This window comes from Marinobacter sp. LM1 (assembly GCF_042763285.1).
Lineage (GTDB): Bacteria > Pseudomonadota > Gammaproteobacteria > Pseudomonadales > Oleiphilaceae > Marinobacter > Marinobacter nauticus.
The window spans coordinates 2,642,912-2,699,495 of sequence record NZ_CP114373.1 but is presented as its reverse complement, the minus strand read 5'-3'; the positions used below and the strand labels follow the sequence as shown (position 1 = coordinate 2,699,495).

The window sequence follows — 56,584 nt, the reverse complement described above, 5'->3', positions numbered from 1 at the left end:
GCGACGATAAAGGTCGAATCCGCCTGGCCCCGTTCTCGGCACTTGGGCAGATCGAGCGCCGGAACCTGGTGCGCTGGTGGATTCATGGCCGGGGATTGCCGGTTCCGGCGCTGTCAGATTGGTGCTCAGCACTCGACCAGTTGCTTCATGCAGGGTCGGATCGAACTCCGGAAATTCGTGGAGACGGATTCTGTATCCGCCGTTATCGGGATCATCTTTACCTGGTGCCCCAGGTCGCAATCCCTGTGGGTCCCAGGCCCTTGTTGCCGGGCCAGGTCATGGAGTGGGGGTGGTGGACCCTTCGGCTTGTGCCTGCATCGCAGAGCGCTACAACGGAAGCCTCCTGTCCGGAAATAAGGGTATCTACGAGGCAGGGCGGCGAGCGAATCCGGTTCGGCAGCAATTTACCCTCCCGATCGCTGAAAACCTGGATGCAGGAGCAGGGCGTGCCACCCTGGGAGAGAGCGGCTCTGCCGCTGGTTTACGAGGTCTCGGCGGCTGGAGAGGCATGGATTGCCATTGGCGATTTGTGGTGTTCTGAACAATACTCCGGAGGCGCCCATGCCGCCGGCTGGCGGCTGATTGTGGAGCGGGATTGTGATTGAGTAGAGAGGGGCTTTCTGGTAGTCTGGCGTCCCATCTTGAGATGAATAATCTCCCTCCTTCACCGAACCAGATAATCACGGAATCTGCATGACGCGTTATATTTTCGTCACCGGCGGTGTCGTGTCCTCATTGGGGAAAGGTATTGCGTCTGCCTCACTGGCAGCCATCCTTGAGGCACGCGGCCTGAAGGTCACCATTCTCAAGCTGGACCCGTACATCAACGTGGACCCCGGCACCATGAGCCCGTTCCAGCACGGTGAGGTTTTCGTCACCGAAGATGGCGCGGAAACCGACCTCGACCTTGGCCACTACGAGCGTTTCATTCGCACTCCAATGACCAAGCGCAATAACTTCACCACCGGCCGGGTGTACGAAGAGGTTATTCGCAAGGAGCGTCGGGGCGATTATCTGGGTGGTACCGTTCAGGTCATTCCGCACATCACCGATGAAATCAAACGCCGTGTGGTGGAAGGCGCAGCCGGTGCCGATGTGGCATTGATTGAAGTTGGTGGCACGGTGGGTGACATCGAGTCCTTGCCCTTCCTGGAAGCCTGCCGTCAGCTGAAGGTGGAAGTAGGCTCCCAGCGTGCACTGTTCATGCATCTGACGCTGGTGCCGTACATTGCTACCGCCGGCGAGATCAAAACCAAGCCGACCCAGCATTCCGTGAAAGAAATGCGCTCCATCGGCCTGCAGCCGGATATCCTGCTGTGCCGCTCTGAACACGAAGTGGATGCCAGCTCCCGTCGCAAGATTGCCCTGTTCACCAACGTGGAAGAGCGTGCGGTCATTCCGATGCAGGATGCCAGGTCCATCTACGCCATTCCGCGCATGCTGCACGAATACGGGCTGGACCAGCTGGTGATCGAACGCTTCGGTCTCGATGCCCGTGAAGCAGACCTGAGCGAATGGGACGCGGTTGTGGATTCACTGATGAATCCGCAGGATGAAGTCACCATCGCCATGGTCGGCAAGTACATGGAGCTGCTGGACGCCTACAAGTCCCTGATCGAATCCCTGCTGCACGCCGGTATCAAGACCCGCACCAAGGTCAACATCAACTACATCGACTCCGAAGACATCGAACGCGACGGCACCTCCGTGCTGGAATCCGCCGATGCCATTCTGGTGCCCGGTGGCTTTGGTGAGCGTGGCGTGGAAGGCAAGATCCGCACCGTACAGTACGCCCGTGAAAACAAGGTGCCGTATCTGGGCATCTGCCTGGGTATGCAGGTGGCGGTTATCGAATACGCCCGCAACGTGGCCGGCCTGAAAGACGCCCACAGCACGGAATTCCGTGAACACACACCGGAGCCGGTTGTCGGCCTGATCACCGAATGGCTCGATGCCACCGGTGAAAAAGAAGAGCGCACCGAAGAATCCGACCTCGGCGGCACTATGCGTCTGGGGGCCCAGGATTGTGTGCTGACCGAAGGCTCCACCATCGTTGGCTGTTACGGCAAGAAGACCATTCGTGAGCGCCATCGTCACCGTTACGAAGTCAACAACCACTTCCTGCCGAGACTGGAAGAAGCAGGCCTGCAAATCTCCGGCCGCTCTGCCGATGGCAAACTGGTTGAAGTGGTGGAAGCACCTGATCATCCCTGGTTCGTGGCCTGCCAGTTCCACCCGGAATTTACCTCAACACCCCGCGACGGCCATCCGCTGTTCAAGGGCTTTGTTGAAGCCGCGCTGGCGAACAAGAAAGGATCCTGATTATGGCGCGCAGCAACCTGAACGTCTCGGGCATTGAGATCGCCAACGATAAGCCGTTTGTGCTGTTCGGCGGCATGAACGTGCTTGAGTCCAGGGAACTGGCGTTTGAAGTCGCGCAAAAGTATGTGGATGTCTGCACTCGCCTGGGCATCCCGTACGTATTCAAGGCGTCCTTCGACAAAGCCAACCGCTCATCCGTCAACTCCTTCCGCGGCCCCGGCCTCGACAAGGGGTTGCAGATCCTGGCTGATATCAAGAGCAAGTATGGCGTACCGATCATCTCGGACGTGCACGAGCCCGGCCAGGCTGCCCCGGCGGCGGAAGTCTGCGACATCATACAGTTGCCTGCTTTCCTGAGTCGCCAGACTGACCTGGTGGTGGCCATGGCCAAAACCGGTGCGGTCATCAACATCAAGAAAGCCCAGTTCCTGGCACCCCAGGAAATGAAGCATATCATCACCAAGTGCGAAGAAGCCGGCAACGACCAGATTATCCTCTGCGAGCGAGGCACCAGCTTCGGCTACAACAACCTGGTGGTGGACATGCTTGGCTTCGGCATCATGAAACAGATGAACGTGCCGGTGTTCTTCGACGTCACTCACGCCCTGCAGATGCCGGGCGGTCGGGCCGACTCCGCCGGCGGGCGTCGCGCCCAGGTCACCGACCTGGCCCTGGCGGGAATGTCTCAGGGCCTGGCTGGCCTGTTCCTTGAGGCTCACCCTGACCCGGACAAAGCCAGATGCGATGGCCCCTGCGCCTTGCGCCTGAGCCAGCTGGAACCGTTCCTTGAGCGAGTGAAAGCTGTCGACGATCTGGTAAAAAGTTTCAAACCTATCGACACCGCCTGATTGGCGGTGTTGGTATTTTGACAGGTCGCATGCCTCATTGTTTTTGGAATGACGGCATACCGTGAACCTTGAGAGCGAGCGACTGGAAGGGCCTGGCGAGAATTTCGGAGGCCAGGGATGGCCGGAGAGAAGCGCACATGGGTGAGGCAAGCGTGTATGAAGCGGAGCTTCATGCGCAGCCGAACGACAGCAATCTGTGATTGCTGGCTGGACCCACTGGTGGGTGCTTGTAGCGGTTTTCGCCAGGCCCTTCCAGTTGATCGCTCCGGCACCATCATTCAAAGCTTGTATAGTGATTAAAAGATAAAATCTGGAGAATCAACCGAATGACCAAGATTGCCAACATCAAAGCCCGTGAGGTTCTGGATTCACGTGGTAACCCCACCGTGGAAGCAGACGTCATCCTGGAAGACGGCACACTGGGCCGCGCTTGCGCACCGTCCGGCGCCTCTACCGGTTCCCGCGAAGCTCTGGAACTGCGCGATGGTGACGCCTCCCGTTACCTCGGTAAAGGTGTTCGCAAAGCCGTTGAAGCCATCAACGGTCGAATTCGTGACGCCCTGCTGGGTAAAGATGCCGCCGACCAGCGCAGTCTGGACCAGATCATGATCGACCTGGACGGCACCGAAAACAAAGCCAACCTGGGCGCCAACGCCATCCTGGCCGTATCCCTGGCTGCTGCCAAAGCCGCAGCTGTCTCCCTGGGCAAGCCTCTGTATGAGCACATCGCCGATGTAAACGGCACCTCCGGCAAATTCTCCATGCCGGTGCCGATGATGAACATCCTCAACGGTGGTGAGCACGCCGACAACAACGTCGACATCCAGGAATTCATGGTCCAGCCGGTCTCCGTGAACAGCTTCGGTGAAGCCCTGCGCGTTGGTGCCGAAATCTTCCATAGCCTCAAGAAAGTGCTGAAGGCCCAGGGCCTGAACACCGCCGTAGGCGACGAAGGTGGCTTTGCCCCCAACCTGCCGTCCAACGAAGCAGCCCTGGCGGCGATCAAGGAAGCCGTCGAGAAAGCCGGTTATGAACTGGGCAAAGACGTCACTCTGGCGCTGGACTGTGCCTCTTCCGAGTTTTACAAAGATGGCCAGTACCAGCTGTCTGGTGAAGGCAAGAGCTTCGATTCCGAAGGCTTTGCCGATTACCTGTCCGGCCTGTGCGACCGTTACCCGATTGTGTCCATCGAAGATGGTATGGACGAGAGCGACTGGGACGGCTGGAAAGTGCTGACCGACAAACTGGGCAGCAAGGTTCAACTGGTCGGGGATGACCTTTTTGTCACCAATACCAAGATTCTGAAGCAGGGTATCGAGAAGGGCATTGGTAATTCCATTCTGATCAAGTTCAATCAGATCGGTAGCCTGACCGAGACTCTGGATGCCATCAAGATGGCTCAGGATGCTGGCTACACGGCGGTCATTTCTCACCGCTCCGGTGAAACCGAAGATACCACCATTGCGGATCTGGCCGTAGCTACCTGTGCTGGCCAGATCAAGACTGGTTCTCTGTGTCGTTCCGACCGGGTTGCCAAGTACAACCAGCTGCTGCGTATTGAAGAGGCGCTGGAAGGCAAGGCACCATACCGTGGCCTGAGCGAAATCAAAGGTCAGGGTTGAGGATTAGCGACGTTTTCTGACCTGCCGGTCCATTCCGGCAGGTAACAAAATGTTAAGGCCATCGCGTTCTGAATGAAAATTCAGACACGATGGCCTTTTTGTACAGTGACTTACAGAAAATTGTTGCTAATCTACTATAAGGTCTATACTTGACCCTCGACTCGTTTATTTTGTTGTTCATTTTCTGTACGGATTCGGCATGAAATCGCTTTGGGCCATTCTGGTAGTGCTGATACTCCTGCTGCAGGTTCGCCTGTGGATCGGGGAGGGCAGTTTTGCGCAGGTGTGGGCCCTGGAGCAGTCGATTGCCGAGCAGCGGGAAGAGAATGCCGAGTTGGCGGCCCGGAATGACCGGCTTTATGCGGAGGTGCGGAATCTTCGCAATGAGCAGGGCGCCGTTGAGGAGCGGGCCCGGATGAATCTTGGCCTGATTCGTGAGGATGAGACGTTCTTTCTGGTCGTCGAGAATTAACTTCGGTGCATAGAGCATCATGGGCCTTCTTTCCGGGAACCGCTACAAGCACTTCCCTGTGCGCTTCTCTCCGGCCATCCATGGCCTCCGAAATTCCCGGAAAGAAGGCCCATGATACTCTCCGTACCTTGTGCAGAGCCGTCTATGAGTACCCCAGATCTCTGGCTTATCGTCCCCGCCGCCGGTATCGGCCAGCGCATGAAAGCCGAATGCCCCAAGCAATACCTCAGGATCAATAACCGTTTTATCCTGGACATCACCCTGTCCCGTTTGTTGGACAACGCCCCGTTTAAAGGTTGTATGGTGCCGCTGAATCCGAAGGACCACTGGTGGCCGGAGAGTGAGTCGGCGAGGGATGATCGGGTGCAGACCTGTACTGGGGGCAAAGAACGGGCGGATTCGGTGTTGTCGGCTCTGGTAGCCCTGGAGGGGCAGGCGGCGGATAATGACTGGGTGCTGGTACATGATGCGGCGCGGCCATGTGTTCATTCTGAAGATCTGTCCCGTCTGATTGAGACCTTGTCTGAGCATCCGGTGGGTGGTTTGCTGGCTGCGCCGGTGGCGGATACGTTGAAGCTTGCCGAGGCCGGATCATTGCCGGTGGTGAGTGAGACCATTGACCGGAGCAGGTTGTGGCGGGCGTTGACGCCGCAGATGTTCCGGTTCGGAGCGTTAAAACAGGCGTTGTCATTGTGTCTGGAACGTGGCCAGGCGATTACGGATGAGTCCTCTGCCATGGAGTTTTCCGGTAACATGCCGGTTCTGGTGGAAGGGCGCCCGGATAATCTGAAGATTACGGTCCCCTCGGATCTGGCGCTGGCGGAGTTTATTCTCGGACGTCAGTGATTCCCTGCATTCTGTTCTGTTTTCGGAGATGATCATGCGCATTGGTCAGGGCTTTGATGTCCATGCCTTCTGTGAGGGCGATTCTGTCATTCTTGGGGGTGTGACAATTCCCCATAGCCACGGTCTCATGGCGCACTCGGACGGGGATGTTCTGTTGCATGCGCTTGCGGATGCGCTGTTGGGTGCGGTGGCGCTGGGTGATATTGGCCATTTCTTTCCGGATTCCAGCGAGGAGTGGGCCGGCGCAGACAGCCGGGACTTGTTGCGGCGGGTGATGCAGCGGGTGCTGGATGAGGGTTACGCGGTTACCAATATTGATACCACAATCATTGCCCAGGCGCCGAAAATGGCGCCCCACATAGAGGCGATGCGGATGAACATTGCCGAGGATCTGGGTGTGCCTGCTAATCGGGTGAGCGTGAAAGCCACCACCACAGAAAAGCTGGGTTTTACCGGGCGAGGGGAAGGCATTGCCTGTCAGGCGGTGTGTCTGCTTGAGGCGGTTTCCCAGTGAGTGAGGATTCTCAGTGGCTGTTGGACTGGCCGGTGTCTGGCGGAGCCCGGGTTGGTCGTGCTGAACTGAAAACGTCGCCAGAGGATTTCCGGGTTACGGAGTTGCTCTGGCCGGAGCGGGAGGAGGATGCCGCGGCACCAGGTCCGGTTGAGGTATCCGGCGACGGTGAGCACCTTTGCCTGCGGCTGGAGAAAACCGGTGACAATACCGAGTACGTCGCCCGGGAGCTGGCGGCTCTGGCGGGCTGTCGTTCTTTCGATGTTGGTTTCTGTGGCCTGAAAGACCGGCATGCGGTGACGGTTCAGTGGTTCAGTCTTTATCGGCCAGGCCAGGAGGCGGACGATCAGGCGTTGATGGCAGAGGTTGGCCAGCGTTGGCCGGTTCGGGCCGCGGTTCGCCATTCCCGCAAACTGAGGCGGGGTGATCATCAGGCCAATGGTTTTGAGATTGTGCTGCGCAATGTGACGGGCCAGCGCGAGCTTGTGGAAGCCGGGCTTGCGCGGTTGGCGAGCCAGGGCGCCCCCAATTATTTTGGCCCCCAGCGGTTCGGTTTTCAGGGAGCGAATCTCGACCGTGCTGTACAGATTGATCCCTCACGGCTCAATCGCAAGCGCGGGCGCACTGGCAGAAGCGCGTCGAAAAACGTATTGTACTTTTCGGCGGCACGTTCCTGGCTGTTCAATCAGGTACTTGCGGAGCGGGTCAGCAATCGAACCTGGACTGAGGTGTTGCCGGGAGAGCCGGAACCCTCAGGTGCCGGGCCAACCGGACCACTGTGGGGCGATGGCGGTACGCTGGCCTCGGGCGAGCAGGAATCCCTTGAGCGTGGTGTGGTGGATGCCTGCCCGGGGTTGGCCAGGTTGTTCCAGTCCACCCGCATGAAACCGGAGCGGCGCCCCCTGGTTGCCCACCCGGGTGAGTTCAAATGGCAGTGGCTGGATACCACCACCCTGCGAGTTCAGTTTGTGTTGTCGCCCGGGCAATACGCCACAACGGTATTGGGCGACCTTTTCGAGCTTGAGGACCTGAGCCTCAGCCGTGATAACAAGTAGTAAGGCTAGCGGAGATAATTGTGCGAATTCTGTTGTCCAACGACGATGGCGTTCATTCGCCGGGTCTGGTGGCGCTGTATGAGGGTCTGAAGGGCCTCGGGGAGCTGAAAGTTGTTGCCCCGGACCGGGATCACAGCGGTGCCAGTAATGCCCTGACACTGAACCGGCCTCTTACGGTAGAGCAGCATCCCAATGGTTTCCGGTCTGTCGACGGAACGCCAACAGATTGCGTACACCTGGCCGTTAACGGTCTGTTCGACACGGCGTTTGATCGGGTGGTGTCGGGCATCAATACCCACGCCAATCTTGGTGATGACATCATCTACTCGGGCACAGTGGCAGCTGCTACCGAAGGGCGCCATCTGGGGCTGCCTGCCATTGCTGTATCGCTGGTCAACAATGGCCACTTCCATTACGACACGGCTGCCCGGGTAGTGCGGCTGTTGCTGGAGTACAAGCAGGCCCTGAAACTGGGCCCCCGTTCCATTCTCAATGTAAATGTGCCGGATCTGCCCTGGGAACAGCTTAGCGGGTTCCGCGTGACCCGTCTGGGGCACCGTGAACGGGCCGAAGGTGCGGTGCCGATGACCTGCCCGAGAGGCAAGCAGCGATACTGGATAGGGGCAGCGGGGCAGGGTGGAGACGCAGGCCCGGGCACGGATTTTCATGCCGTGCGTGAGGGCTATGTGTCCATCACCCCGGTTCACATCGATATGACCCGGCACGAAGCCTTGTCCGGCCTCAGGGAATGGGTTGACGGTCTGGATATGAGTACCGGAGGTCAGCCATGACGGCCCAGCTCGAAGGCATTGGTATGACCTCACGGCGCACGCGCATGCGTCTGGTGCAGCGCCTGCGTGAGGGGGGAATAGAGTCTGACCGGGTGCTTGATGTGATTGGCCAGGTGCCCCGGCATATCTTTCTGGATGAAGCGTTGTCGCACCGGGCCTACGAGGATACCTCGCTGCCTATCGGGCATGGCCAGACTCTTTCCCAACCCTACATCGTCGCCCGGATGACTGAGCTGTTGCTGGCCCATGCGCCGCAACGGGTGCTGGAACTGGGGACCGGCTCCGGTTACCAGACGGCCGTGCTTTCGCAACTGTTCCCCGAGATCTACAGTGTTGAGCGTATCCGCCCGCTCCAGGATCGCGCCCGGGACCGGCTGCGTCAGTTAAACGTGCGCAATGTCCTGCTTAAACATGCGGATGGTGGTATGGGCTGGCCAGAACGAGGGCCCTTCGATGGCATCATCGTAACGGCAGCCCCGGTGGAAGTTCCCAGAGAGCTGCTGGATCAGCTGGCCGATGGTGGCGTGCTGATAGCCCCGGTGGGGGAAGAGAATCAGGTGTTGGTTGAGATTATCCGCAAAGGCAATCGCTTTGAGCGCCACAACCTTGAACCGGTGCATTTTGTGCCTTTGTTGGGTGGAGTTATCCGTTAATGTCAGAACCGTCGGTGTCGGAAACAGACCAGAACCAGACTGAGTATCATCATCGCCTGCCTGCGATATTCCTGAGGGGCATGGCGATGGGTGCCGCGGATATTGTGCCAGGTGTTTCCGGTGGCACCATTGCCTTCATCACCGGTATCTACTTCCGCCTGCTGGAGGCCATCAGTGCCGCGCCCGTAGCCTTTGTGCGCCAACTGGTGCGGGGTAATGTGGCCGGCTTCTGGCGAGCCATCGACGGAACATTTCTGGTGTGCCTGCTGGCGGGGATTGTCTCGAGTGTTGCCAGTCTGGCCTCTGTTATTACCTGGTTGCTCGAAACCCAGCCGGTTCTGATATGGAGCTTCTTTTTCGGTTTGATCGTGGCCTCGGTCTGGCATGTTGGTCAGCAGATCCAGCGCCCTCGGGCCGGTTTGCTCGTGCCGTTTGTGGCGGGGGCTGTCTTTGCCTGGTGGGTGACGACCTTGCCGGCCAGTGAACTTGCGCCCACGGGTATTGCCTTCCTTGGAGCTGGCGCGCTGGCCATCTGCGCCATGATTCTGCCCGGAATCTCTGGCAGCTTCCTGCTGTTGATTATCGGCATGTACGCCCCCGTTCTTGCCGCGATCAAAAATCTTGAACTGATCCATCTGGGGCTGTTTGTGCTGGGTTGCCTGATTGGGTTGTTGTCGGTTGCGCGCCTGATTACGCTGGCCTTTCGGCATTTTCACGACACAGTGTTAGCGCTGCTCACCGGCTTTATGGTGGGCGCCTTGAGTAAGGTTTGGCCCTGGCAGGAAACCCTCAGTTGGCGTACCAACAGTGCCGGGCATCAGGTACCGTTGAGCCAGACCCCGGTGACACCGGAAACCTGGACAACGCTTTACGGGCAGGATCCCCAGATTCTGCTGGCGTCGTTAATGGCGGCGCTCGGGCTGGCCTTGGTATTAGTGATTGAATTGGCCGGCAAAAAGGCAACGCCTGCGGAGAGTGGTTCTGCCTGAGCAAGAGAAAACGTTACCTGGCGCACAAAAGGACTGTTCCCGAGGGTAACAATCCTGTGCACAGGGTAACTTGGAATTGCCCGATAATCGTGCAATATATTAGTAAGTTAGTCCTGAATGATAAGAAACTGGATAAAATCAGGGCGATTCTTAAGACGGATTTTTCATAACCGGGCAGCTTTTAATACGTGACTCTTTTTAACGGGCGCATTCAATTTGAGCATTTCCCCGTTTGGTGGTCTGAAGTCCCGGCTTCTGAGCGCCGGAGCCCTCCATTGTTCCGGGTCCTCATGACGGCGCTTCTGGTCCTCGCCGTGCTTGTGCTCTCTGGCTGCAATACCAGTGCAATCTATCAGGACGATCTGTATAACCCCCCGGTTTACTGGGGCTCCCATGTGGTCAAAAAGGGCGAAACCCTGTATAGGATCGCCTGGCAGTACGGCCGGGACTACCGGGAGCTGGGTAATGCCAATGGCATCGGGCCGCCCTGGAATATTCGTCCGGGGCAGGTGCTTCGACTCGATCGCAAGGGCACGATCCCCCAGACCGCGCGGACGACCGCGCCCTCCAGGCCCGCGGCATCACCACCCCCTTCCCGTTCAGGTGCAGGCGCGACGGTGTCGAAACCGGCTGCCAAACCCGCGACCTCCGCTCCGACGGCCAGGTCATCCGGTAGTCAGGTGGTGGCCAATGTGCGGTGGCACTGGCCGCATTCTGGCACTGTAATTGCAAACTTTTCTTCGTCTGGCAAAGTCAATAAAGGCATTGATATCGCCGGCAATCCCGGTGATGCTGTCAAGGCGGCGGCTGATGGAAGCGTGGTGTACGCAGGAAACGGGTTGCTAGGTTATGGCAATCTGATTATCGTGAACCATAACGAACATTATTTGAGCGCCTACGCACACAATCGGAAAATTCTCGTAAAGGAAGGGGAGGGTGTGAAAGCTGGACAGGTAATCGCCGAACTGGGCAATACCGGAACCGACAAACCGAAGTTGCATTTCGAGATACGCAAGAATGGCAACCCGGTGGATCCATCCAGGTATTTGCCAAGGCGCTGAAAAACGCGCACGGGCCCGAGGCCCGGAGGGTATTACCCAACAGCCTGACTGAAACCGCGAAACAGAAGAACAAAAACGGCAACGGTAATTGCCAGCCAACAAGTAAATGTCCTGAAGAAAACCAAAACTGAAACACTCCCGGAATAAAAAGAAGTAGCGGGTGACAACAGGATTATTGAGAGGCGGGGTAAACAATGTCAGTAGAACAGGAAGATATCATCATTGATCGCGTAGCAGATCTGGAAGACGCCGACGATCAACTGTTAGCCGAAGACAAGCCTGAAAAAGCTTCTGCTGAAGACGAAACTGCAGAAGTCGAAGACGGATTTCCCGCACAGGGAAAGTACTACTCCAACCAGAAGCAGCTGGATGCCACTCAGCTGTACCTCAACGAAATTGGTTTTTCTCCCCTGCTTACTCCGGAAGAAGAGGTGTACTTCGCGCGGCTTGCCCGTAAAGGCGAAGAGAGCGGCCGTAAGCGCATGATCGAGAGTAATCTCCGGTTGGTGGTCAAGATTGCGCGCCGCTACGTCAACCGTGGGCTGACACTGCTTGATCTGATTGAGGAAGGCAACCTGGGGCTGATTCGGGCGGTTGAGAAGTTCGATCCCGAGCGTGGATTCCGTTTCTCCACCTACGCTACCTGGTGGATTCGCCAGACCATCGAACGAGCCATCATGAACCAGACCCGCACCATCCGTCTGCCGATTCATGTGGTCAAGGAATTGAACCTGTACCTGCGGGCCGCCCGTGAGCTGACCCAGAAGCTGGACCATGAACCGACCGCGGAAGAAATTGCCCGCATGGTCGACAAGCCGGTTGACGACGTAAAACGCATGCTCGGCCTCAACGAGCGCGTTGCCTCCATGGATACTCCGATCGGGGCCGGGAGTGACAAGTCCCTGATGGATACCGTGGCCGATGAGGGCGCGTCGGATCCTGCGGATCTGCTGCAGGACAACAACATGTGTTCATGCCTGGAGAAGTGGATTGACCAGCTCAGCGACAAACAGCAGGAAGTGCTTTCCCGCCGTTTCGGGCTGAGGGGCTATCCCATCAGTACCCTGGAAGAGGTTGGCCAGGAGATTGGCCTGACCCGGGAAAGGGTGCGTCAGATTCAGGTGGAAGCTTTGCGTCGCCTGCGGGAGATCCTTGAGAAAGAGGGATTATCCGGAAGTCTGCTGTTCAAATAGACTGGATTGACGAGACCAGTGAAAAAGCCGGCCATGGAAACATGGTCGGCTTTTTTGTTAAATGTGGCGGCAAATGAGAACCAGGTGGCGATCAGGCCGCAAAGTTCGTTGTTAGAATGGGCCACCGGGCAGATCTAGGGAGTCGCCCTGGTGTCGAATGAAACACTCAATAATAACGATCGAAAGGAAAGGACTATGAAGAAGGCTCTTACTGCAGGATTTGCATCCCTTTTGCTAACCGGTGTTCTGTCAGCCCCGGCTTCCGCCCTGACCGTAGGGGATGTCGATGTGCCCGATACCTATTCTGCCATGGGGCAGGAACTCAAGCTCAATGGCGCCGGCACCCGTTCCAAGTGGTTTATGGATCTTTATGTGGGTGGTCTCTATGTACCTGAACAGGTGAGCGATGGCGAAGCGGTTATCAACGCTGATGAGCCCCAGGCCATCACGCTGCACATTACCTCGGGGATGATCACCAGCGAGCGCATGACCGAGGCGACCATGGACGGCTTCAAGGCATCCACCGATGGTGACCTGTCTGCTATCCAGTCGGATGTGGACCAGTTCATGGCGGTATTCCAGGAAGAGATCACCGAAGGTGATGTGTTTGATCTGGTTTACCTGCCCGGCGAAGGCGTTCGCGTACTCAAGAACGGCGAGCAGAAAGATACCGTTGGCGGCCTGGAGTTCAAGAAGGCGCTGTTTGGTATCTGGCTGTCAGACAAGCCCGCCCAGGAAGACCTGAAAGAGAAAATGCTGGGCCAGCGTTGATCGCAACCCAGATCTGAAAAAGCCGGCATTCGCCGGCTTTTTTTTGTTCCTGTCAGTTCGCTTTCAAGACAGTCTACTGGTAGTCCCGCTTCTGCTTGAATTCGCACAGATCCTCAATAATGCAGGCGCCACATTTTGGCTTTCGGGCTGTGCAGGTATACCGGCCGTGAAGGATCAGCCAGTGGTGAGCGTCCATCAGGAACTCTTTCGGCACCAGCCTGAGCAAGCGTTTCTCGACTTCCAGTACATTCTTGCCCGGCGCGATACCGGTACGGTTGGAGACCCGGAAAATGTGGGTGTCCACGGCCATGGCTGGCTGCCGGAACGCTGTGTTCAGCACCACATTAGCCGTTTTACGGCCGACGCCGGGCAAGGCTTCCAGGTCTTCCCGCCGGGCCGGGACTTCACTGCCGTGTTTCTCGATCAGAATGCGGCAGGTCTTGATCACATTCTCGGCCTTGCTGTTAAACAGGCCGATGGTCTTGATGTATTCCTTCAGGCCGTCAACGCCCAGGGCAAGAATGGCCTCGGGCGTGTTCGCTACCGGGAACAGCTTGTCGGTGGCCTTGTTCACGCCAACATCCGTGGCCTGAGCGGAGAGAATGACCGCAATCAGTAGCTCAAACGGCGTGCTGTAATTCAGCTCCGTGGTCGGGTTGGGGTTGGCGTCCCGCAACCGGGAGAAAATCTCGGTACGTTTTTCTTTGTTCATGCTGGCCCGATCTGGTTCAGGAAATAGTGCCGGTTACGCGCACCCGTTTACTACCGGTGCTGGCCGGAGCGGGTTCGGCGGCTTTTCTGCGTTCTTTGAGGTGATTGTCGATGCCGTTCTTAAGGGCAATCAACAACCCCAGGCCCACAAAGGCGCCCGGTGGCAGCACCATGAACAGCATGTCGGGGTACTGTTCGAACGGCCGGATAACCCAATCCGCCGCCATGGGGCCCAGGAGCAGGTGCATATCGGCGAACAATGTGCCCTGGCCGATCAGTTCCCTCATAGCACCCAGCGTCATCAATACCGCCAGGAAGCCGAGCCCCATCATGGCGCCGTCCAGAATGGCCGGTAACGGTGGATTCTTGGAAGCAAAGGCATCGGCACGGCCAAGAATGGCACAGTTGGTAACGATCAGCGGGATGAAGATGCCGAGAATCTGGTACAGCTCATAGGTAAACGCCTGCATCAGCAGTTCGGCGCAGGTTACGAACGAGGCAATGATCATGACGAACGCCGGCAGTCGAACGGATTCGCTGACGAAGTTCCGGATAAGGGAGACCGACAGGTTTGAGCCCATTAACACCAATAGTGTGGCCAGGCCCAGTCCGATGGCGTTGACGACCGTGCTGGTGACGGCAAGCAGCGGACACAACCCGAGAACCTGCACCAGGGCAGGGTTGTTGTGCCAGAGGCCATCCTTGATGATTTCGCTGGACGTTTTCGTGCTCATGATCAGGAGTGCTCCGCTGGTTGAGTATCGGCGGCAATGGCTTCCGGAGACAGGCGGCGCTTACCGGGCTCCGGGGGCGCGTTCACCCGTTCGCGGATGATCTCACGGTTCTGGCGAAAATAGACCAGGGTTTTCTGTACCGCTTTCACTACGGCTCTCGGAGTGATGGTGGCTCCGGTGAACTGGTCGAAGATGCCACCGTTCTTCTTCACGTTCCAGGCGTTGGGGGCAGGGTTACCGAGAGACTTCCCGTCAAACCCATAGATCCAGTCAGACTTGCGGGTCTCGATACGATCGCCAAGCCCCGGTGTTTCCTTATGACTGGTGACCCGAACGCCCAATACCCGGCCTTGAAGATCCAGGCCAACCAACAGGCGGATATTACCGGAGTAGCCGTCTGGTGCCACGGTGGGCAGTATCATGCCGATAGGCCGGCCGTCTTTTCTGGCAACCCAGGCCCGCACGGGGCCTTCAACGGGTAGCCGCTCGCTGGCAGGCAGGGTGACCACATCTCTCAGCAGGTCATTATCGTGCTGGCTTTCCGGAATAATCTCGAACAGTGCCCTGGCCTCGGCGCGGGCCGCCTGCTCCTGAATCCGGTCTTTGGTCAGCCCCTGAGTCAGGGCAATCGTGCCGCCGGTAATAATGGCAAACAGGCCCAGGCCGATTGCGCTTCGACGGATGGCGGTGGTTACTGCACTCATGGTCAACCTCCACTCCGGCCCGGGACGCCCCGGCGGGCCTTGTGATGGCCGTAAGTGCGGGGTGGTGTGTAATGGTCGATAAACGGGACCGCGAAGTTCATCAGTAGCACGCTGAACGCGACCGCATCGGGATAGTTGCCCCAACTGCGAATCAGGTACACCAGGACACCGATGCCGGCACCGTATATCAGCTTGCCCTGATGGCTGGTGGCTGCCGAAACCGGGTCGGTGGCAATAAAGAACGCGCCAAGCATGGTACCACCGGCCAGCAGGTGCAGTTGCAAAGGCGCGTACTGGTCGGCGTTGCTGCCAAAGGCCAGGCTCATGGCGGCAATACCGGCCAGGAAGGCAACCGGAATATGCCAGGTTATGATTCTAAGGGCGATCAGCAGGACGCCGCCGGCCAGGAAGGCCAGATTGACCCACTCCCATCCCCGGGCAATCAAGTTGCCAAAGGTGGGGTGGCCGAGCACTTCCACTGACGTGTGACTGGCAATCTTGTGTTTGTATTCGTCCAGCGGTGTTGCCATGGTCCAACCGTCGACGGCGGTCTGGCCCCCGGTGAAAATCTTCGCGAGGGTCTCACCAAAGCCGGGCGCGCCGCCCCAGAGCGTGGCTGCTTCGGCCCAGTTGGTGGTCATGGCGACCGGAAACGAGATCAATGCCAGGGCATAGCCCACCATGGCCGGGTTAAAGGGATTGGAGCCCAGACCACCGTAAAGCTGCTTGGCCACTACGATTGCTGAGACCACGGCAATACCGGAGACCCACCAGGGCGTGAACTGGGGCAGGGATAGCCCGAGCAGCAGGCCGGTGACCGCCGCGGTGTTGTCACGCAGGAAAAAGGCGACGGGTTTGCCGCGCAGCTTCAGGAAGGCGGCTTCAGAGCCCAGCGCCAAGGCAATGCACCAGACGACATTGATCAGGTTGCCCCAGCCAAAGAACAGAGTCTGGGCCAGCAGGCCGGGCAGAGCGGCCAGAATGACCCAGAGCATGACCCGTGACGTGGGCCGCGCGCGACGAGCATGGGGTGAGGACTGTTGAACAAGAGCCATGAAGTTCCAGCCTGATTGAATTATTGAGACGACGCGGGTTCTTCCGCCACTTGCTTGCGAGCCTGATCAAGCGCCTGCTGAGCCCGTTGCACCCGATCATGGTTCTTGGCGACAGCACGTTCCAGTTTCTCGACGTTATCTGCCTGCTGAGCCCGGGCCTCATCGAGCATGCCCTGCATGGTGTTGAGCTTGGCTTCTGCCTGGGTGAGTTGCTTCTCCAGCGCCTCTATGTCGGGTTTGTCATCGGCCACTTCAGTGCTGCTCGGTACCGGTTGCTCTTTGGTGTCGGCGGCTGTTTTGGCCTTCTTGCGTTCCAGGGCCTGCTGTACCAGGGCGGCTTTGGCTGCCCGGTCGTCGCTTGCCTGGCCATCGGCGGCGGCCATTTCGGCTTCCGCCTGCTTTTTGGCCTGAGCTTCGGCAGCAGCCTTGGTCCGCTCCTTGCGCCGTAATTCCTTTTCCTGTTGCTCCCGTTCCAGGCGGGCCTGACGTGCCTCGAAGCGCTCGCGAGCGCGATCCGCTTTCAGCTGTTCCGCGCGCTGGGTGCGAATCTCGCCTTTGGCAAACCGATAGTACTGGACCAAAGGAATGGAGCTGGGGCAGACGTAGGAACAGGCTCCGCATTCGATGCAGTCGAACAGGTTCAGGTGTTCTGCCTTCTCGAATTCACCCGCCTTGGAATACCAGAACAATTGCTGCGGCAACAGTTCCATGGGGCACGCCTCGGCGCACTGTCCACAGCGGATGCACGGTTGCTCTGGCGGCGGAGCCGGCAGTTCTGCCGCGGTTGCCGCGATCACGCAGTTGGTGGTTTTTACCACAGGCACGGAATCGGTGGTCAGGGTATACCCCATCATGGGGCCGCCAAGAATCAGCCGGTCAAGCCGCTCCTGCGCCAATCCAGCCGTTTCGAGCAGGTGATGGATCGGGGTGCCGATCAGGACTTCAAAATTGCCGGGTTCCCGCACCGCCTCGCCAGTAACGGTTACCACACGGGATATCAGCGGCTTGCCCTCAAAGACAGCATGGCCCACGGCGACGGCAGTTCCGATGTTCTGGCACATCACCCCGATATCAGCAGGAATACCGCCACTGGGGACTTCCTGGCCGGTCAGAATCTGTATCAACTGTTTTTCACCACCAGACGGGTACTTGGTGGGCACCACCGCAATTTCAATCTGAGTGCCCGCCACCGCCTTGCGCATGGCGGCAATGGCCTCGGGCTTGTTGTCTTCAATGCCGACAACGCACCGGGAGGGCCGGAGAATCCACGCCATCACTTTCAGGCCTGCAACCACCTCGGCGGCCTGCTCGCGCATGGTCATGTCATCGGCGGTGATGTAGGGCTCGCATTCCGCGCCGTTGAGAATCAGGGTATCGACCTTGCGATCCCTTGGAGGCCTCAGCTTGATATCGGTAGGAAAACCGGCGCCACCCATGCCGGAAATGCCGGCTTCGCGAATTCGCTGCAGCACCGCTTCCCGGTCAAGTTGTTTGTAATCGTCAATCGGTGACAGGGCGCACCACTGGTCTTCGCCATCCGGTTTCAGTACCACGCACCAGTCCGCCATACCGGACGGGTGGGGAACCGGACGCTGTTCAATGGCTTCGATCACCCCCGAAGTGGGAGCATGCACCGGCACACCCATGCCATTGGTAACGTCTGCGATTTTCTGACCCTTGAGTACCCGATCGTCCACCGCAACCACCAACTCTGCCGGTTCGCCGATGTGTTGTTGCAATGGCAATACCAGGCGATCGGGCATGGCGCCCTTGCGGATCGGGCGGGCCGTGGACTGATGCTTGTTCTCGGGCGGATGAATGCCGCCGGTGAAATCCCACAGCTGAGTCATCAGGCGCTGGCTCCCTGGCGATCGGTGGTGATGATTTGGGGCGCTGGAGGTGTCCAGGTCCAGGTACGGATATCCTGCTCAATGGTGATCATGTCGATGCAGTCCACCGGGCAGGGTTCCACGCACAAGTCACAGCCGGTGCACTCGCTCTCGATAACGGTGTGCATGTGCTTGGCGGCGCCCAGAATGGCGTCTACCGGGCAGGCCTGAATGCATTTGGTGCAGCCGATGCATTCATCCTCGCGAATAACAGCCACCCGCTTGGCCTGCTCGACACCGTGTTCTGCGTCCAGCGGTTGTGGCTCTACATCCAGCAGATCGGCCAGCGCCTTGATGGTGCTTTCACCACCGGGCGGGCATTTGTTGATGGCGTCGCCGTTGGCAATGGATTCGGCATAGGGCCGGCAGCCGGGGAAGCCACACTGGCCGCACTGTGTCTGCGGCAGCAGCGAATCAATCTGGTCTACCAGTGGATTGCCTTCAACTTTGAACCGTTCAGAGGCAAACCCCAGTAGCCCGCCAAAGACCAGGGCAAGCGCCAGCAGGACCACAACGGCAATCAGGAAACTCGTCCACATAACAACCGCTCCGTCAGACCGCGACCAGGCCGGTGAAGCCCAGGAAAGCCAGCGACATGAGCCCTGCGGTAATCATGCCGATAGCCGCGCCCCGGAAGGCCACCGGCACATCGGATACGGCAATGCGCTCGCGCATGGCGGCAAACAGCACCAGCACCAGGGAGAAGCCGACGGCGGCGCCAAAGCCGTAAAGCACAGATTCCACAAAGTTGTTGTTTTTGTTGAGGTTCAGGAGGGCTACACCCAATACCGCGCAGTTGGTGGTGATCAGGGGCAGGAAAATCCCGAGAACCCTATACAGCAGCGGACTGGTCTTGCGTACCACCATTTCGGTGAACTGTACCACCACCGCAATCACAAGGATGAAGGTGATGGTTTTCAGGAAAGCGAGATCCAGCGGGGCCAGCAGGTAGGTGTAGGCCAGATAACTGCACACCGACGACAGGGTCAGCACGAACGTGGTTGCCAGCGACATGCCCATGGCGGTTTCCAGTTTCCCGGAAACGCCCATGAAAGGGCACAGCCCAAGGAACTGCACCAGCACAAAGTTGTTCACCAGAATGGTGCTGACCAGAATCAGTAAATACTCTGTCATCGGAGCGTCTCAGTCTCTGCTTTACATCACCCGCATGCCCGGCACAGCGCCGGAATCCGGAGACAGAATGAAAATATCCTTACCACCGGGGCCGGCCGCCAGTACCATGCCTTCGGACATACCGAACTTCATCTTTCTGGGTTTGAGGTTGGCGACCATCACGGTCATACGACCTTCCAGATCTTCCGGTTTGTAGGCGGACTTAATACCAGCAAACACGTTGCGTTCGCCATGCCCCACGTCAAGAGTCAGTCGAAGAAGCTTGTCAGCGCCTTCCACATGTTCTGCTTTGACAATCTTGACGACCCGCAGATCCACCTTGGCAAAATCCGGGAACTCGATTTCCTCGGCGATCGGTTCGAGATCCTTTGCCGCCTCTTTCTTGCTGTCGCCCTGGGCCGCCGGCAGTTCCTCTTTGGAGGCCTCCAGCATTTTTTCGATCTGGTCCATATCCACCCGGTTCATCAGCGGCTTGAACTTGTCGATGCCGTGGTTTTCGAGCAGGGCGGCACGGTTGTTCCAGTCCAGGCGTGAATTCAGGAACGACTGGGCTGCATCGGCGGTCTTCGGCAGTACCGGTGCCAGATAGGTCATCAGCAGGCGGAACATGTTGATGGCGTTGGTACAGATAGCCTGCAGCTGGTCATCCTGGCCGTCCTGTTTGGCAGTCACCCAGGGCTGCTCATCATTCACGTACTGGTTGGCAATGTCTGCCAGCTCCATAATCCGACGCATGGCGCGGCCGAACTCACGGGCTTCGTAGAACTCTGCAATCTGTTCACCAGCATCAATAAACTCTTTCAGCTTGTCCTGCTCGGTGACCTTGCCCAACTTGCCGTCAAAGCGCTTGGTGATAAAACCGGCACTGCGGCTGGCAATGTTCACCACCTTGCCCACCAGATCGGAATTCACCCGGGCGGCAAAGTCTTCCAGGTTCAGGTCCATGTCATCCACGCCGCCGGTCAGCTTCGCGGCGAAGTAGTAGCGCAGGTACTCCGGGTTCAGGTGGTCCAGGTATGTCCGCGCCATGATGAAGGTGCCGCGGGACTTGGACATTTTCTTGCCGTTCACCGTCACGAAGCCATGAGCCCAAACCGCGGTTGGCGTGCGGAAGCCCGCATCGTGCAGCATCGACGGCCAGAACAGGGCATGGAAATTGATGATGTCCTTACCGATAAAATGGTACACCTCGGCACTGGAATCCTTCTTCCAGAAATGCTCGAAATCGATGCCCTCGCGGTTGCACAGGTTCTTGAAGCTGGCCAGGTAGCCGATAGGTGCATCCAGCCAAACGTAGAAGTACTTACCTGGTGCATCCGGGATCTCAAACCCGAAATAGGGCGCATCCCGACTGATGTCCCACTCCTGCAGGCCCGCATCCAGCCACTCGGCCAGCTTGTTGGCCACCTGGGGTTGCAGAGCACCGCTGCGGGTCCACTTGCTCAGAAAATCGTGGAACTCCGGCAGTTTGAAGAAGTAATGCTCGGATTCTTTTTCCACAGGGGTAGCGCCAGACACCGCAGAGCGGGGGTTGATCAACTCGGCGGGTGTGTAGGTGGCGCCGCAGGCCTCACAGTTATCACCGTACTGGTCTTCGGTTTTGCACTTGGGACAAGTGCCTTTGATGAAACGATCCGCCAGAAACATCTCTTTTTCCGGATCAAAGAACTGCGTGATCTTGCGCGTGGCAATGTGATCATTGTCCTTGAGCTGGCGGTAGATGTACTCCGAGAAGTACTGATTCTCCTCCGAGTGCGTGGAGTAATAATTGTCGAAACGGATGTGAAAGCCCGCGAAATCTTCCTGATGCTCCTGACGAATCCGGTCGATCAGCTGCTCCGGGGTAATCCCCTCACGCTCGGCCCGCAGCATAATGGCGGTGCCGTGAGCGTCGTCTGCGCAAACGTAGTAGCAGTTGTGGCCGCGCATGTTCTGGAAGCGCACCCAGATATCGGTCTGAATGTATTCCAGCAGATGCCCCAGATGAATGGGCCCGTTGGCGTAGGGCAGGGCGCTGGTAACCAGAATATCGCGCTGTTGCTTGCTCGCTTGCGTCATGGTGATGTCCGAACCTTATGTTGAGTCGGGTTGGAAAGACAAAAACGGGGTTCCGGCGCCAATCGCAATTGATTGTTCCAGGTAAAGACCCCATATGGTCAGAAACGGGCACAGATGATACCTTCCGAGCCATCATTTTTCACCTGCATTCAAGCTTATGAGCTTATTCCGGAGACCCCGATGACCCAGATTTCCCAACAGGCCCTCGAAGCCGCCGTTCGCGAATACCGGGACCCCTACCTGAACAAAGACCTGTACGAACTGGGAGCCGTCAAAAACCTGAGCGCAGACGACAGCGGCAACGTGACCCTGATGGTCGAACTGCCATACCCTTCAAAAGGCATCGCTGGTGGTCTGAAACAGATCGTCGCCAACGCTCTGGAATTTGTCGATGGCGTTGAAAGTGCCGAGGTACACGTAGCCCAGAAAATCCACAGCTACAAGACCAACAAAGACCTGCCGGCCGTCCCCGGTGTGAAAAACATCATCGCAGTCGCCTCCGGCAAAGGCGGCGTGGGCAAATCCACCACCGCCGTCAACCTCGCTCTCGCCCTGCACGCCGAAGGTGCCCGGGTTGGCATCCTCGACGCCGATATCTACGGGCCCAGCATCGGCATGATGCTCGGCGTACCCGAAGGCAAACGCCCGGACGTACGCGAAAACAAATACTTCGTCCCCATGCTGGCCCACGGCCTGCAAGCCAACTCCATGGCCTTCGTCACCACCGACAAAACCCCCATGGTCTGGCGCGGCCCCATGGTCAGCGGTGCGGTGATGCAGTTGCTCCAGCAAACCCTGTGGGATGAACTCGACTACCTCATCATCGACATGCCTCCCGGCACCGGCGACATCCAGCTCACCCTGGCCCAGAAAGTCCCGGTAACCGGCGCCGTCATCGTCACCACCCCCCAGGACATCGCCCTGTTGGACGGCAAGAAAGGCATCGAAATGTTCCGCAAAGTCGACATCCCGGTGCTGGGCGTGGTCGAGAACATGAGCGTCCACATCTGCTCCAACTGCGGTCATGAAGAGCCCCTCTTCGGCCACGGCGGTGGCGAACGCATCGCGGAAGAATACGAAACCACCCTCCTGGGCCAGCTACCCCTGCACATGACCATCCGCGAGCAGACCGACAGCGGCGCCCCGACTGTGGTCGCCGAGCCGGATTCGGAAGTGGCAAGACGCTACCGCGACATCGCCAGAAGGGTGGGGGCGGAGCTGTCCACCCGCGAGCGGAATCTTGGTGGGACGATTTCCAGTGTTTCCGTAACTGAGCATTAACCAAGATCCGGTGCCAAGGGACTGAAACTCCGCTGTCGGATCGCGACGTCAGGCCCTTCTGTCCAAAAATGTCGGAGGCCATGGATGGCCGGAGAGAAGCGCACAGGGAAGTGCTCGTAGCGGTTTTTGGACAGAAGGGCCTGATGGCGCAGCCCCCAGTGCGCGGTGTTGGGCAACCAGTCCTATATCTTCGACAGTCACCGCACGACAAGGTAAACTACGCCCCAATTTTCCCACCAGCTGGAAACGAGAATTCACCCATGAGCATCAAATCCGACAAGTGGATCCGCCGGATGTCCGAACAGCACGGCATGATCGAACCCTTCGAAGCCGGACAAGTTCGGGAAAGCGAAAAAGGCCGCGTCATCTCCTACGGCACCTCAAGCTACGGCTACGACGTACGTTGCAGCAACGAATTCAAAATCTTCACCAACGTCCACAGCGCCACCGTAGACCCGAAGAACTTCGACGAAAACAGCTTCGTCAACTACACCGGCGACGTCTGCATCATCCCGCCGAACAGCTTCGCCCTGGCGCGCACAGTTGAATACTTCCGCATCCCCAGAAGCGTACTTACTATCTGCCTGGGCAAAAGCACCTATGCACGCTGCGGCATCATCGTGAACGTCACCCCGCTGGAGCCGGAGTGGGAAGGTCAGGTAACCCTGGAATTCTCCAACACCACCAATTTGCCAGCGAAAATCTACGCCAACGAAGGCGTTGCCCAGATGCTGTTCTTCGAATCCGACGAAATCTGTGAAACCAGCTACAAAGACCGCGGCGGCAAGTACCTTGGCCAGACCGGCGTGACCCTGCCCAGGACATGAACGCCAACCAGTTTCTCAAAGCCGTCTCACAGCTGCAGGGCTGGCGCGAATGCGCCTTCCTGCTGGCCCTGGCCGAACGTTCCTTTCCCAACTACGCCCTGTTCGCCGACGCCGTTGGCCTGAAAACCGGCGGCAAGATGCGCCAGTTGCTCGATCTGGCCTGGGACATGCTCCAGAAAGACGTGGCCGATGCCGCAATTCCGCAGCTGCTCAGTAAGCTAGAAGCCCTGTGCCCCAATGTGGATGAGTACGATGCCTACGGTGTCTACCCAGCCTTCGATTTCTGCCAGTTGCTTGAGCAGGCGCTGCTGAACCGCCTGAATCCGAACAAGCATCGCGCCACCGAAGCTTCCCAGTTGGCGACCCGCACCGTCATGGATTTTGTTGAAATGTCCGAAGGTGAGGGAATGGATGAAAACGAACTGGTGCGCGTGTTTGAACACCACCCCCTGCTCAAGGACGACAAACTGTTTCAGCGTGACACCGTCATGGCGCTGAAAAAGCAGCGAACACCCAAAGAAGCCTTCCTGGCTGAACTCCGAGCCGGTGCCGCCAACGACGGTGTCAGCAATCTGGGAATCTCCCTGGAAGGCTGACATAAGGCAACCAAGCTACACTGCCTGTAACCTCCCTCAGTACTTTATTGAACGGAATGAATCATGAAACTCTCTGCTTTCGGTCGTAAATTCACCGCTGATGCCGGCATTACTTCCCTGATGGACGATCTCGGGAATGCCATGGCCTCCGGTGAGGACATGATCATGATGGGCGGTGGTAACCCCGGCCACATTCCGGAGATCCAGCAGAGAGTTCAGAGCATTCTGGCGGAGATGGCCTCCAGTGAAGCGGACGTACGTCGGCTGGTGGGTATTTACGACCCCCCTCAGGGGGAAAAACAGTTTATTGCCTCCCTGGCCCAGTTGCTGAATCAGGAATACGGCTGGGGCCTGAAGCCCGAAAACATTGCGCTGACCAACGGCAGTCAGGCTGCCTTCTTCATGCTTTTCAACATGTTTGGTGGTGACTACGGTGATGGACATCGCAAGCATATCCTGTTGCCGCTGGCGCCTGAATACATTGGCTACGCCGATGCCGGCATTGAGCAAGGGCTGTTCCACGCGGTACAGCCGGACATCTCCTTCACCGATGCCCATGAATTCAAATATCGGGTGGATTTTGAGGCCGTGGAGGTGACCGGAGAAACCGGCGCTATCTGTGTATCCCGGCCCACAAACCCCACGGGAAACGTCATCACCGATGAGGAGTTGGCCCGGCTGGAAGAACTGGCCCGGCAAAACGATATTCCGCTGATTGTCGACGGAGCCTATGGAACGCCATTTCCGAGCCTGCTGTTTGTCGACGCGCAGCCGAGCTGGAACGAGCAGGTTATCCTGTGTCTGAGCCTGTCAAAGCTGGGCTTGCCGGCGGCGCGAACCGGGATTGTTATTGCCGAAGAGTCCATTATCAAGGCATTGTCGGGTATCAACGCCATCATGAACCTGGCCACCGGAAGCTTTGGTGCGATGCTGGCAGAACCGCTGGTGCGCTCCGGAGAGATTCTGTCCCTGAGCCGGGATGTGGTTTGCCCGTTCTATAAAGCAAAAATGGAGCGGGCGGTATCGGTGTTCCGGGACGCCATGGGCGAAGACAGTTGCCGCTGGTACATCCACAAGCCCGAAGGCGCCATGTTCCTGTGGCTCTGGTTCCCGGATTTGCCAGTCTCCAGTCTGGAGCTTTATCAGCGCCTCAAGGCTCGGGGTGTGCTGGTGGTCTCCGGGCATTATTTCTTCCCGGGCTTGCCCGAGGATGGCTGGCGTCATCGCCATGAGTGCCTCAGGGTCACCTATTCGCAGGACGATGCCCGGGTGGCTGAGGGCCTGAGAATCATTGCTGAAGAAGTAAAAGCGGTGTGGGCCGAGCAGGGACTGGCCGGTTAGTCGGCCAGTGTCGCGTCTTTGAGTTTCAGCTCGTACTCGCTGCCGTCCGGCTCTACCTGGAGCAGGCGAACCAGCAGGTAATCCCGGGCCGGATCAAACCACATCAGGGTCTGGCGTTTGGAGTCTTCGTCCCGGACCTTTTCCGCCTTCAGGGTGTTCATGGTGCGGCCATTGTCGCCCAGGCTATCTTCGTCGATGACAGCAAAGCGGTCGTCGTCGTAATCCCCCTTGTCCAGCACCTGGTAGGTGACATCGCGTTTGCCCGCCTTGAGATCCTGATGGAGCTGTAACTGGTAGCCCAGTGGGTCCAGGGTCTTATCCCGCAACTCGACTTCAAACTTCTCGCCGCGATAGCTGCCGGTGGCAGTGCCTGCCTGCCAGTCAAAATCAATGGACTGTTTGCGATCCTTGATCAGGAAGCCGGAGAGGTGATAGCGGTAGCGCAGGGGAATTACCTGGCCATTTTCCCAGCGAAAAATCAGTGATTCGTTGATATCGGCGATGAAGGAGTCGACATCCGTACGGTAGAGCCAGACGTTATTGCCCTGGTCTGTCAGTTCCCGAACACCTTCGCCGTTGAGGCTGACGCCCTTGGACATGGAGGCGGTGTAGCGGGCCTCATAGGGTGCCAGAGGGGCATAATCAACATCGCCGGCGGACGCCGGCAGTGCAATCATGCCGGCAATTAGGGCTGCCCAGAGCTGAAAACGTGGTTTGTGGGGGGTGTCTGTGTGCATCAAAAAGCCTCTTTGACCGTCTACGCTAGCGACAGTGTAGTTGGTTCGGCGAGGCCTTGTGATGACAATCTGTTCAGTTCGCCGGCAGTCGCATGGGACGCTCGATGGGCGCGCCGTCAAACAGAACGCCCTCAGCGCCCAGCTGTATGCGACCCTCGCAGAACCAGCGCACGACGATGGGGTAGAGCACGTGCTCCTGTTGCTGAACTTTTTCCGCCAGGGACTCCGGAGTGTCATCCTCTGCCACGGCAACTTCCGCCTGGGCGATGACCGGCCCGCCGTCCAGTTCCTCGGTAACAAAGTGAATGGACACACCGTGGGTGCGGTCACCGGCTTCCAGGACCCTTTGGTGGGTGTTCAGACCGGTGTAGGCCGGCAACAGGGAAGGGTGAATATTAAGCATCCGGCCACGGAATGCGCGGACAAAGTCGCTGGTCAGAATCCGCATGAAGCCAGCCAGCACCACCAGATCTGGATTGTGGCGAAGAATTTCGGCCAGCAGGGCGGCGTCGAATTCTTCTCGGGAGCCATATTTTGTATGGTCAACCACAAAGGTGGTGAGATTGGCCTGGGCGGCGCGCTCCAGGGCAAACGCGCCCGGTTTGTTGCAGCCAACGGCAATGATTTCACCCGGAAAGTCGCGTTCCCGGGTGGCGTCGATCAAAGCCTGGAGGTTGGTGCCGCTGCCTGAGGCGAGCACCAGGATCTTCGGAACGGGGGCCGGATCTGCCTTCATGCCGTCAAAAGCCCCGGTGCGTAGCGAACAACGGGCTCAGCATCGCTGGACTCGGCCGCTTCCATTACGCCGATCTGCCACACCTTTTCACCCATGGCATTCAGGGTGTCCATGGCCAATGCCTTCTGGTCTTCCGGTACACAGATGACCATACCGATACCACAGTTAAAGGTGCGATACATTTCCTCTTCGGCCACGCCGCCGGCATTCTGTAGCCACTGGAATACCGGTGGCAGCTCCCAGCTCTGGGTGTCGAGTGCGGCTATGGTGCCCTTGGGCAGTACCCGGGGGATGTTCTCGGGCAGGCCGCCGCCGGTAATGTGGGACAGGGCCCGAACATCGACTTCGCGAATCAGTTTAAGCAGATTCTTCACATAGATGCGTGTGGGCGCCATCAGGGCGTCGGCCAGTGTGGTGTCGCCCATTGGCTGGCTCAGGTCTGCGCCACTGACTTCGATAATCTTGCGAATCAGCGAGTAACCGTTGGAATGGGGGCCAGAGGAACCCAAGGCCAGCAGTGCGTCACCCGGCTGCGCGCGGCTACCGTCAATGATCTGGTCACGCTCCACAATGCCTACACAGAAGCCGGCCAGATCGTAATCGTCGCCTTCATACATGCCCGGCATCTCGGCAGTCTCGCCACCCACCAGGGCACACCCGGCCTGCTCACAGCCCTGGCCAATGCCTTCAACTACCTGGGCGGCAACGTCAACATTGAGTTTGCCGGTTGCGTAGTAGTCCAGAAAGAACAGAGGCTCGGCACCACCGACCACCAGATCATTCACGCACATGGCCACCAGGTCGATACCGATGCTGTCATGCTTCTGCAGTTGCATGGCGAGTCGAAGCTTGGTGCCTACGCCGTCTGTGCCAGAGACCAGCACGGGCTCTTTGTAGCCTGCAGGAATCGATACCATGGCGCCAAAGCCGCCGAGGCCGCCGAGCACTTCGGGGCGACGTGTGCGGGCAGCGGTGCTCTTGATTCGGTTGACAAGATCGTTACCTGCGTCGATGTCCACGCCGGCATCGCGGTAGGTCAGGGAGGGCTTCTGTTCGCTCATGGAAAATAACCGTAGGCCTGTGAGTCAAGGCGCGGATTTTAACAGGTGCGCACGGGGGCTCCAAATGGAATTGGGAGCACAGGCAATATTGCAGGTTTCAGATTGCCTGACTGCAACCTGTGCTTGCTACTCTCGGCTCTGGTGATGGTGTATCCTGTGCGCCAACCATGGGAATGGCAAGGTGTTTCATGACCGAATCAGTGAAAACAGCCAGGAACGGGCGAGTTGCTGCGTTTCTGTTGGCGGCAGTCTGTTGGGTACTCTCGGCCGGCCCGGCATCGGCGGTCAGCGTGTCGGGACTTTACACGGCCGATGTTCCGGTTGCAGGCACCTCGGCGGATGCCTTGAAGGCCGGATACGCTGAAGGGCTGCGTCAGGTAATGGTGAGGGTGTCCGGGACCCGTGAGGTGCTGGAACTCGAAGGGATAGACGAGGTACTGGCAGACGCCGAGTCCATGTTGCTGTCTTATCAGGTGAACCGTACCGCGGGGCAGTCGCGTTTGCAGATGAGTTTCGGGGCCGTGGGGGTTAACCGCGCGCTGGCGTCTGTGCAGGCGCCGGTATGGGGCGCCAACCGCCCCCTGACGCTGGCCTGGATTGCCGTGGAAGACCGGGGAGACCGGCAATTACTGACCCGTGCAGCGGATTCAGCGCCGGGAAGTAATGAGGGGCTCTGGGCGCAACATCTCTTATCAGCAGCGGCCGATCGCGGTCTACCCATCGCCTTCCCGCCGGAGACCTATGCCGGTGACCGGGCTTTGCTGTCGGATTTGTGGGGCCAGTTTGTCGGCCGCATCCAGCAAGCTTCAGACGATCTGTCCCACGACGCCCTGGCTCTGGTGCGTATCAGTCGTTCCGGCGGCCAATGGCGCGCAGGCTGGGTGGTTGAAGGCATGGGGCTCGATGCGGGCGAGCAGTCGGTCAATGCCGATACGCCGGAACAGTTGGCGCAAGCTTTGATCGATCGCTGGACTGAGCAATACGCCAGCCGATATGCGGTCACAGCCGGCGAGGCGGGTGAGGCTCCGAAAGTTGATATGGTGCTTGAGGGTGTAACGACGCTGGCGGATTACGGCCAGGTGACCCGGGCACTGCAGGACATGACTCCGGTAGTGTCTGTTGGTGCGTCACGGGTTCGTGGCAACCGGCTGACCGTGGAGGTGGCATTCTCCGGAGAACTTGACCAGTTGAAGGAGCATATCGCGCTGGACGCACGATTTGTGCCGGCGGAGCAGCCTGCAGAGCCGATAACGGCCAGCAAGAACAGCCAGACTGCTGGCTCGGACGGGGATGGTGAGGCGCAAACAGGCGAGCCCGGTTCCCGCAATGAAACCGAAGCACCGGCCGGAACGGATGCGCAGGATAGTGCTTCGACGGCTGGGTTCAGCTATCAGCCCCTGGCTCCGGGCGATGAGCAGGATGCCGAACAGGCTTTTGAGTCTTTGTACCAGGTACTTTATTACCGCTGGCAACCCGCTCCCGGCGCCACTGGCGGCGACCGAAGCTGATGGCTTGATGGAGGCAGCCCGGTGAGTTCTAAGCAGTGGCGCTGGATCCCGAATGCACTGACATTCCTGCGAATGGTGCTGATCGTGCCGTTCGCCGGCGCGCTGCTGGAAGGTAACTACCGGCTGTCTCTGGTGATATTCTTCGTTGCCGCACTGACCGATGCCTTTGACGGGTTTCTGGCCCGTCATTTCAACTGGCGCTCCCGGCTTGGCGCTGTGGCCGACCCTCTCGCGGACAAGGCGCTGTTGATTTCGGCCTACCTCATGCTCACCATTACCGGTGTACTTCCGCTGTGGCTGTTTGCCCTGGTGCTGGGTCGGGATCTTGTCATTGTCTGCGGCGGCCTGGCTTTTCATTACGGCATCGGCCGCTTCGATATGGAACCCAGTATTCCGGGCAAGATCAACACGTTTGTGCAGATACTCGTGGCGCTCGCCATTATCATCCTGCTGGCGGGTTTGCCCATGCAGCCCTGGGTCATCGACACCGGGATCTGGCTGGTTGCCGTCAGCGCGCTGGTGAGCGGGGGGCACTATGTGGCAGTGTGGAGTTTGCGGGCCTGGAGGGCGAAGCGGTCATGAAAGCCTCACAAATGGTATTGGGGGTCAAGCTCCGGGACGATGCCCGCTTCGACAACTTTCACGGCGACCGTAACCGTTCGGCCGCCCAGCGGCTTAAGCTGGTGTGCCGGGAGCCGTCGGGGCTTCCGGTGGTCGTGATCTGTGGCGATTCCGATACCGGTAAAAGCCACTTGTTGCAGGCGATTTGCCATGAGTCCGAGCAAATGGGGAAAACTGCCGTCTGCATCAGCATCGTCGAGTTGTTGCCGTTTGGCCCGGATGCCCTGGCGGGCCTGGACAGTCATGATGTGATCTGTCTTGACGATCTGGAACATGCCGCGGGGGATCCCGGCTGGGAGGAGGCGGTTTTCCACCTGTACAACCGGGTGTTGGACCGCAATGGCCTGCTGGTGGTCAGTCTATCCGAGGTGCCTGCTTCGCTGCCGTTCGGGCTGGCAGACCTGGGATCTCGCCTGGCGCATGGCTTGCTCATTCAGTTGGGCGTGTACCGGGATGAGGACCGGCAGCGAATCCTGATGGCCCGGGCAGAGCAGCGCGGGCTGGTGATGAGTGAGGATGTTGCCGGCTTCATCATGCGCAGGGCCCCTAGAAAGCTGGGTGATCTGCTGGGGCTGCTGGATACATTGGATGAGAATTCGCTGCAGGCCCAGCGACGTTTAACCATTCCGTTTGTTAAAGCTGTGATGGGATGGTAGCGGTAAAGGGATTAATAACGATAAAGGCCATTGGAGAGACGACATGAGACGGGTTGTATTCAATCAGAAAGGTGGCGTTGGCAAGTCCAGTATCACTTGTAATCTGGCGGCCATCAGCGCCGCAAGAGGAAAGCGTACCCTGGTGGTGGATCTGGACCCGCAGGGCAACTCCACCCACTACCTGCTGGGCAAGCCGGCGGCTGAACTGAAAGATACCGTTGCCGATCTGCTGGAGCAGACGGTCGCCTTCAGTGTCTTCAATCGTCGACCTGACGAGTTTGTACACGCCTCGTCATTCGACAACCTGTACGTGTTGCCATCCAGCCCTGAGCTGGATTTTCTGGAACGCAAACTCGAAGCCAAGCACAAGATCTACAAGCTCAGGGAGTTCCTGAAAAAACTCAGCGACAGTTTCGATGAGATCTATATCGATACCGCCCCGGCCCTGAATTTCTACACTCGTTCTGCCCTGATTGCTGCCCAGCGCTGCCTGATCCCGTTCGACTGCGATGATTTCTCCCGCCAGGCGCTCTACAACATCCTCCATGAAATCCGCGAATTGCAGGAGGATCATAATGAGGAGCTGGTTGTTGAGGGCATCATTGCAAACCAGTTCCAGCCAAGGGCGAGCCTGCCCAGGCAGTTGGTCCGGGAGCTGACGGAGGAGGGGTTGCCGGTGCTGCCGGTACGCCTGTCCAGTTCCGTCAAGATGAAAGAATCACACCAGAGTCGCCAACCGCTGATTCACATGGCTCCGAAACACACGCTCACACGCCAGTATGAGGACCTATACCGTGTGCTGCATGGGGAGTCTGTTGAGCTGGAGCCATTGGCAGACTGAGAGGAATCCCATGAGTGAAAAAGCACGCCACCTGGATCAGGTGACCGACGGTTTGCTGCAGATTGAAATTGAACTTCGGCAACTGGGTGTCTGGCAGACAGAAAGCCTGCCACCGGAGGCGTTCCAGAGTACCCAGCCGTTCTGCCTGGATACCATGGACTTCACCCAGTGGCTGCAGTTCGTGTTTCTTGAAAAAATGAAGGCGCTGGTGGAAGCCGGTCACGCGCTGCCAGAGGTATCTGGTATTGCGCCCATGGCAGAAGAGCATTTCCGTGGGCGTGAGCAGTCCGGCCGTGAACTGATCTCAGCGCTTGAGGAGATGGATCGGCTGTTGTCCTCTGGCGGCCGCTGATTATTCCGGGACTGGATTACTCCAGGCGCATGGACAAATCGATGGCTCGTACGTCTTTGGTCAGTGCGCCAATAGAGATGTAATCCACGCCGGTTTCGGCAACGGGCACCAGCGTGTGCGCGTTGATGCCACCGGAAGCTTCAAGGCGGGCTTTTCCGGCATTCCGCTTTACCGCTTCAGCCATGTCGGCAAGCGAGAACTCGTCCAGCATGATGATGTCGGCCCCGGCCTCAAGAGCCTGGTCCAGTTCGGCGAGCGATTCGGTTTCCACTTCCACGGGTTTGCCTGGTGCAATGCGGTGCGCTTCGGCGACCGCATTGGCAATGGAGCCGCAGGCGGCAATGTGGTTTTCCTTGATCAGGAAGGCGTCCCAGAGCCCCAGCCGGTGATTGTCGCAGTCACCGCAAGTCACCGCGTATTTCTGGGCCAGTCGCAGCCCTGGCAGGGTTTTCCTGGTGTCCAGAAGGCGGACGTTGGTATGGGACACCCGGCGAGCGTAATGGGCACAGGCCGTTGCCACGCCAGACAGGGTCTGCAACCAGTTAAGAGCAGCTCGTTCAGCGGTCAGAAGCGAGCGGGCCGGGCCTTGCATGCGGAAAATCACGGCGTTGGCGGGTACGTCGTCGCCATCGTGAAACTGCCACTGAAGTGTCACTGAGGGATCCACCTGGCGAAAAACCTCCTCCACCCAGGCGCTTCCAGCCAGGCGGGCGTCTTCCCGGGTGATTACCCTTGCGGTTGCCAGTTTTTCGGCAGGAATCAGCTGGGCAGTGATGTCGCCATCGCCAATATCTTCCCGCAGACTCTGGGCAACGGATTCGATACGGGCCTGGCGCAGCAGTTCGGCAGAAATCATTGGGACGTCCGGAGGTTGATGGTGGCTTGGAAAAGTGTGGAGGGCAATTCTACTGCCAGCGCTATCGATTCGCCAAATGGAGGTGTGAGGGGTCTGAAGTGTGATGCAGTTCCTGCTGACACAAAAGGTGACAAATTCTGACACAAGGTGACGACACTCGCCCGTATGATGTAATCCTATAAAGGTTTAAGTACCATCAGCTGTTCGATTCCGGAGCATCCACATGGCGCACGATAACAAGGTAGTCCGCTTGGCCGGTCAGAAGCCGGTGAGCCGGTTCTCGTTACCGGTAGAGCTGGTGCGACTGCGTGACACATCGGGTCAGTCACTCAAGGCGGTACTTGCCAGTTTTTTCGAACAGGCTGACGACAGTTTGTTTGCCCTCGCAGACCGGGCCGGCTCCAACCAGGACCAGACTGCTTACTTCGACGCCATGCGGGAGCTGCGACTGCGCCGGAAGGCAATGACAGTGTCAGTCCTGCAATACGTCAGCCAGGCCTTCAACGAGCTGGGTAAGTTCAAACCTGCCCGCTCCGGTGGTTCACTGGAAGAAGTGGACCAGGACTCCCTCAGCCTGGTGGATCACTCTGATCTTGAACAGCAGGTAGCGATAGATAACCTGACCAATCGCCTGCGGAATCGATACCAGGAGCCGGTAAGGATGTTGGCGGCCCGGATTCGCCATCTTGTTCCACAGTTGGATCTCTCTGACGATCAAATGCCTCTCAGCCCGGAAGTCATTTGTGGCGCTATTTCGGATGCTTGCACCGATCTGGATATTGATATCCGTGCCAAGCTTGTGGTTTTGAAGCTGTTTGAGCGCCTGCTGGTGGACAAGCTCAGTGATTTCTACCAGGAATGCAACAAAACCCTGATCGCCGCCGGCGTGCTGCCTGACATGAAGCGGGCTCCGGTGGGTGGTGCTCAGGTAGCGCCGGGTCGCAGTGCGCCAAAGGCAGGCGGTTCGCCAGCGCCCGCCCAGGAAGCCCCGGCTGCCGAAGGTACTGCCAATGGCCATGGACCGTCGCCTACTTTCAGTGAGCTGAGTGCGCTGTTGCACCAGGGAGAGACCAGTAGTGCCGGTATGGCACAAACCGGCGCTGTTCTGGATACCGATCGTCTGATGGCGCGCCTGAACGAACTGCAGGGCGCAGCGCCGCAGGGTGAAGGCGACAATGTGGTGCCTTTGCGCCAGCAGTTACAGCCGCTGTTGCAGGGTCCGGAAGGGAAGCGATTCTCAGTAGGGCAGGTCGACAGTGATGTGATCAACCTGGTCTCAATGCTGTTTGATTTCATTCTCGAAGATCGGCAGTTGCATCCGGTTATGAAGGCGCTGATCGGGCGGCTACAGATTCCGGTGCTCAAGGTCGCACTCAGCGACAAGAACTTTTTCAATCGTGGTGGCCATCCGGTTCGCAAGCTCCTCAACGAACTTGCCCTTGCCGCCATTGGCTGGAGCGAGAAACGTGCCGGAATGCGTGATCCGCTTCGGGAAAAAATTGAGGAAGTGGTGGGTCGGGTGCTCACCGAATACACCGATCAGGTAGGGCTGTTCGAGGAATTGCTGAAGGACTTTGGTCACTTCATGGATCTGGATCGCCGGCGTCGCGAGCTGGTTGAGCAGCGCCTTCGGGATGCCGAAGAAGGACGCGCCAGGCAGGAACGTGCCAGTCAGGCTGCTACCGATGTTATCCGTGAGCACACGGCAGGCCGGGACATTCCCGATCCGGTTTTACAGGTGCTGAACGAGCCCTGGACCCGCTACCTGCAGTGGGTGGTGTTGCGCGAGGGTGAAGAAAGCGAGCGTTGGCTGCAGGCAAAGGCCATCAGCGAGCGGCTGGTGTGGAGTGTTGACCCGCGACCGGTGTCTTCTGATACCCGGGCGGAACTGTTGCGAATGATTCCAGAGGTGGTGGAAGAGCTCCGCAAGGCGCTTCAGGAGATCTCCTGGGATCCGTTTGCAACCGATGCGGCCATCCGGGACCTGGAGCTTGCCCATGTCGATGTTTTCCAGAAACTGGTGACCGCGCCGGTTGTTGAAGACAAGGCACCCACGATTGAGAATTTTGAGGTACCTGAAGCTCCGGCAGAGCCGGCGGAAACTCCCGAGCAATCGGAACCTGCGCCGGAGGTGATTGACGAGGTGACTGAACCTGCGTCAGTCAAGCCTGCTGAGATCTCAGCCGGCGTTGAGACGGCAGCCGTCGCCGAGGAATTCGCGGAGATCCAATCACCAGTAGCGTCGGCGGAATGGCTGGCGAAGGCGGACGGCCTGAGAGTTGGATCCTGGGTTGAGATGGCCAGAGACGAGACCAGGGTCCGTTGCAAGCTGGCGGCCTTCATCAAGGCCACCGGCAAGTACATCTTTGTTAACCGCAGTGGTGCGAAGGTGGCGGAATATCATCGGGATGACCTGGCGATTGCTCTGCAGGAGCAGGCGATCACCATGCTGGATGACGGCCTGATCTTTGATCGGGCGCTGGAGTCCATCATCGACAACCTGCGTCATAACCGCAAAGACTGATCTCCGGTACTGAGTGCCCGCGCAGGGCACCGGCGACGTCGTGGCATCCATGGGCGCTTTGTGATTCAATCATCTGCATGAGTCCCCTGCGCCGATGGAAACACGTTGTCTAGTATCCAGAACGATCATCACCCACACTCCCTGAAAGATGCGGCAGCACTTTTGCGTTCCAGTGGCCGGTTCCCCGGCGTGCGCTGGTGTCCGTCGCCCAATTTTGGTCCCCGCCCGGACGGTTCCTCTATCTCACTGCTGGTGGTTCACAACATCAGCCTGCCGCCGGAACAGTTTGGCGGCCCGCACATCGAGAATTTTTTCTGTAACTGTCTGGATACTGCTGTCCACCCCTATTTTGAAACGATCGCAGAGCTGAAGGTGTCTGCACACGCGTTGATTCGCCGGGATGGTTCCGTTATTCAGTTTGTCAGCTGTCTGGACAGGGCATGGCATGCTGGCCGTTCCAGTTTTCAGGGTAAGGAGGAGTGCAACGACTACTCCATTGGTATCGAGCTCGAAGGTGCGGATGACGTTCCCTATACCGATGATCAGTACCGTGCGCTGGCGCGTCTGGCGCTCCTGGCAATGACAGCCTGGCCGGAAATCACGCCGGGTCGCATTGCCGGCCACAGTGATATTGCTCCGGGCCGAAAAACCGATCCAGGGCCCGCGTTTGAGTGGTCTCGCTTCCGGGCACTGCTGTCGAACGAGGAGATGGCCTGATGTCGTTGGTTGTTTTTCTGATTGCGTACGTGATTCGCCGCAGGCTGGACCGCGCCGACCACCTGGCCAGCGATGAGATCTGGCGTCGCTGGTTTCATCGTTGGGGCCGGGTAGAAGCGGGTCAGGAGCGGTCAGTCTGGAGAGGGGCGCTGCTGGTTGTGTTACCTTCTCTGGCGCTCGCTGGCGCGTGGGCGCTGTCCAGTGAGGCGGGCTACCGCTATGCCCTGTATCCGCTTGAACTGGTGCTGATGGTGGTACTGATGGGAGCGCCGGGCTGGCGCAAGGTGCTGCGAGCCTATTCCGATGCCTGGCGGCGCGGAGATATGCAGGCTGCCTGGCACCATGTTCAAGAGCGCCTGCCCGCCTCCGAAAGAGGAGCGGCGCTATCGCCAGAAGCCATGCACCTGTCGGTGTCGCGGGCGCTGATGGTCTCGGTTTTCGAGCGTTTCTTCCTGGTGGTTTTCTGGTACGCCGTCGGCGGCATAGCGCTGGCTTTTCTGGCTCGCGGGCTTGTAGCTCTGGCGGGCCAATGGCCGCAGGCGGCCGCGCGGGAACGCTATCAGCGGGCGGCCCGGCTTATCGGCTGGATTCCTTCCCGCTTGCTGTCATGCACATTCGGACTCGCCGGTGACCTGGCCGGCTGGTCCCGGGAAATACGCAAGGTATTCCCGGGATTCGGGAAAAAGACCGCGGATGTGCTCATGATTTCCGCCAACGGGTCGTTAACTGGTTATGCACTTGATCCTGCGCGCTTTTCGGAGTTGCACCCGGAAGAGTGGCCCGATTTTGGCGGACGGAGCCTCAGCGCCATAAGGGACCTCCTCAACCGGAGCATGCTGGTGTGGATATGTGCGTTTGCATTGCTGGTGATCGCAGGCATGGCCTAGCCGGAAAGCAAAAACGGATTACAGAATAACACTAAATAGTGATTAAGTTTTTCCGGCAACGGGCGATAATCAAACAAAAGAATAAAGATTCAGTTGTTAGAAGCAGCGAGGGCTCTGTGAACTATATAATCAATCCGGCTGTAGCACTGATGAATCGGCTGCCCATGGTTTACAAATTCAGCCTCATCAGCATTCTCTTTCTTGGCCCTATCATCGTGCTTTGCTGGTTGGTGATTTCCGGGCTCAACCAGTCGGTTCAGACCATGACCCGCGGCATTGAAGGTCTTGCAGAACTCCAGAAGGTGGAACGCCTGCTGGTGGCGTCGATGGATTACCGTGACTATCAGGCCCCTGGCATTCTGAAAGACGAACAACCCCTGCTCGAAAAAGCCAACGAAGCGGCCAGTCGTATGGACGCCCTGTTGGCAGATCTCGCCGAACCACAGCGTTCTTTTGACACCTCCGGCTCCTGGCAGGAGCAGATTCTGGCTGTAAGGGAAGAATGGGAGACGCTCAAAGCCAACGATAACTATCAGGGCAACATTGACCCCCAGTTCAAGTACTACCAGGAATTTGTGCAGAAGGTGATGGCCTTGCTGCCGGCGACCATTGAAATCAGCGGGTTGGGGCAGGATGCGTCCCGGGAAAACCTGCTGCTGTTAGGGCTGGTGCGTTCTGCGTTGCCTGAGTCTCGCACTGTTGTTGGCGGCGCCCGTTCATACGGTATTTTTGCGCTGGTGGAAGGTCAGGTGGGCTATGCACTCAGCGAAACCCTGAATGAAATCTACGATCAGTTGACCAACCGCAGTTCGCTGCTTTCGCCGGCCCTTTCCGTTGCTGTGGAGGCGTCGCCCCAGCTGGCAGAGAGTGCGAGCGGTGCGTTGACCCGCACGGAAGAGAGCCTGATGACAGTGCGTGATGAGCTGGACCTGAATGTCATTACGCCTATGCGCCTGGAGCTGCCCTGGCAGGAATTCGACGAGACCGTATCGGCGCAGATGGGATATTACGATACCCTCAGCGATCGTATCTTCGATGTGGTTGCCGGTAATCTTGAGGATCGCCTGGCTCGCCAGACCGGGCAGCGCACCCTGATTCTGGTGGCGCTGATTGCTGTGATGCTGGTGGTGGTCTACCTCTATGTGGGCTTCTTTATGTCTGTGCGGATTGCCATCAACCGGTTCAGCGAAGCTGCAAGAAATGTGGCCGCCGGCGATATGACCACCCATATCCGGTTGAACAACCGGGACGAACTGGGGGAGCTCACCTCTGAGTTCAACAACATGACCGATCGTATTGCTGAGCTTGTCCGGTCGGTGGGCTCTACAACAGCAGATGTTGATCAGCAGGCGGTCCGGGTGAATGACACCGCATCGGCTAACAGTCAGGCCGTGGCCCGACAGATGGAAGAGACCGGTCAGATCAACGAGGCCATGGGCCAGATGGTGGAAGCGGTCAATGAAGTTACCGAGAGTGCGCACCGGGTGGCGGATAGTGCGGGGAATGCCGAGAAAGATACCGAGAAGGGTCGGGAAGTGGTGGCCGATACGGTGGCGACCATTAACCGGCTGGCTACGGAGATTGCAGGCGCCGTTGATGTCATCAACCGGGTGAGTGCGGACAGTGACAATATCAGTCAGGTTCTGGTTGAGATTAAAGCAATTGCCGAGCAGACCAACCTGCTGGCGCTGAACGCGGCCATCGAGGCAGCGAGGGCGGGAGAACAGGGGCGTGGCTTTGCGGTGGTGGCGGATGAGGTTCGCTCATTGTCCCAGCGTACCCACAAGTCCACTGAGGAAATTGAAGGCATGATTTCCCGGCTTCAGGGTGGTGTAAAAGAGGCGGTATCTGCCATGACCTCAAGTCACGATGCCACGGAGAAGACGGTACAGAAGTCTGGTGAAGTGACCGAAGCGCTGGATCGGATCGCCTCGGGCATTTCCGAAATCGTGGATATGAGCCACCAGATTGCCCAGGCGGCGGAGGAACAGTCGGCCGTGGCCAGGAACGTGAATGCCAACGTGGAGCGCATTGGCGAATTTGGCCAGAGCACTGCCTCCAACGCCGAAGAGACTCTGGCTTCGTCCAGACAGATGTCGGAGCTTACCGCGTCGCTTCAGCGCCTGGTGGAAGCATTCAAGGTGTAATCTGCGGTTGTTGTTGTGAAAAATCCGGCCTCAGAGGCCGGGTTTTTTTTGCTCCCAGAGAATCTCCTGGCTGCCATCCCGGCGAGCCAGCACTCGGGCGATGACAAACAGCAGATCGGATAACCGGTTCAGGTAGTGACGCGAGGCAGTATTGATGGAGTCCTCGTGGCCAAGGGCCACCACCACGCGCTCGGCCCGGCGACAGACCGCCCGTGCCAGATGACATTGTGCTGCGGCAGGGCAGCCCCCAGGCAGGATGAAGTTTTTTAGCGGCGGCAGGTCGGTGTTGTACTCGTCCAGAGTCTGCTCCAGCCACTCAATGTGATTGTCGCTGATCACCTTGCTGCCCGGGATGGCAAATTCGCCGCCCAGATCAAACAGGTGATGCTGAATGCGCCGGAAGGTATCGATCAGACGGTCACCAGAGGGAAGCGTCTCAATCAAAACGCCGATATGGCAATTCAGCTCATCTGCCATACCCATGGCTTCCACTCGCTGGGCATTTTTGGCGATACGGTTGCCATCGGCCAGGCCGGTAGAACCGTCGTCTCCGGTTCGGGTGTAGATCTTCGACAGGCGATTGCCCATGGTCTTGCTCCCTCTGGTAAAAGTCAGTTCAGTTGTTGTACCTGTTCGGCGAGCATTTGGTTCACCTGTACCGGTATGCCATGTTGATGGCCGAGCCGCGCCAGGTAACCGTTAATGAAGTCGATTTCCGTGGTTCTGCCTGCCTTTACATCAGCCCGCATGGAAGACGTGTTGGCGGCGGTTTTGCGGGCGACAGCCTCAATAGTCTCGCGCAGGTCTTCCGGGGCTTGTTGCGGTTGTCCGGCAGCAGGGAGCAGGCGGCTGATCTCCTCGCACAAGGGGGCAATCCATTGCAGGTAAAACGGTTGTGTCAGGATCTCTCCGTTGGGGCAATCCAGAATGGCCGTAAAGGCGTTTATGCCGGCGTTGATCACCAGTTTTTGCCAGAGCCTTGCCAGTATGTCGTGTTCAGGGTGGACCATGAGGCCGCTGCTGGCGAGCTGTTGGGCAACCCATTCGACCGATGGGTCCCCCGCCGGGTTCAGGGCACCGACCCAGGTTGTGCCGCGGCCAGCGTGAACGGTCAGCCCGGGGGCGGGCCGGTTTGCGCCTTCGGTCGTGGATGCGGCCAGTACCGGCCGGTCCGGCCATGTTTCGGTGACCTGCTGCTGGCTCCCAAGCCCGTTTTGGAACAACACAATGGGAGTCTGTTTGGCAATGGAGGGCAGGGCCGCCTTGAGGGCTTCGAGAGTGTTGCCGGCTTTGGTCGTCACCAGGAGTAGATCAGGAGATTGGCCGGGTTGTAGCCAGGGAATAATGGTACTGCCTGATTCGCCGTCAATGGGCTGAAAGCGATAACAGACGGGGGCAGGGGCCTGCCCCGGACGGGGCACAAACGCTACCTGCCCGGCAGGTAGCGTTGCCGCCCAGAGCCGGCCCAGGGAGCCGGCACCGAGGATGGCGATCATGGCCTTACATGGCCTCGATTTCTGCCCGTTGCGCACTGAGCCGCTGCAGGCTGCCCTGGGCATCCTTCAGCTTCTCTTTTTCCTTCTCTACGACTTCGGCTGGTGCCTTGGCGGTGAACTTCTCGTTGTTCAGCTTGCCTTCCAGGCGACCGATTTCCTTGTTCAGGCGTTCCAGCTCCTTGTCCAGGCGCTTGAGTTCGGCGTCCTTGTCGATCAGGCCGGCCATGGGCACCAGCACTTCCATTTCGCCTACCAGTTGGGTGGCGCTCATGGGAGCTTTGTCGCCCTCGAACCATTCCAGCTTCTCAAGTTTGGCCAGGGAAATGAGGAATTGGCGGTTGTCGTTCAGGCGGCGCTGATCGTCGGCGTTGCCGCCTTTCAGAAGTACCGGTACCTGCTTACCCGGGGAGATGTTCATCTCGCCGCGGATATTACGCACCGCTACAATCACGCCTTTCAGCCACTCGATATCGGCGGCCACGGCGGCATCCTGCTTGCTGGCATCCGGCTGCGGGTAGGGCTGCAGCATGATGCTGTCGCCCTGCTTGCCGGCCAGCGGTGCAATGCGTTGCCAGATTTCTTCGGTAATGAACGGCATGATCGGATGCGCCAGGCGGAGTACGGCTTCGAGTACGCGTACCAGGGTACGACGGGTGCCCCGTTTGGCCTCGGCACTGGCGCTGTCATCGCTCAGGGCTGGTTTGGACAGTTCCAGGTACCAGTCGCAGTATTCGTTCCAGATAAACTCGTACAGGGCGTAGGCGGCCAGGTCAAAGCGGTACTGGTCCAGGTGACGGATCACCTCCTGCTCGCAGTGCTGCAGTTCGCTGATGATCCAGCGGTCTGCCAGTGACAGTTCCACCGGCTCATTGTTCACGCCGCAGTCTTCGCCTTCCGTGTTCATCAGCACATAGCGGGCGGCATTCCACAGCTTGTTGCAAAAGTTACGGTAGCCTTCCAGGCGCTTCATATCCCAGTTGATGTCACGGCCGGTGGTCGCCATGGCGGCGAGGGTGAAACGCAGGGCGTCAGTACCATGGGCGGCGATGCCTTCCGGAAATTCCTTCTCGGTGCGCTTGCCGATTTTCTCGGCCAGCTTGGGCTGCATCAGGTTGCCGGTGCGTTTTTCCAGCAGGTCCGGCAGGCTGATGCCGTCGATCATATCCAGCGGGTCGATCACGTTACCCTTGGACTTGGACATCTTGTCGCCGTGCTCGTCCCGGATCAGACCGGTGACATACACGGTATGGAAGGGTACCTGTGGGGTGCCGTCTTCGTTTTTCATGAAGTGCATGGTCATCATGATCATCCGGGCAACCCAGAAGAAGATGATATCGAAACCGGTCACCAGCACGTCGGTGGGGTGGAAGGTCTTCAGCCGTTCGGTGATTTCCGGCCAGCCCAGAGTGCCGAAGGTCCACAGGGCGGAGCTGAACCAGGTGTCCAGTACATCGTCGTCCTGCTTGAGTTCCAGTGTGTCCGGGAGCTGATGTTTGCTGCGAACCTCAGCCTCGCTCCGGCCCACATAGATATTGCCTTCAGCGTCGTACCAGGCAGGAATCCGGTGCCCCCACCAGAGCTGGCGGGAGATGCACCAGTCCTGAATGTCGCGCATCCAGGCGAAGTACATGTTCTCGTACTGTTTGGGTACGAACTGGATGCGACCGTCTTCTACCGCTTCAATAGCCGGCTTGGCCAGGGTCTTGGCGTCTGCAAACCACTGATCCGTCAGCATCGGCTCGATGATCAGCCCGGAGCGATCACCGCGGGGTACGCTCAGCACGTGGTCTTCGATTTTCTCGACCAGGCCTGCCAGTTCCATGTCGGCAACAATCTGCTTGCGGGCTGCTTCCCGGCTCAGGCCGGCATAGGCGGCCGGGAGGGCGCTGTTAATCTCGGAATTTTCGGTGCCGTCCGCATTGAAGACTTCGGCGATTTCACGAATGTTGGCGTCCTGCGTCATGACGTTGATCATGGGCAGGTTGTTGCGTTTGCCTACGGCGTAATCGTTGAAGTCGTGAGCGGGGGTGATCTTCACGCAGCCGGAACCTTTTTCCGGATCGGCGTGGTGGTCGGCCACGATGGGAATGCGGCGGTTAACCAGCGGCAGCAGAACGTGCTGGCCAATCAGATGCTGGTAGCGCTCATCGTCCGGGTGGACGGCTACGGCGGTGTCACCCAGCATGGTTTCCGGGCGGGTGGTGGCGACGATGACGTAGTCTTTGCCGTCCTGGGTTTTCTGGCCGTCGGCCAGCGGGTAGCGCAGGTGCCAGAAATAGCCCTTTTCTTCCTTGTTTTCGACTTCCAGATCAGAGATAGCGGTGTGCAGCTTCGGGTCCCAGTTCACCAGCCGTTTGCCGCGGTACACCAGGCCTTCATCGTACAGGCGGATAAAGACTTCATGTACGGCTTTGTAGAAGCCATCGTCCATGGTGAAGCGTTCGTTGCTCCAGTCCACGGAGTTGCCCAGGCGACGCATCTGGCGGGTGATGGTACCGCCGGAGTGTTCTTTCCAGTCCCAGATGCGCTTGATGAATTCTTCCCGGCCGAGATCGTGGCGGGTTTTGTCTTCTTCTGCAGCCAGTTTGCGTTCGACGACCATCTGGGTGGCGATGCCGGCATGATCGGTGCCGACGGTCCACAGTGCGTTACGGCCCTGCATGCGCTTGAAGCGGGTGAGGGTGTCCATGATGGTGTGCTGGAAGGCATGGCCCATGTGCAGGCTGCCGGTCACGTTGGGTGGCGGGATGGCGATGCTGTAGGAGTCGCCTTCGCCGCTGGGGCGGAAATAGCCTTTGGATTCCCAGTTTTCGTACCACTGGCGCTCGATGTTTTCTGGCTGGTAGGTTTTTTCCATGGGATTATGCAGTGACCGTTTTGGTTGATTCACATAGGGAAATTCTGAATCGGACGATTATACATGGTCGTCTTGATCGCGGCGAACCCGGCTAGCGTTTCCGCATATCATGCACCCGAGCTTCAATGCCCAGTGACCGCAACTGCTTGTAATGCCCCCGCGCCTGGTTCAATACCGCCGGATCATTATGGGCAACCAGTGCCAGGCGGCGGTATTGGTCAGCGTCTTCAGGCAGCGCTGAGGACAATACGATGACGGTGTCCCAGTCCACCGCGGCTGGCGGGTAGAGCAAAATGCCGACGGGGTCGGAGCAAGGTGTGGTTGCTGCTTTGGCGATGCTGTGAGGGATGAAGGCTTCGGGGGTGAAGTTCCACAACAGGTCGTCGAGTTCCAAGGCCTGTTCTTCGGTGTCACAAAGAACGCACACACGGTCGCCCTGCTGCCAAGCTTTGTCCACGAGTTTGGCAGCGTGGAGGTTGCGGGCGGCGTGGGTGTTCTGGGCGAGGATGTGGAACCAGTAGCGCTGGTTTCTGTCGTCCTGGCCGGAGGGGCCGGCAGCTGGGCTGCCGGGCTCCGGTGGGTTTGGCTGGTTACCCTGCATGGGTCATCAGGTAGTCGACCAGCAGGGGGACCGGGCGGCCGGTGGCGCCCTTGGCTTTGCCGGAGTTCCAGGCGGTGCCCGCGATGTCCAGGTGGGCCCAGCGGTAGTCCTTGGCGAAGCGGCTCAGGAAGCAGGCGGCGGTGATGGTGCCCGCGGGGCGGCCGCCAATGTTGGCCATGTCCGCGAAGTTGCTGTCGAGCTGGCTCTGGTATTCGTCCCACAGAGGCAGGCGCCAGGCGCGGTCGCCGGTGCGTTCGCCGGCGGCGAGCAGTTCGTTGGCCAGTTCGTCGTTGTTGGACAACAGCCCGGTGGCATGATTGCCCAGGGCGATAATGCAGGCGCCGGTGAGGGTAGCCATGTCGACCACGGCTGCCGGGTCAAATTTCTTCACGTAGGTGAGGGCGTCGCACAGTACCAGGCGGCCTTCAGCGTCCGTGTTGAGGATTTCGACGGTCATGCCGCTCAGGGTTTTGACGATATCGCCGGGGCGGGAGGCACCGCCGTCGGGCATGTTTTCAGCGGCAGCGATCACGGCAACCACGTTGATCTTGGGTTTGGTTTCAGCCAGGACTTTCATGGTGCCGAATACGCTGGCAGAACCGCCCATATCGTATTTCATTTCGTCCATGCCTTCGCCAGGCTTGAGGCTGATGCCGCCGGTATCGAAGGTGATGCCTTTCCCCACCAGTACGTAGGGTTTGTCTTTGGCCTTGCCGCCACGGTATTCCATCACGATCAGGCGCGGAGGCTGCTTGGAACCTTTGCCTACGGCCAGGATGGTGTTCATGCCCAGTTTTTCCATCTGCTTCTCGTCCAGAACTTCGGTCTGGATGGAGTCGTAGTCTTTGGCCATGGCCTTGGCCTGTTCGGCAAGCCAGACCGGGTGGCAGATGTTGGGTGGGGTGTTGCCCAGGTCTTTGGTGTAGTTCATGCCGCGGCCGGTGGCCAGGCCAAGGTTGAAAGCATCTTTCAGGGACTTGCCGGCGCCGGATGCCTGTACCACAACTTTTTTCAGTTTGCGGGCGGCAGGCTTATCGCTTTTGAATTCGGTGAAGGTGTAGAGCTGGTCTTCCAGAATCCGGCCAATCAGGTTTAGCCGGGCTTCTTCAGAGCTGACCGCAGCTTCGCCCTGAACCGCAGTATCGGTCAGGCTGATCAGTGCACTTTTGGAGGGGCCATCTTTCAATGCGCCGGTCATGGCAATCAGGCTCTTGCGGTAGGCTGTGGCTGTGCGGTCTGCATCTTTGCCGGTGCCAATTACCACAACGCGCTGCCAGGGCTGATCCACCAGGGGCAGGGTATTCACGGAGGCGTTCTTGCCGGTCAGGTCGCCGGCTTTCTCGAGTTGCTTGATCAGTCCGCCCAGCGCGTCGTCTGCCGCTTTGGTGGATTCTGGCCACTCGCCTTTCTCAGGCAGGCCGATAACCAGGCAGTCGGCTTTGGTGGCTGTGATGGCTTTGCTGCTCAGGCTGAAATTCATGGCAACTCCGTTGTCAGATTGTGCTTTATTCAATTGAATTGAATGTTGATGGCAATGCTCATAAGGATTGGGGCAAAGCCTTTATTAATCAAGCCGGGTGCCCGCTTCGTTACGATGGTTTTATCGTGTAGGCCCCGTACTGTCATTCGTCGGCGAGGTTACATAGAATACGCGCTGTTCTCCTTAACCTCCATCTCCAATGACGGCGCCGCCAGAGAGACTGATTTGAGTATTATCTTCCGTTACCTCATTCGCCAGATCATGGTCAGTATGCTTGCGGTGTCTGGCATTCTGTTGCTGGTGTTTATGAGTGGGCGTTTTATCAAGTATCTGGCCGATGCTGCTGAGGGCGAGATTGCGGCCGGCGTCCTGTTTGCGATTATGGGGTATCGTTTCCCCGGGTTTCTGGAATTAATTCTGCCTCTGGGCCTGTTTATCGGAATTCTGCTGGCCTATGGGCGGATGTACCTCGAAAGCGAGATGACGGTGTTGTTCGCCTGCGGTGTGAGTGAAAAGCAGTTGCTGGCGAAAACGTTGCTTGGAGCGCTGCCGGTCATGCTGGTGGTGGGGGCCATGAGTCTTTACATCTCTCCCTGGGGCATGAAACAGGTGGAGCACATCTTTAACGAGCAACGAAAGGCCACCGAGTTTGAAATGCTGGCCCCGGGGCGGTTTCAGGACTTTACCTCCGGCGATCGGGTTACTTACACCGAGGCCCTGAGCGACGACAAGCGCCAGTTGCAGGGGGTGTTTATTGCCGAGTACGACAAGGATGGTAAGGGTGTCACTCTGATCACTGCGGAGTCTGGTTCCCAGTTTATTGATGAGGAAACCGGCAGCCGGTTTCTGGTGCTGGAGGATGGTGGTCGTTTTCAGGGCACTCCCGGCAGGCTTGATTACAATGTCACTGAATTTGAAGCCTACGGTTTGAAGATTGTCAGCGGCCAGGAGGGCAGTAAGGAGCTGGAGGAAGGCCTGAGCACTCTGGCACTGTGGCATTCAGATAATCCGGAAGATCGTGCTCTGCTGCATTGGCGAATATCGCTACCGCTGATTGTGCCGATCGTTACCTTGCTGGCCGTTCGGCTCAGTCGGGTGAATCCCCGCCAGGGGCGTTTTTTCCATTTATTGCCGGCAATGCTGGTTTACATCACCTATCTGGGTTTACTGATTGTGGCCCGGGATGCGCTGGCGGATGAAAAGGTGCCTGAGTGGGTGGGTATGCTCTGGGTGCATGCGCTGTTCCTGGCGCTCGGCCTGTGGCTGCAGTTTGGCCCCGGGTGGCTGAACCGTCGTCGTCTTGAGAGGGAGGGGCGCCAGCGTGCATAAGATCGATGGTTATGTCATGCGTACCGTTGGCGGCGCCATGTTCCTGGTTATGGTTGTGGTGTTGTCGCTGGATGTGATCTTTGCGTTCATTGCTGAACTGGAAGATACGCGCAACGAATATCAAACCCTGCAGGCGTTGTGGTATGTGGCGCTGACCTTGCCCCGGCGAATCTACGATTACCTGCCTCTTGGTGCCTTCATGGGGTGCCTTGTCGGCCTCGGCTCCATGGCCAGTTCCTCGGAGCTGACGGTGATCCGGGCAGCCGGCGTGTCGCTCAAACGCATTGTCTGGTCCGCCATGAAGCCGGCATTGATCGTGGTTCTGCTCGGCGTGGCGATAGGTGAGTATGTCGCGCCGATCACCGAACGCATTGCCCAGAGTGACAAGGCGGTGGCGTTAGGTGCGGGGAGCAGCATGGCTTCCGCCGAAGGGGTGTGGCATCGCGAAGGCAATACCTTCATGCACCTGAATGCGGTTCAGCCAAACGGTGTGTTGCATGGGGTTTCGATGTTCCGGTTTGACGATGCCCGGCAACTGCAGGTTGCCAGCTTCGCCGAGCGTGCCATCTACCAGGGCGACTACTGGTTGCTGGAGAACGTGACTTCCACCCGTATTGAACCGGAGCGGACCGTGCGTGATGTGAGTGCGTCACTGCGTTGGGAGACCGGCCTGTCGCCGAGCGTGCTGAGTGTACTGATTGTGAAGCCGGAGAATCTGTCGATGACGGGCCTGTATACCTACGCGGCCTATCTCGGAGAGCAGGGGCTGAGTGCGGCACAATACTGGCTCGCGTTCTGGAAAAAGGCACTGATGCCCCTGGGCACGGCGGTGATGGTGTTGGTCGCCATCTCCTTTGTGTTCGGGCCACTGCGGTCTGTGACCATGGGGTTCCGGGTATTTACCGGTCTGCTGGTGGGATTGCTGTTCAAGTATATGCAGGATCTGCTGGGGCCGATGAGTATGGTTTATGGCTTTAATCCGCTGATCGCGGTGCTGGCTCCGATTGTTGTTAACGGTATTGTCGGAGCCGTCCTGATGCGTCGGGCAGGGTAGTGCCGGACCTATTTTTTCTCGGGCCTGGCCACCTGAACAACCACGCTGTTGGAGGTGCGGTCGGTCAGCGACAACCCATTGATGGGATAGAACAGCGCGATGATGGCCGGGATGCTGAGCAACAACGTCAGCGCGCCCAGGTAGTAGGCGCCGAGAATGCTCAGGAAAACGATGATCGCAGCGGTAACATAGCGAATCAGGGCCTGGGTCCAGCTCACGGAGGTGCCATCAAGATTCTCGATGCGAACGCGCCATACCTGCATGCCGAGGGTCTGGCCGATGCGGGTCCAGAAGTAGGCGAAAAACAGATACAGCACCAGAAACAGAACGAAGGTCAGCCCCGGGTCTCCTGAGAGTTCACCGGCTTCGGCCATTTGTTCATAGCGATCCCAACCCGTAATCCATCCAGCAATCATGGTGTATACCCAACTGGCGACAAGCAGCACGGCGATACTGATCAGTCCATCGTAAATAATGGCCAGGGCGCGTTTCAGGCCGGTCGCCGGTGGCAGAAGTTCATCGGCTTCATGAAAGCGTCGGGGCATGGCGTCTCCTGTGAGTTTTCACGTTTTTCAAGTTCTCGGCGTGTGCTAGAGTAGCCGATTTGCACACGCATGTAAGTAATCGCATTTAACCTCAGACCCGGCGGTTCATTCGGCGGGTGTCTGGCAAGGTGTATCAGGTCGAAAGGTATCAAAGGTCTATGAAAACCGCAGAGTTGCGACAAGCATTCCTCGAATATTTCCAGCAGCAAGGGCATGCCATTGTGCCCAGCAGTTCACTGGTACCCCACGATGATCCCACTCTGCTGTTTACCAACGCGGGGATGAACCAGTTCAAGGATCTTTTCCTCGGCCGCGAGGAGCGCGACTATACACGAGCGACCAGCTCCCAGAAATGTGTGCGTGCCGGTGGCAAGCACAATGATCTGGAGAACGTGGGCTATACCGCGCGCCACCATACCTTCTTCGAGATGCTTGGCAACTTCAGCTTCGGCGATTACTTCAAGCGCGAGGCCATTAATTTTGCCTGGACTTTCCTGACTGGCGAACAGCACCTCAACCTGCCCCAGGAGAAGCTGTGGGTAACGGTTTACGCCGAAGACGACGAAGCCTTTGATATCTGGAACCAGGAAATCGGTGTGCCGGCGGAACGGATTGTGCGCATCGGCGACAACAAAGGCGCCCGCTACGCCTCCGATAACTTCTGGCAGATGGGTGATACAGGACCCTGTGGCCCGTGCACCGAGATTTTCTTCGATCACGGCCCGGATGTGGCAGGTGGGCCTCCCGGCAGCCCGGAAGAAGATGGCGACCGCTACATCGAAATCTGGAACGTGGTTTTCATGCAGTACAACCGCACTGCCGATGGCGAGATGCTGAACCTGCCCAAGCCCTCGGTGGACACCGGCATGGGGCTTGAGCGGATTGCTGCGGTTCTGCAGGGTGTTCACAGTAACTACGAAATCGACCTGTTCCAGGACCTGTTGAAGGCGGCATCCGACATCCTGGGTGGTGCGGCCACCACAGAAGCGTCTCTGCGCGTGGTGGCGGACCATATCCGTTCTTGCGCCTTCCTGATTGCCGACGGCGTGATGCCGTCCAACGAAGGTCGCGGCTTTGTTCTGCGCCGAATCATTCGTCGCGCAGCTCGCCACGGCAACAAGCTCGGTGCTACCCAGCCGTTTTTCTACAAGCTTACCGGCGCTCTGGTTGAACTGATGGGCGAGGCTTATCCGCAGCTGGTGAGTAGTCGCAAGCAGATCGAAAAGGTGTTGCTGCAGGAGGAAGAGCAGTTCGCCAAGACCCTGGACAAAGGCCTGCGCCTGCTGGAGCAGGACATTGCGGAGCTGAAGGGTACCGAGATTCCCGGTGAAACCGTGTTTACCCTTTACGATACCTATGGGTTCCCGGTCGATCTGACCAACGATATTGCCCGCGAGCGTGGCCTGACTCTGGATTACGAAGGCTACGAAAAAGCCATGGAGGCCCAGCGCGACCGGGCTCGTGCCGCCAGCAAGTTTGGTATCGACTACAATGCCGCCGGCATCACGATTGAGGGCAAGACCGAGTTTACCGGTTATGACCACGTCGACGGCCATGAACGTATCCGCACGGTGCTGGTCAACGGTGAGGAGCGTAACGCGGAAGCGGGTGATGAGTGTGTGGTGGTATTGGAGCGCACGCCGTTCTATGCGGAGTCTGGTGGTCAGGTGGGTGATACCGGCCTGCTGACCTGGAGCGGTGGCCGCTTCCAGGTAACCGACACCCGCAAAGAAGGGGATAACCATCTGCATGTGGGCACCCTGATTGAAGGTGAGCTGTTCCCCGGGCTGGAAGTGGATGCGCGGATTGATCATGCCCGTCGTGAGCGCACCAAGCGCAACCACTCGGCTACGCACCTGCTGCATGCGGCCCTGCGCAATATCCTGGGTGAACACGTTACCCAGAAGGGCTCGCTGGTCGACCCGGACAAACTGCGATTCGACTTCTCCCATTTCGAAGCCGTGACGCCGGAGCAGCTGAGAGAGATCGAGCGTACGGTTAACGAACAGATCCTGGAGAACACGCCGGTAGATATCGACATTACCGATATGGATACCGCCAAGGAAAAAGGAGCGATGGCTCTGTTCGGCGAGAAGTACGGCGATGTAGTACGGGTGCTCACCATGGGTACCGACAAATACTCTGTTGAGCTGTGTGGTGGTACTCACGTTGCCCGTACCGGCGATATCGGGTTGTTCCGCATTACCTCCGAAAGCGGCATTTCCTCTGGCGTTCGTCGTATTGAGGCTGTAACCGGGTTGGGTGCGCTGGAATGGGTTGATGAAACCGAGCGTACACTGCGCGAGACCGCACGTCTGGTGAAGGGCACCCGTGATTCTGTCGTCGACAAGGTCAAGCAGGTTCTGGACCGCAATCGCCAGCTTGAGAAGGATGTCGATGCCCTGAAAGCAAAACTGGCGAGTTCCGCGGGTACTGATCTGGCTGGTTCCGCGGTCGAAGTGGCAGGCCTGAAAGTGGTGGCCTCCGAGATGGAAGGCGCTGACCGCAAGGCCTTGATGGAAACTGCGGATCAGCTCAAGAACAAGCTGGGCGAGGGCGTTGTGGTGCTGGCCACTGTCGAAGACGGAAAGGTGGTGCTGGTGGCCGGTGTTACCAAGTCCGCCACCAACCGCATCAAGGCTGGCGTTTTAATGAAGCATCTGGCCTCGCTGGTAGATGGCAAAGGCGGCGGTCGCCCCGACATGGCCCAGGGTGGTGGTAATGATCCATCCCGTCTGGCCGAAGCCCTGGCTGGTGTACCGGCCTGGGTTGAGCAAAATATCGGGTAAACAACTGTTTTCTGATACGGGCGGAGGTTTATAATCCCGCCCGTTTGTTTTTAATGGCGGGGCGCCTAGCCCCGTTGTGACACCCCGTTTCGGAGTTTGGGAAACATGGCTCTGCTGGTTCAGAAATTTGGTGGTACGTCCGTCGGGACAACCGAGCGGATTGAAGCGGTAGCTGACAAGGTCTGTCGGTTCCGCAAAGAAGGGCACGATGTCGTGGTTGTGGTCTCGGCCATGAGCGGTGAAACCAACCGTTTGATTGCACTCGCCAACGATATTATGGATGAGCCTACCCCCCGTGAGATGGACGTTCTGGTTTCCACCGGCGAGCAGGTAACCATTGCCCTGTTGTCCATGGCTCTCCAGAAGCGGGGCTGCGATGCCCGGTCCTACACCGGTTCCCAGGTCAGGATTCTCACGGACAGCAGCCATACCAAGGCGCGTATCAAGCAGATTGATGAGCAGCGCATGCGGGAAGATCTGGATGCCGGTCGGGTGGTTGTGGTAGCCGGCTTCCAGGGCATTGATGACAACGGCAATATCACCACGCTCGGCCGTGGCGGTTCTGACACCACGGCGGTTGCCCTGGCGGCGGCACTGAAAGCCGATGAATGCCAGATCTATACTGATGTAGATGGTGTTTACACAACTGACCCCAGGGTAGTGGACAGTGCCCGCCGGTTGGAGCGCATTACATTTGAAGAAATGCTCGAGATGGCTAGTCTGGGTTCTAAGGTACTCCAGATTCGCTCAGTTGAGTTTGCAGGTAAATACAACGTTCCATTAAGGGTGTTGTCCAGCTTTCAGGAAGGCGAGGGCACCCTGATTACTTTTGAGGATGAGAACGCCATGGAACAACCGGTTGTTTCCGGCATTGCTTTCAATCGTGACGAAGCCAAGCTGACTATCTCTGGTGTACCCGATACACCGGGCAGCGCACTGCGGATTCTCAAGCCCGTCAGTGATGCTAATATCGAAGTAGATATGATCGTTCAGAACGTGGGCGAGGATAACAAGACTGCCTTTACGTTTACGGTGCATCGCAACGATTTCAAACGGGCCCAGGAAGTGTTGCGCGGTGTTACCGCCGAGCTGGGTGCCGGTGAAGTGGGTGGAGATACCAAGATCGCGAAGGTCAGCATTGTGGGCGTGGGTATGCGCTCCCATGCGGGCGTTGCAACCAAGATGTTTGAAGCGCTGTCCAATGAGGGCATCAATATTCAGATGATCTCCACGTCAGAAATCAAGATTTCGGTGGTGATTGATGAGAAGTATCTCGAGCTTGCCGTTCGCGCACTGCACAGTGCGTTCGAGCTGGATAAAGCCGGGGTGGAGGAGAGTGCCTGAGGCGGGAAGTCTCAAATGCTCTCTGATCAAGGTCATTGAAGATAGCTATCAGGGTTCAGGTAAGTATAAGTATTTCTGCGTCTTTAGTGTCTGAAGTGATCTCATTATAAAAGCAATAAGTAAACAGTAGTGTTTGTCGGAACAGGTAGCTCTGGAATAGGGAGTAAGGGATATGTTGATTTTAACTCGCCGTGTTGGCGAAACCCTCATGATCGGCGACGAAATTACCGTCACCGTTCTGGGTGTAAAGGGGAATCAGGTACGCATCGGTGTGAACGCGCCAAAAGATGTGGCGGTTCACCGCGAAGAAATCTATCAGCGAATTCAATCTGAAAAAGGCTCCGAAGAGCCGGAATCGGGCAATCGTTGATCAGTTAAAAAGCCGTTCGAGGGTAACCCGGACGGCTTTTTTGATTGTGGGGAAAATCGGCCAGAAAAAAGTCGTGTCAACCCTATGAAAACAGAAAAATTATGGTAGTATACGCCCCGTTCTCAAGGAGAGGTGGGTGAGTGGCTGAAACCAGTTCCCTGCTAAGGAACCGTACGAGCAATCGTACCGAGGGTTCGAATCCCTCCCTCTCCGCCATTTTCTCCCCGGAGAGAAGTGAGAACAGTTGAGGTAGCACTCAACGTTGCGATGCGCGGCTGTAGCTCAGCTGGATAGAGTACCTGGCTACGAACCAGGCGGTCGGAGGTTCGAATCCTCCCAGCCGCGCCAACATCGCAAATCAGTTTCAAGCGGCTGTAGCTCAGCTGGATAGAGTACCTGGCTACGAACCAGGCGGTCGGAGGTTCGAATCCTCCCAGCCGCGCCATATTAAAATCAAAGCGCCTCAGTTTGTGTACCTCACAGGCTGAGGCGTTTTGCTATACAAAATAAAAAAACCCCGCCTTGTGCGGGGTTTTTTATTGTCTTTACCACATCAAATCGTCGGGGATTTCATACCCTGCATACGGGTCGTCTTCGCCTGCGTCATCCTGTTTTCGGTCATGCATTGAGATGATGGCGCTCTCGTCGCGCTCCATAATCTTCCGGGCCACCCTGTCCGGGACAATCTCATAGTTGTCACCCAGCGCCACAATGGCCAGACGGCCGCGAGAGAGTTGGTCCACCATCTGTTCGTTCACCAGAATCTTCTTGATCTTCTTGCCGTCGACAAACTGGTAGGAGGTTTCGCCGCGGCTCCGGTCCAGGCGATTGGTTTCAATCAGCTGCCGAATCTGTGCCTGAATCGCCTTTTTCTCAGCCTCTTTCTTGCGCTCAAGGTTGAGCTGCCGATCCCGCTCGGCCTTTTCCTGGCGAGCCTTGCGGGCGCGCTCTTCGGCTTCGTTTACGGTCGTGGCGCCTTTGGGCTGTTGCTTTCTCTGTTTTCGTTTTTCATTTCGTACTTCCCGGGCTTTCTTTTCGTCGGCCAGCCCGGCCTTTAATAACTGTTCCTGCAGTGAGGCCATCAGCGACTCCGTGAATTCATGATAAACTGGTGCGATCAAACGTTAAGTATACGCCGTCAGCATTCTCTCAATAACCCATCACAACCCACCCCACGGATTTTTCTATGTCATCTTTTAAAGCGCTTGGTCTTTCCGCGGCCATGCAGGCCAATCTTGATCAATTGGGTTACCAGCAACCCACGCCGGTTCAGGCAGAGGCAGTTCCGCTTGCGTTGGCGGGCAAGGACGTGATTGCCATGGCGCAAACCGGCAGCGGCAAGACAGCGGCGTTCGGGATACCGATTATCGAGACCATCGTTCCGCGACGCTTCCAGGTTCAGAGTCTTGTTCTTTGTCCCACCCGGGAACTGGCGGATCAGGTGGCCAAAGCGTTGCGAGAGCTGGCACGGGCCAAAGATAACGTGAAGGTGCTGACGTTGTGTGGTGGTGTGCCTATCGGCCCTCAGATCGGGTCGCTCAGCCATGGCGCTCATATCGTCGTGGGTACCCCTGGCCGGGTAGATGACCACTTGCGCAAAGGTACGCTTTCGCTGGATGGCTTGAAAGTGCTGGTGCTGGACGAGGCGGACCGTATGCTGGATATGGGGTTCGAGGAGGTGGTCACCAGCATTGTCTCCCAAGCCCCCGGTGGCAGGCAGACGCTGCTGTTCTCCGCCACCTGGCCGCCGGCCATCAGAAAGCTGAGCGAGCAATTCCAGAGCAAGCCGGAAGATGTGCGGGTGGAATCAAAAGCGGCCACCATCACCATTGAAGAATCCTTTTACGAAATTCAGCCGGATCAGCGGGCGGCGGCCGTGGCAGCGCTGCTTTCCCGTTTCCAGCCGGTGTCGTCTCTGGTGTTTTGTACCACCAAACGGGACTGTGATGAGCTGTCGGATGAACTGGGTCGTCTTGGCTTTTCGGCGTTGTCGCTACACGGCGATCTGGACCAGCGTGAACGGGACAGCGCTCTGGTTCGATTTGCCAACCAGAGTTGTACGGTACTGGTGGCTACCGATGTGGCGGCAAGAGGGCTCGATATCAAAGGGCTACCACTGGTCATCAATGCCGAGCCTGCGCGGGATCCCGAGGTGCACACCCATCGGGTGGGCCGTACCGGCCGGGCAGGCGAGCAGGGGCATGCGGTTACTCTTTGCACTCCGCGCCAGGGCCACAAGATTACGCGCCTGGAAGCGGAGCGGGGCGAGCCGGTGTTGTGGGGCGATACGGAGGCGTTGCTGGCGGAGGCGTTGCGCCCGGTTACGCCGGCCATGAAAACGCTGTGCCTGGCTGGCGGTCGCAAAGACAAGGTGCGCCCTGGCGACGTGATGGGAGCTCTTACCGGCGAGGCTGGTATTCCCGGCGCTGCCGTTGGCAAAATCGACCTGTTCGATTTTCAGTGCTTCGTGGCGGTTGAGTCCCGGTGGGCGTCCCAGGCGCTGGCGCGGCTGGAGAAAGGTAAGGTGAAAGGCCGGAAATTCCGGGTTAGATATGCATGATTAGAGCTGGGTGAGATTGTCTCAGCAGCTGTCATTTCAGGCCGGGACGCTCGGAAAGTCCCTATAGAAATGCGTGCTTCAGGTTGCTCCTGGTCATTGAAAACGGTAAATTACGCAGGATTTTGCCTCCCGAATTGTTCCGCCGGGCCATTAGACTTTAGTTTTAGTGGTGGCTTGTCGGGCGGTACGGGGAAATCAACAAACCAATACAGGTAGCTGTTCGATATGAATGAGCTGATGTCACAAGCCGTAGACTTGATGATTGCCGGCATGGGCTTCGTGTTCGTGTTCCTGATTATTCTGGTATTCGCGACCGGCCTGATGTCCAAAATCATCCTGCGGTTTGCGCCGCCAGAGCCGGCAACCCCGGCCAGAACGCCACGTGCCAAGCCGAAGGCGCCCACGTCGGTTGACCCTGACACCGCCGAGGCCATCAAGAAGGCGATTGCACAATACCGGTCACGCCACAAGAAGTGACCCCGGTACACGATTAGAACCTTTTAACAGAAGGCTGACACGATGACTGACACGAAAAAACCGCTGGGGATTACGGACGTAATTCTGCGTGACGCCCACCAATCCCTGCTCGCCACCCGCATGCGTCTGGACGACATGCTGCCAATCGCCGAGAAACTCGACAAAGTGGGTTTCTGGTCGCTGGAATCCTGGGGTGGGGCTACCTTTGATGCCTGTATCCGTTACCTGGGCGAAGACCCCTGGGAGCGCATCCGCGAACTTAAAAAAGCCATGCCCAATACTCGCCAGCAGATGCTTCTGCGCGGCCAGAACCTGTTGGGCTATCGTCACTATGCGGATGATGTGGTTGACCGTTTCTGTGAGCGTGCCGCCGAGAACGGCGTAGACGTGTTCCGTATTTTTGATGCCATGAACGATCCCCGCAACATGGATCGCGCGATCAAGGCCGTTCGCAAGACCGGCAAGCATGCCCAGGGTACGATTGCTTACACCACCAGCCCTGTGCACACCATCGATATGTGGGTAGATCTGGCGAAAGAAGTCGCCGACATGGGCGCAGATTCCATCGCGATCAA

General features: G+C 58.1%; 54 protein-coding genes and 3 tRNA genes (2 of these 57 cut by a window edge). 38 read left to right on the top strand and 19 right to left on the bottom strand.

The genetic code is table 11. The features are described from left to right. From tilS to OZ656_RS12640, 14 genes are all read left to right on the top strand, one after another. Nucleotides 1–605 carry the final stretch of a tRNA lysidine(34) synthetase TilS gene (tilS, locus tag OZ656_RS12705; protein ID WP_199451759.1) on the top strand. The gene continues 733 nt to the left of window position 1, outside the view, so 605 of the gene's 1,338 nt are visible here — the last part of the coding sequence; its start codon lies off the left edge, out of view; it ends in the stop codon at nt 603–605. 88 nt (nt 606–693) lie between these two features. Continuing rightward, entirely contained in the window at nt 694–2,322 is a 1,629-nt protein-coding gene (locus OZ656_RS12700) for a CTP synthase (protein ID WP_011784435.1), read from the top strand. Between the two features lie 2 nt (nt 2,323–2,324). Beyond that, a complete protein-coding gene (gene kdsA, locus OZ656_RS12695) occupies nt 2,325–3,170 on the top strand; it encodes a 3-deoxy-8-phosphooctulonate synthase (RefSeq protein WP_379944552.1) in 846 nt (281 codons plus the stop codon). A 326-nt stretch (nt 3,171–3,496) separates the two neighbouring features. Beyond that, nucleotides 3,497–4,792, top strand: coding sequence for a phosphopyruvate hydratase (gene eno / locus OZ656_RS12690; protein ID WP_379944551.1), 1,296 nt, complete (start codon nt 3,497–3,499; stop codon nt 4,790–4,792). 199 nt (nt 4,793–4,991) lie between these two features. Next, nucleotides 4,992–5,264: a septum formation initiator family protein gene (locus OZ656_RS12685; protein WP_011784438.1), complete on the top strand. Its 273-nt coding sequence runs from the start codon at nt 4,992–4,994 to the stop codon at nt 5,262–5,264. 144 nt (nt 5,265–5,408) lie between these two features. Beyond that, the gene (ispD, locus tag OZ656_RS12680; RefSeq protein ID WP_199451761.1) at nt 5,409–6,110 is read left to right on the top strand and encodes a 2-C-methyl-D-erythritol 4-phosphate cytidylyltransferase; all 702 of its coding nucleotides are present in this window, start codon (nt 5,409–5,411) and stop codon (nt 6,108–6,110) included. Between the two features lie 34 nt (nt 6,111–6,144). Next, nucleotides 6,145–6,624, top strand: coding sequence for a 2-C-methyl-D-erythritol 2,4-cyclodiphosphate synthase (gene ispF / locus OZ656_RS12675; protein ID WP_011784440.1), 480 nt, complete (start codon nt 6,145–6,147; stop codon nt 6,622–6,624). Next, the gene (truD, locus tag OZ656_RS12670; RefSeq protein ID WP_379944550.1) at nt 6,621–7,676 is read left to right on the top strand and encodes a tRNA pseudouridine(13) synthase TruD; all 1,056 of its coding nucleotides are present in this window, start codon (nt 6,621–6,623) and stop codon (nt 7,674–7,676) included. Before ispF ends, truD begins: the two co-directional genes overlap by 4 nt. A 20-nt stretch (nt 7,677–7,696) precedes the next feature. Next, nucleotides 7,697–8,467, top strand: a complete 771-nt coding sequence (gene surE, locus OZ656_RS12665; RefSeq protein ID WP_379944549.1) for a 5'/3'-nucleotidase SurE — start codon at nt 7,697–7,699, stop codon at nt 8,465–8,467. Further along, nucleotides 8,464–9,120: a protein-L-isoaspartate(D-aspartate) O-methyltransferase gene (locus OZ656_RS12660; RefSeq protein WP_114435080.1), complete on the top strand. Its 657-nt coding sequence runs from the start codon at nt 8,464–8,466 to the stop codon at nt 9,118–9,120. The genes surE and OZ656_RS12660 overlap by 4 nt, the downstream gene beginning before the upstream one ends. Beyond that, on the top strand, nt 9,120–10,109 hold the full coding sequence (locus tag OZ656_RS12655) for a DUF368 domain-containing protein (protein WP_121208683.1): 990 nt from the start codon (nt 9,120–9,122) through the stop codon (nt 10,107–10,109). The genes OZ656_RS12660 and OZ656_RS12655 overlap by 1 nt, the downstream gene beginning before the upstream one ends. Nucleotides 10,110–10,399: 290 nt before the next feature. After that, nucleotides 10,400–11,170, top strand: coding sequence for a peptidoglycan DD-metalloendopeptidase family protein (locus OZ656_RS12650; protein WP_235853745.1), 771 nt, complete (start codon nt 10,400–10,402; stop codon nt 11,168–11,170). A 194-nt stretch (nt 11,171–11,364) separates the two neighbouring features. Further along, complete coding sequence (rpoS, locus tag OZ656_RS12645) at nt 11,365–12,363, top strand: RNA polymerase sigma factor RpoS (RefSeq protein WP_011784446.1); 999 nt, start codon at nt 11,365–11,367, stop codon at nt 12,361–12,363. 195 nt (nt 12,364–12,558) lie between these two features. Beyond that, nucleotides 12,559–13,134, top strand: a complete 576-nt coding sequence (locus OZ656_RS12640; protein ID WP_011784447.1) for a chalcone isomerase family protein — start codon at nt 12,559–12,561, stop codon at nt 13,132–13,134. Between the two features lie 73 nt (nt 13,135–13,207). Here the strand turns inward: OZ656_RS12640 and nth are convergent, their stop codons facing one another. The 8 genes from nth to metG are packed head-to-tail and all read right to left on the bottom strand — an operon-like array spanning nt 13,208 to nt 21,419. Continuing rightward, the gene (gene nth, locus OZ656_RS12635) at nt 13,208–13,846 is read right to left on the bottom strand and encodes an endonuclease III (RefSeq protein ID WP_011784448.1); all 639 of its coding nucleotides are present in this window, start codon (nt 13,844–13,846) and stop codon (nt 13,208–13,210) included. A gap of 16 nt (nt 13,847–13,862) precedes the next feature. Then, on the bottom strand, nt 13,863–14,579 hold the full coding sequence (locus OZ656_RS12630; protein WP_379944548.1) for an electron transport complex subunit E: 717 nt from the start codon (nt 14,577–14,579) through the stop codon (nt 13,863–13,865). A 2-nt stretch (nt 14,580–14,581) separates the two neighbouring features. Continuing rightward, on the bottom strand, nt 14,582–15,283 hold the full coding sequence (gene rsxG, locus OZ656_RS12625) for an electron transport complex subunit RsxG (protein WP_183581333.1): 702 nt from the start codon (nt 15,281–15,283) through the stop codon (nt 14,582–14,584). A gap of 2 nt (nt 15,284–15,285) precedes the next feature. Further along, entirely contained in the window at nt 15,286–16,338 is a 1,053-nt protein-coding gene (gene rsxD / locus OZ656_RS12620; RefSeq protein WP_113880485.1) for an electron transport complex subunit RsxD, read from the bottom strand. A gap of 20 nt (nt 16,339–16,358) precedes the next feature. Beyond that, nucleotides 16,359–18,188 (bottom strand): electron transport complex subunit RsxC, encoded by a 1,830-nt coding sequence (gene rsxC / locus OZ656_RS12615; protein ID WP_379944547.1) that lies wholly within the window; start codon nt 18,186–18,188, stop codon nt 16,359–16,361. Continuing rightward, entirely contained in the window at nt 18,188–18,766 is a 579-nt protein-coding gene (gene rsxB, locus OZ656_RS12610) for an electron transport complex subunit RsxB (RefSeq protein ID WP_011784453.1), read from the bottom strand. The genes rsxC and rsxB overlap by 1 nt, the downstream gene beginning before the upstream one ends. A 13-nt stretch (nt 18,767–18,779) precedes the next feature. Then, on the bottom strand, nt 18,780–19,361 hold the full coding sequence (gene rsxA, locus OZ656_RS12605; RefSeq protein WP_014421904.1) for an electron transport complex subunit RsxA: 582 nt from the start codon (nt 19,359–19,361) through the stop codon (nt 18,780–18,782). 21 nt (nt 19,362–19,382) lie between these two features. Beyond that, nucleotides 19,383–21,419: a methionine--tRNA ligase gene (metG, locus tag OZ656_RS12600; RefSeq protein ID WP_379944546.1), complete on the bottom strand. Its 2,037-nt coding sequence runs from the start codon at nt 21,417–21,419 to the stop codon at nt 19,383–19,385. A 180-nt stretch (nt 21,420–21,599) separates the two neighbouring features. Here metG and apbC point away from each other — a divergent pair, with 180 nt between their 5' ends. The 4 genes from apbC to OZ656_RS12580 all read left to right on the top strand — a co-directional run bounded on the left by apbC (nt 21,600) and on the right by OZ656_RS12580 (nt 25,464). Then, the gene (apbC, locus tag OZ656_RS12595) at nt 21,600–22,700 is read left to right on the top strand and encodes an iron-sulfur cluster carrier protein ApbC (protein WP_022991706.1); all 1,101 of its coding nucleotides are present in this window, start codon (nt 21,600–21,602) and stop codon (nt 22,698–22,700) included. 260 nt (nt 22,701–22,960) lie between these two features. Then, complete coding sequence (gene dcd, locus OZ656_RS12590) at nt 22,961–23,527, top strand: dCTP deaminase (protein WP_011784457.1); 567 nt, start codon at nt 22,961–22,963, stop codon at nt 23,525–23,527. Continuing rightward, nucleotides 23,524–24,123, top strand: a complete 600-nt coding sequence (locus OZ656_RS12585) for a YjaG family protein (RefSeq protein ID WP_379944545.1) — start codon at nt 23,524–23,526, stop codon at nt 24,121–24,123. The genes dcd and OZ656_RS12585 overlap by 4 nt, the downstream gene beginning before the upstream one ends. A 63-nt stretch (nt 24,124–24,186) precedes the next feature. Next, the gene (locus tag OZ656_RS12580) at nt 24,187–25,464 is read left to right on the top strand and encodes a valine--pyruvate transaminase (RefSeq protein WP_199451765.1); all 1,278 of its coding nucleotides are present in this window, start codon (nt 24,187–24,189) and stop codon (nt 25,462–25,464) included. Here the strand turns inward: OZ656_RS12580 and OZ656_RS12575 are convergent. The 3 genes from OZ656_RS12575 to purM form a co-directional block, all read right to left on the bottom strand. Then, nucleotides 25,461–26,201 carry a DUF3108 domain-containing protein gene (locus OZ656_RS12575; RefSeq protein WP_199451766.1) on the bottom strand — a complete coding sequence of 247 codons (741 nt, stop codon included), beginning with the start codon at nt 26,199–26,201 and terminating at the stop codon, nt 25,461–25,463. The genes OZ656_RS12580 and OZ656_RS12575 overlap by 4 nt on opposite strands. A 73-nt stretch (nt 26,202–26,274) precedes the next feature. Then, nucleotides 26,275–26,937: a phosphoribosylglycinamide formyltransferase gene (purN, locus tag OZ656_RS12570; RefSeq protein ID WP_014421897.1), complete on the bottom strand. Its 663-nt coding sequence runs from the start codon at nt 26,935–26,937 to the stop codon at nt 26,275–26,277. Continuing rightward, nucleotides 26,934–27,998, bottom strand: coding sequence for a phosphoribosylformylglycinamidine cyclo-ligase (gene purM, locus OZ656_RS12565; RefSeq protein ID WP_379944544.1), 1,065 nt, complete (start codon nt 27,996–27,998; stop codon nt 26,934–26,936). The genes purN and purM overlap by 4 nt, the downstream gene beginning before the upstream one ends. 188 nt (nt 27,999–28,186) lie before the next feature. Between purM and OZ656_RS12560 the strand changes: the two genes are divergently transcribed. The 5 genes from OZ656_RS12560 to OZ656_RS12540 are packed head-to-tail and all read left to right on the top strand — an operon-like array spanning nt 28,187 to nt 31,976. After that, entirely contained in the window at nt 28,187–29,506 is a 1,320-nt protein-coding gene (locus tag OZ656_RS12560) for a DUF2066 domain-containing protein (protein WP_379944543.1), read from the top strand. Between the two features lie 21 nt (nt 29,507–29,527). Continuing rightward, nucleotides 29,528–30,088, top strand: a complete 561-nt coding sequence (locus tag OZ656_RS12555; protein WP_011784464.1) for a CDP-alcohol phosphatidyltransferase family protein — start codon at nt 29,528–29,530, stop codon at nt 30,086–30,088. Next, nucleotides 30,085–30,783 carry a DnaA regulatory inactivator Hda gene (gene hda, locus OZ656_RS12550; RefSeq protein ID WP_153741332.1) on the top strand — a complete coding sequence of 233 codons (699 nt, stop codon included), beginning with the start codon at nt 30,085–30,087 and terminating at the stop codon, nt 30,781–30,783. Before OZ656_RS12555 ends, hda begins: the two co-directional genes overlap by 4 nt. A 43-nt stretch (nt 30,784–30,826) precedes the next feature. After that, nucleotides 30,827–31,624 carry a ParA family protein gene (locus tag OZ656_RS12545; RefSeq protein WP_011784466.1) on the top strand — a complete coding sequence of 266 codons (798 nt, stop codon included), beginning with the start codon at nt 30,827–30,829 and terminating at the stop codon, nt 31,622–31,624. 10 nt (nt 31,625–31,634) lie between these two features. Then, on the top strand, nt 31,635–31,976 hold the full coding sequence (locus OZ656_RS12540) for a YqcC family protein (protein WP_022991712.1): 342 nt from the start codon (nt 31,635–31,637) through the stop codon (nt 31,974–31,976). 16 nt (nt 31,977–31,992) lie between these two features. Here OZ656_RS12540 and nadC read toward each other — a convergent pair whose 3' ends face one another. Next, nucleotides 31,993–32,832 carry a carboxylating nicotinate-nucleotide diphosphorylase gene (nadC, locus tag OZ656_RS12535; RefSeq protein ID WP_023011365.1) on the bottom strand — a complete coding sequence of 280 codons (840 nt, stop codon included), beginning with the start codon at nt 32,830–32,832 and terminating at the stop codon, nt 31,993–31,995. A gap of 223 nt (nt 32,833–33,055) precedes the next feature. Between nadC and OZ656_RS12530 the strand changes: the two genes are divergently transcribed. The 4 genes from OZ656_RS12530 to OZ656_RS12515 all read left to right on the top strand — a co-directional run bounded on the left by OZ656_RS12530 (nt 33,056) and on the right by OZ656_RS12515 (nt 39,107). Next, nucleotides 33,056–35,356: a DUF1631 domain-containing protein gene (locus tag OZ656_RS12530; RefSeq protein WP_153741334.1), complete on the top strand. Its 2,301-nt coding sequence runs from the start codon at nt 33,056–33,058 to the stop codon at nt 35,354–35,356. Between the two features lie 105 nt (nt 35,357–35,461). Continuing rightward, nucleotides 35,462–36,073 (top strand): 1,6-anhydro-N-acetylmuramyl-L-alanine amidase AmpD, encoded by a 612-nt coding sequence (ampD, locus tag OZ656_RS12525; protein ID WP_114435067.1) that lies wholly within the window; start codon nt 35,462–35,464, stop codon nt 36,071–36,073. Beyond that, the gene (locus OZ656_RS12520) at nt 36,073–36,960 is read left to right on the top strand and encodes a histidine kinase (protein ID WP_199451768.1); all 888 of its coding nucleotides are present in this window, start codon (nt 36,073–36,075) and stop codon (nt 36,958–36,960) included. The genes ampD and OZ656_RS12520 overlap by 1 nt, the downstream gene beginning before the upstream one ends. Nucleotides 36,961–37,076: 116 nt before the next feature. Then, nucleotides 37,077–39,107 carry a methyl-accepting chemotaxis protein gene (locus OZ656_RS12515; protein ID WP_011784472.1) on the top strand — a complete coding sequence of 677 codons (2,031 nt, stop codon included), beginning with the start codon at nt 37,077–37,079 and terminating at the stop codon, nt 39,105–39,107. 30 nt (nt 39,108–39,137) lie between these two features. On the opposite strand, the gene OZ656_RS12510 is transcribed toward OZ656_RS12515, so the two are convergent. The 5 genes from OZ656_RS12510 to OZ656_RS12490 all read right to left on the bottom strand — a co-directional run bounded on the left by OZ656_RS12510 (nt 39,138) and on the right by OZ656_RS12490 (nt 45,541). Further along, the gene (locus OZ656_RS12510) at nt 39,138–39,695 is read right to left on the bottom strand and encodes a cob(I)yrinic acid a,c-diamide adenosyltransferase (RefSeq protein ID WP_011784473.1); all 558 of its coding nucleotides are present in this window, start codon (nt 39,693–39,695) and stop codon (nt 39,138–39,140) included. A 23-nt stretch (nt 39,696–39,718) separates the two neighbouring features. Then, on the bottom strand, nt 39,719–40,603 hold the full coding sequence (locus OZ656_RS12505; RefSeq protein ID WP_011784474.1) for a ketopantoate reductase family protein: 885 nt from the start codon (nt 40,601–40,603) through the stop codon (nt 39,719–39,721). A gap of 4 nt (nt 40,604–40,607) precedes the next feature. Further along, nucleotides 40,608–43,460, bottom strand: a complete 2,853-nt coding sequence (locus OZ656_RS12500) for a valine--tRNA ligase (RefSeq protein ID WP_379944542.1) — start codon at nt 43,458–43,460, stop codon at nt 40,608–40,610. Between the two features lie 91 nt (nt 43,461–43,551). Then, the gene (locus OZ656_RS12495; RefSeq protein ID WP_011784476.1) at nt 43,552–44,061 is read right to left on the bottom strand and encodes a DNA polymerase III subunit chi; all 510 of its coding nucleotides are present in this window, start codon (nt 44,059–44,061) and stop codon (nt 43,552–43,554) included. Then, a complete protein-coding gene (locus OZ656_RS12490) occupies nt 44,051–45,541 on the bottom strand; it encodes a leucyl aminopeptidase (protein WP_041656703.1) in 1,491 nt (496 codons plus the stop codon). The genes OZ656_RS12495 and OZ656_RS12490 overlap by 11 nt, the downstream gene beginning before the upstream one ends. Before the next feature lie 225 nt (nt 45,542–45,766). Between OZ656_RS12490 and lptF the strand changes: the two genes are divergently transcribed. Then, entirely contained in the window at nt 45,767–46,870 is a 1,104-nt protein-coding gene (gene lptF / locus OZ656_RS12485) for an LPS export ABC transporter permease LptF (RefSeq protein ID WP_114435061.1), read from the top strand. Continuing rightward, nucleotides 46,863–47,924 (top strand): LPS export ABC transporter permease LptG, encoded by a 1,062-nt coding sequence (lptG, locus tag OZ656_RS12480; protein ID WP_022991724.1) that lies wholly within the window; start codon nt 46,863–46,865, stop codon nt 47,922–47,924. The genes lptF and lptG overlap by 8 nt, the downstream gene beginning before the upstream one ends. Nucleotides 47,925–47,932: 8 nt before the next feature. On the opposite strand, the gene OZ656_RS12475 is transcribed toward lptG, so the two are convergent. Further along, on the bottom strand, nt 47,933–48,469 hold the full coding sequence (locus OZ656_RS12475) for an RDD family protein (RefSeq protein WP_011784480.1): 537 nt from the start codon (nt 48,467–48,469) through the stop codon (nt 47,933–47,935). 158 nt (nt 48,470–48,627) lie between these two features. Between OZ656_RS12475 and alaS the strand changes: the two genes are divergently transcribed. The 6 genes from alaS (at nt 48,628) to OZ656_RS12445 (ending at nt 53,417) form a co-directional block, all read left to right on the top strand. Then, nucleotides 48,628–51,258, top strand: a complete 2,631-nt coding sequence (alaS, locus tag OZ656_RS12470; RefSeq protein ID WP_199451769.1) for an alanine--tRNA ligase — start codon at nt 48,628–48,630, stop codon at nt 51,256–51,258. A gap of 105 nt (nt 51,259–51,363) precedes the next feature. Further along, on the top strand, nt 51,364–52,602 hold the full coding sequence (locus OZ656_RS12465) for an aspartate kinase (protein WP_011784482.1): 1,239 nt from the start codon (nt 51,364–51,366) through the stop codon (nt 52,600–52,602). A gap of 172 nt (nt 52,603–52,774) precedes the next feature. Next, nucleotides 52,775–52,972 (top strand): carbon storage regulator CsrA, encoded by a 198-nt coding sequence (gene csrA / locus OZ656_RS12460; RefSeq protein ID WP_011784483.1) that lies wholly within the window; start codon nt 52,775–52,777, stop codon nt 52,970–52,972. Between the two features lie 126 nt (nt 52,973–53,098). Next, nucleotides 53,099–53,188 (top strand) — tRNA-Ser (locus tag OZ656_RS12455). Nucleotides 53,189–53,243: 55 nt separating this feature from the next. Next, nucleotides 53,244–53,320, top strand: a tRNA-Arg gene (locus OZ656_RS12450). 20 nt (nt 53,321–53,340) lie between these two features. Then, nucleotides 53,341–53,417: transfer RNA gene (locus tag OZ656_RS12445), tRNA-Arg, on the top strand. A gap of 100 nt (nt 53,418–53,517) precedes the next feature. Here the strand turns inward: OZ656_RS12445 and OZ656_RS12440 are convergent. Continuing rightward, nucleotides 53,518–54,054, bottom strand: coding sequence for a DUF2058 domain-containing protein (locus OZ656_RS12440; RefSeq protein WP_153741340.1), 537 nt, complete (start codon nt 54,052–54,054; stop codon nt 53,518–53,520). 104 nt (nt 54,055–54,158) lie between these two features. Between OZ656_RS12440 and dbpA the strand changes: the two genes are divergently transcribed. The 3 genes from dbpA to oadA all read left to right on the top strand — a co-directional run. After that, on the top strand, nt 54,159–55,532 hold the full coding sequence (dbpA, locus tag OZ656_RS12435) for an ATP-dependent RNA helicase DbpA (RefSeq protein ID WP_153741341.1): 1,374 nt from the start codon (nt 54,159–54,161) through the stop codon (nt 55,530–55,532). A 225-nt stretch (nt 55,533–55,757) separates the two neighbouring features. Continuing rightward, nucleotides 55,758–56,009, top strand: coding sequence for an OadG family protein (locus OZ656_RS12430; RefSeq protein WP_011784486.1), 252 nt, complete (start codon nt 55,758–55,760; stop codon nt 56,007–56,009). A gap of 42 nt (nt 56,010–56,051) precedes the next feature. Then, nucleotides 56,052–56,584, top strand: the 5' end (the start) of a protein-coding gene (oadA, locus tag OZ656_RS12425; protein WP_183581307.1) for a sodium-extruding oxaloacetate decarboxylase subunit alpha. It continues 1,255 nt past the right edge of the window; 533 of the gene's 1,788 nt are visible here — the first part of the coding sequence; it begins with the start codon at nt 56,052–56,054; the stop codon falls past the right edge of the window.

Excerpts from the sequence above, each read along its gene's own strand:
- OZ656_RS12700 (WP_011784435.1), top strand. The coding sequence starts at position 694 with ATGACGCGTTATATTTTCGTCACCGGCGGTGTCGTGTCCTCATTGGGG.
- kdsA (WP_379944552.1), top strand. The coding sequence starts at position 2,325 with ATGGCGCGCAGCAACCTGAACGTCTCGGGCATTGAGATCGCCAACGAT.
- eno (WP_379944551.1), top strand. The coding sequence starts at position 3,497 with ATGACCAAGATTGCCAACATCAAAGCCCGTGAGGTTCTGGATTCACGT.
- OZ656_RS12685 (WP_011784438.1), top strand. The coding sequence starts at position 4,992 with ATGAAATCGCTTTGGGCCATTCTGGTAGTGCTGATACTCCTGCTGCAG.
- ispD (WP_199451761.1), top strand. The coding sequence starts at position 5,409 with ATGAGTACCCCAGATCTCTGGCTTATCGTCCCCGCCGCCGGTATCGGC.
- ispF (WP_011784440.1), top strand. The coding sequence starts at position 6,145 with ATGCGCATTGGTCAGGGCTTTGATGTCCATGCCTTCTGTGAGGGCGAT.
- OZ656_RS12660 (WP_114435080.1), top strand. The coding sequence starts at position 8,464 with ATGACGGCCCAGCTCGAAGGCATTGGTATGACCTCACGGCGCACGCGC.
- OZ656_RS12655 (WP_121208683.1), top strand. The coding sequence starts at position 9,120 with ATGTCAGAACCGTCGGTGTCGGAAACAGACCAGAACCAGACTGAGTAT.
- OZ656_RS12650 (WP_235853745.1), top strand. The coding sequence starts at position 10,400 with ATGACGGCGCTTCTGGTCCTCGCCGTGCTTGTGCTCTCTGGCTGCAAT.
- rpoS (WP_011784446.1), top strand. The coding sequence starts at position 11,365 with ATGTCAGTAGAACAGGAAGATATCATCATTGATCGCGTAGCAGATCTG.
- OZ656_RS12640 (WP_011784447.1), top strand. The coding sequence starts at position 12,559 with ATGAAGAAGGCTCTTACTGCAGGATTTGCATCCCTTTTGCTAACCGGT.
- nth (WP_011784448.1), bottom strand. The coding sequence starts at position 13,846 with ATGAACAAAGAAAAACGTACCGAGATTTTCTCCCGGTTGCGGGACGCC.
- OZ656_RS12630 (WP_379944548.1), bottom strand. The coding sequence starts at position 14,579 with ATGAGCACGAAAACGTCCAGCGAAATCATCAAGGATGGCCTCTGGCAC.
- rsxG (WP_183581333.1), bottom strand. The coding sequence starts at position 15,283 with ATGAGTGCAGTAACCACCGCCATCCGTCGAAGCGCAATCGGCCTGGGC.
- rsxD (WP_113880485.1), bottom strand. The coding sequence starts at position 16,338 with ATGGCTCTTGTTCAACAGTCCTCACCCCATGCTCGTCGCGCGCGGCCC.
- rsxC (WP_379944547.1), bottom strand. The coding sequence starts at position 18,188 with ATGACTCAGCTGTGGGATTTCACCGGCGGCATTCATCCGCCCGAGAAC.
- rsxB (WP_011784453.1), bottom strand. The coding sequence starts at position 18,766 with ATGTGGACGAGTTTCCTGATTGCCGTTGTGGTCCTGCTGGCGCTTGCC.
- rsxA (WP_014421904.1), bottom strand. The coding sequence starts at position 19,361 with ATGACAGAGTATTTACTGATTCTGGTCAGCACCATTCTGGTGAACAAC.
- metG (WP_379944546.1), bottom strand. The coding sequence starts at position 21,419 with ATGACGCAAGCGAGCAAGCAACAGCGCGATATTCTGGTTACCAGCGCC.
- apbC (WP_022991706.1), top strand. The coding sequence starts at position 21,600 with ATGACCCAGATTTCCCAACAGGCCCTCGAAGCCGCCGTTCGCGAATAC.
- dcd (WP_011784457.1), top strand. The coding sequence starts at position 22,961 with ATGAGCATCAAATCCGACAAGTGGATCCGCCGGATGTCCGAACAGCAC.
- OZ656_RS12585 (WP_379944545.1), top strand. The coding sequence starts at position 23,524 with ATGAACGCCAACCAGTTTCTCAAAGCCGTCTCACAGCTGCAGGGCTGG.
- OZ656_RS12580 (WP_199451765.1), top strand. The coding sequence starts at position 24,187 with ATGAAACTCTCTGCTTTCGGTCGTAAATTCACCGCTGATGCCGGCATT.
- OZ656_RS12575 (WP_199451766.1), bottom strand. The coding sequence starts at position 26,201 with ATGCACACAGACACCCCCCACAAACCACGTTTTCAGCTCTGGGCAGCC.
- purN (WP_014421897.1), bottom strand. The coding sequence starts at position 26,937 with ATGAAGGCAGATCCGGCCCCCGTTCCGAAGATCCTGGTGCTCGCCTCA.
- purM (WP_379944544.1), bottom strand. The coding sequence starts at position 27,998 with ATGAGCGAACAGAAGCCCTCCCTGACCTACCGCGATGCCGGCGTGGAC.
- OZ656_RS12560 (WP_379944543.1), top strand. The coding sequence starts at position 28,187 with ATGACCGAATCAGTGAAAACAGCCAGGAACGGGCGAGTTGCTGCGTTT.
- hda (WP_153741332.1), top strand. The coding sequence starts at position 30,085 with ATGAAAGCCTCACAAATGGTATTGGGGGTCAAGCTCCGGGACGATGCC.
- OZ656_RS12545 (WP_011784466.1), top strand. The coding sequence starts at position 30,827 with ATGAGACGGGTTGTATTCAATCAGAAAGGTGGCGTTGGCAAGTCCAGT.
- OZ656_RS12540 (WP_022991712.1), top strand. The coding sequence starts at position 31,635 with ATGAGTGAAAAAGCACGCCACCTGGATCAGGTGACCGACGGTTTGCTG.
- nadC (WP_023011365.1), bottom strand. The coding sequence starts at position 32,832 with ATGATTTCTGCCGAACTGCTGCGCCAGGCCCGTATCGAATCCGTTGCC.
- OZ656_RS12530 (WP_153741334.1), top strand. The coding sequence starts at position 33,056 with ATGGCGCACGATAACAAGGTAGTCCGCTTGGCCGGTCAGAAGCCGGTG.
- OZ656_RS12520 (WP_199451768.1), top strand. The coding sequence starts at position 36,073 with ATGTCGTTGGTTGTTTTTCTGATTGCGTACGTGATTCGCCGCAGGCTG.
- OZ656_RS12510 (WP_011784473.1), bottom strand. The coding sequence starts at position 39,695 with ATGGGCAATCGCCTGTCGAAGATCTACACCCGAACCGGAGACGACGGT.
- OZ656_RS12505 (WP_011784474.1), bottom strand. The coding sequence starts at position 40,603 with ATGATCGCCATCCTCGGTGCCGGCTCCCTGGGCCGGCTCTGGGCGGCA.
- OZ656_RS12500 (WP_379944542.1), bottom strand. The coding sequence starts at position 43,460 with ATGGAAAAAACCTACCAGCCAGAAAACATCGAGCGCCAGTGGTACGAA.
- OZ656_RS12495 (WP_011784476.1), bottom strand. The coding sequence starts at position 44,061 with ATGCAGGGTAACCAGCCAAACCCACCGGAGCCCGGCAGCCCAGCTGCC.
- OZ656_RS12490 (WP_041656703.1), bottom strand. The coding sequence starts at position 45,541 with ATGAATTTCAGCCTGAGCAGCAAAGCCATCACAGCCACCAAAGCCGAC.
- OZ656_RS12475 (WP_011784480.1), bottom strand. The coding sequence starts at position 48,469 with ATGCCCCGACGCTTTCATGAAGCCGATGAACTTCTGCCACCGGCGACC.
- alaS (WP_199451769.1), top strand. The coding sequence starts at position 48,628 with ATGAAAACCGCAGAGTTGCGACAAGCATTCCTCGAATATTTCCAGCAG.
- OZ656_RS12465 (WP_011784482.1), top strand. The coding sequence starts at position 51,364 with ATGGCTCTGCTGGTTCAGAAATTTGGTGGTACGTCCGTCGGGACAACC.
- csrA (WP_011784483.1), top strand. The coding sequence starts at position 52,775 with ATGTTGATTTTAACTCGCCGTGTTGGCGAAACCCTCATGATCGGCGAC.
- OZ656_RS12440 (WP_153741340.1), bottom strand. The coding sequence starts at position 54,054 with ATGGCCTCACTGCAGGAACAGTTATTAAAGGCCGGGCTGGCCGACGAA.
- dbpA (WP_153741341.1), top strand. The coding sequence starts at position 54,159 with ATGTCATCTTTTAAAGCGCTTGGTCTTTCCGCGGCCATGCAGGCCAAT.
- OZ656_RS12430 (WP_011784486.1), top strand. The coding sequence starts at position 55,758 with ATGAATGAGCTGATGTCACAAGCCGTAGACTTGATGATTGCCGGCATG.